54 protein-coding genes (2 of these 54 only partly in view) are annotated in these 57,671 nt (G+C 44.0%); 28 read left to right on the top strand and 26 right to left on the bottom strand.

Going from position 1 to position 57,671, the window contains the following annotated elements:
• A protein-coding gene (locus PN836_RS14845) for an ABC transporter substrate-binding protein (RefSeq protein WP_395339629.1) crosses the window boundary here: on the bottom strand, positions 1-708 show its 5' portion. It extends 567 nt beyond the left edge of the window; the window shows 708 of its 1,275 coding nt (coding positions 1-708); the start codon lies at positions 706-708; the stop codon falls past the left edge of the window.
• Positions 709-1,001: 293 nt separating this feature from the next.
• On the opposite strand from PN836_RS14845, the gene PN836_RS14850 reads away from it, so the two are divergent.
• The 3 genes from PN836_RS14850 to PN836_RS14860 all read left to right on the top strand — a co-directional run bounded on the left by PN836_RS14850 (position 1,002) and on the right by PN836_RS14860 (position 3,196).
• The gene (locus PN836_RS14850) at positions 1,002-1,364 is read left to right on the top strand and encodes an NIPSNAP family protein (RefSeq protein ID WP_415926376.1); all 363 of its coding nucleotides are present in this window, start codon (positions 1,002-1,004) and stop codon (positions 1,362-1,364) included.
• A 278-nt stretch (positions 1,365-1,642) separates the two neighbouring features.
• Positions 1,643-2,056 carry a phosphate ABC transporter substrate-binding protein gene (locus PN836_RS14855; RefSeq protein ID WP_395339634.1) on the top strand — a complete coding sequence of 138 codons (414 nt, stop codon included), beginning with the start codon at positions 1,643-1,645 and terminating at the stop codon, positions 2,054-2,056.
• Between the two features lie 9 nt (positions 2,057-2,065).
• Positions 2,066-3,196, top strand: coding sequence for a porin (locus PN836_RS14860; protein ID WP_395339636.1), 1,131 nt, complete (start codon positions 2,066-2,068; stop codon positions 3,194-3,196).
• Between the two features lie 78 nt (positions 3,197-3,274).
• Here PN836_RS14860 and PN836_RS14865 read toward each other — a convergent pair whose 3' ends face one another.
• Complete coding sequence (locus tag PN836_RS14865; RefSeq protein WP_395339638.1) at positions 3,275-4,621, bottom strand: sigma-54-dependent transcriptional regulator; 1,347 nt, start codon at positions 4,619-4,621, stop codon at positions 3,275-3,277.
• A 3-nt stretch (positions 4,622-4,624) separates the two neighbouring features.
• Positions 4,625-6,163: an ATP-binding protein gene (locus PN836_RS14870; protein ID WP_395339641.1), complete on the bottom strand. Its 1,539-nt coding sequence runs from the start codon at positions 6,161-6,163 to the stop codon at positions 4,625-4,627.
• A gap of 303 nt (positions 6,164-6,466) precedes the next feature.
• Between PN836_RS14870 and PN836_RS14875 the strand changes: the two genes are divergently transcribed.
• Positions 6,467-7,081, top strand: coding sequence for a hypothetical protein (locus PN836_RS14875; protein WP_395339644.1), 615 nt, complete (start codon positions 6,467-6,469; stop codon positions 7,079-7,081).
• Positions 7,082-7,102: 21 nt separating this feature from the next.
• Here PN836_RS14875 and PN836_RS14880 read toward each other — a convergent pair whose 3' ends face one another.
• The 5 genes from PN836_RS14880 to PN836_RS14900 form a co-directional block, all read right to left on the bottom strand.
• Complete coding sequence (locus PN836_RS14880; RefSeq protein WP_395339647.1) at positions 7,103-8,215, bottom strand: lactonase family protein; 1,113 nt, start codon at positions 8,213-8,215, stop codon at positions 7,103-7,105.
• Between the two features lie 14 nt (positions 8,216-8,229).
• Entirely contained in the window at positions 8,230-11,349 is a 3,120-nt protein-coding gene (locus tag PN836_RS14885) for an efflux RND transporter permease subunit (RefSeq protein ID WP_395339649.1), read from the bottom strand.
• 1 nt (position 11,350) lies between these two features.
• On the bottom strand, positions 11,351-12,532 hold the full coding sequence (locus tag PN836_RS14890) for an efflux RND transporter periplasmic adaptor subunit (RefSeq protein WP_395339652.1): 1,182 nt from the start codon (positions 12,530-12,532) through the stop codon (positions 11,351-11,353).
• Positions 12,533-12,798: 266 nt separating this feature from the next.
• Complete coding sequence (locus PN836_RS14895; protein WP_395339654.1) at positions 12,799-14,166, bottom strand: MFS transporter; 1,368 nt, start codon at positions 14,164-14,166, stop codon at positions 12,799-12,801.
• 71 nt (positions 14,167-14,237) lie between these two features.
• Entirely contained in the window at positions 14,238-15,098 is an 861-nt protein-coding gene (locus PN836_RS14900) for a helix-turn-helix domain-containing protein (protein WP_395339657.1), read from the bottom strand.
• 203 nt (positions 15,099-15,301) lie between these two features.
• Between PN836_RS14900 and PN836_RS14905 the strand changes: the two genes are divergently transcribed.
• From PN836_RS14905 to PN836_RS14915, 3 genes are all read left to right on the top strand, one after another.
• Positions 15,302-16,552, top strand: coding sequence for an MFS transporter (locus PN836_RS14905; protein WP_395339659.1), 1,251 nt, complete (start codon positions 15,302-15,304; stop codon positions 16,550-16,552).
• 170 nt (positions 16,553-16,722) lie between these two features.
• Positions 16,723-17,742 carry a GGDEF domain-containing protein gene (locus PN836_RS14910; protein ID WP_395339661.1) on the top strand — a complete coding sequence of 340 codons (1,020 nt, stop codon included), beginning with the start codon at positions 16,723-16,725 and terminating at the stop codon, positions 17,740-17,742.
• Positions 17,732-18,799: a GGDEF domain-containing protein gene (locus PN836_RS14915; protein ID WP_395339663.1), complete on the top strand. Its 1,068-nt coding sequence runs from the start codon at positions 17,732-17,734 to the stop codon at positions 18,797-18,799. Before PN836_RS14910 ends, PN836_RS14915 begins: the two co-directional genes overlap by 11 nt.
• Positions 18,800-18,824: 25 nt before the next feature.
• On the opposite strand, the gene PN836_RS14920 is transcribed toward PN836_RS14915, so the two are convergent.
• Positions 18,825-19,259 (bottom strand): hypothetical protein, encoded by a 435-nt coding sequence (locus PN836_RS14920; RefSeq protein WP_395339665.1) that lies wholly within the window; start codon positions 19,257-19,259, stop codon positions 18,825-18,827.
• A 137-nt stretch (positions 19,260-19,396) separates the two neighbouring features.
• Entirely contained in the window at positions 19,397-20,293 is an 897-nt protein-coding gene (locus tag PN836_RS14925; RefSeq protein ID WP_395339668.1) for a hypothetical protein, read from the bottom strand.
• Between the two features lie 249 nt (positions 20,294-20,542).
• On the opposite strand from PN836_RS14925, the gene PN836_RS14930 reads away from it, so the two are divergent.
• The 4 genes from PN836_RS14930 to PN836_RS14945 all read left to right on the top strand — a co-directional run bounded on the left by PN836_RS14930 (position 20,543) and on the right by PN836_RS14945 (position 22,689).
• On the top strand, positions 20,543-20,992 hold the full coding sequence (locus PN836_RS14930; protein WP_395339670.1) for a TerB family tellurite resistance protein: 450 nt from the start codon (positions 20,543-20,545) through the stop codon (positions 20,990-20,992).
• Between the two features lie 48 nt (positions 20,993-21,040).
• A complete protein-coding gene (locus tag PN836_RS14935; RefSeq protein WP_395339672.1) occupies positions 21,041-21,604 on the top strand; it encodes a PH domain-containing protein in 564 nt (187 codons plus the stop codon).
• 73 nt (positions 21,605-21,677) lie between these two features.
• Positions 21,678-22,220 (top strand): DUF4920 domain-containing protein, encoded by a 543-nt coding sequence (locus PN836_RS14940; RefSeq protein WP_395339675.1) that lies wholly within the window; start codon positions 21,678-21,680, stop codon positions 22,218-22,220.
• A 31-nt stretch (positions 22,221-22,251) separates the two neighbouring features.
• Positions 22,252-22,689: a DUF3859 domain-containing protein gene (locus PN836_RS14945; RefSeq protein ID WP_395339677.1), complete on the top strand. Its 438-nt coding sequence runs from the start codon at positions 22,252-22,254 to the stop codon at positions 22,687-22,689.
• 71 nt (positions 22,690-22,760) lie between these two features.
• Here the strand turns inward: PN836_RS14945 and PN836_RS14950 are convergent, their stop codons facing one another.
• The 4 genes from PN836_RS14950 to PN836_RS14965 all read right to left on the bottom strand — a co-directional run bounded on the left by PN836_RS14950 (position 22,761) and on the right by PN836_RS14965 (position 25,347).
• Complete coding sequence (locus PN836_RS14950) at positions 22,761-23,639, bottom strand: LolA family protein (RefSeq protein ID WP_395339679.1); 879 nt, start codon at positions 23,637-23,639, stop codon at positions 22,761-22,763.
• Positions 23,629-24,168, bottom strand: a complete 540-nt coding sequence (locus tag PN836_RS14955; RefSeq protein WP_395339682.1) for an RNA polymerase sigma factor — start codon at positions 24,166-24,168, stop codon at positions 23,629-23,631. Before PN836_RS14955 ends, PN836_RS14950 begins: the two co-directional genes overlap by 11 nt.
• 125 nt (positions 24,169-24,293) lie before the next feature.
• Positions 24,294-24,731, bottom strand: a complete 438-nt coding sequence (locus PN836_RS14960; RefSeq protein ID WP_395339684.1) for a DUF2177 family protein — start codon at positions 24,729-24,731, stop codon at positions 24,294-24,296.
• A gap of 274 nt (positions 24,732-25,005) precedes the next feature.
• A complete protein-coding gene (locus tag PN836_RS14965) occupies positions 25,006-25,347 on the bottom strand; it encodes an ATP-binding protein (RefSeq protein WP_395339686.1) in 342 nt (113 codons plus the stop codon).
• A 499-nt stretch (positions 25,348-25,846) separates the two neighbouring features.
• Here PN836_RS14965 and PN836_RS14970 point away from each other — a divergent pair, with 499 nt between their 5' ends.
• Together PN836_RS14970 and PN836_RS14975 are read left to right on the top strand one after the other, a co-directional pair.
• On the top strand, positions 25,847-26,545 hold the full coding sequence (locus tag PN836_RS14970; RefSeq protein ID WP_395339688.1) for a hypothetical protein: 699 nt from the start codon (positions 25,847-25,849) through the stop codon (positions 26,543-26,545).
• 55 nt (positions 26,546-26,600) lie between these two features.
• Positions 26,601-27,242 (top strand): hypothetical protein, encoded by a 642-nt coding sequence (locus tag PN836_RS14975; RefSeq protein ID WP_395339690.1) that lies wholly within the window; start codon positions 26,601-26,603, stop codon positions 27,240-27,242.
• A gap of 261 nt (positions 27,243-27,503) precedes the next feature.
• Here the strand turns inward: PN836_RS14975 and PN836_RS14980 are convergent, their stop codons facing one another.
• The 6 genes from PN836_RS14980 to PN836_RS15005 all read right to left on the bottom strand — a co-directional run bounded on the left by PN836_RS14980 (position 27,504) and on the right by PN836_RS15005 (position 32,787).
• Complete coding sequence (locus PN836_RS14980) at positions 27,504-28,994, bottom strand: HAMP domain-containing sensor histidine kinase (protein WP_395339693.1); 1,491 nt, start codon at positions 28,992-28,994, stop codon at positions 27,504-27,506.
• On the bottom strand, positions 28,994-29,716 hold the full coding sequence (locus PN836_RS14985) for a response regulator transcription factor (RefSeq protein ID WP_395339696.1): 723 nt from the start codon (positions 29,714-29,716) through the stop codon (positions 28,994-28,996). The genes PN836_RS14980 and PN836_RS14985 overlap by 1 nt, the downstream gene beginning before the upstream one ends.
• A 70-nt stretch (positions 29,717-29,786) precedes the next feature.
• Complete coding sequence (locus tag PN836_RS14990) at positions 29,787-30,542, bottom strand: spondin domain-containing protein (protein ID WP_395339698.1); 756 nt, start codon at positions 30,540-30,542, stop codon at positions 29,787-29,789.
• Positions 30,543-30,554: 12 nt separating this feature from the next.
• Positions 30,555-31,271, bottom strand: coding sequence for a spondin domain-containing protein (locus PN836_RS14995; RefSeq protein ID WP_395339700.1), 717 nt, complete (start codon positions 31,269-31,271; stop codon positions 30,555-30,557).
• 138 nt (positions 31,272-31,409) lie between these two features.
• On the bottom strand, positions 31,410-32,213 hold the full coding sequence (locus PN836_RS15000) for a hypothetical protein (RefSeq protein ID WP_395339702.1): 804 nt from the start codon (positions 32,211-32,213) through the stop codon (positions 31,410-31,412).
• A gap of 178 nt (positions 32,214-32,391) precedes the next feature.
• Positions 32,392-32,787 (bottom strand): hypothetical protein, encoded by a 396-nt coding sequence (locus PN836_RS15005; protein WP_395339704.1) that lies wholly within the window; start codon positions 32,785-32,787, stop codon positions 32,392-32,394.
• Between the two features lie 375 nt (positions 32,788-33,162).
• On the opposite strand from PN836_RS15005, the gene PN836_RS15010 reads away from it, so the two are divergent.
• From PN836_RS15010 to PN836_RS15040, 7 genes are all read left to right on the top strand, one after another.
• Positions 33,163-33,738, top strand: coding sequence for a hypothetical protein (locus PN836_RS15010; RefSeq protein WP_395339706.1), 576 nt, complete (start codon positions 33,163-33,165; stop codon positions 33,736-33,738).
• Positions 33,739-33,783: 45 nt separating this feature from the next.
• Positions 33,784-35,064, top strand: coding sequence for a hypothetical protein (locus PN836_RS15015; RefSeq protein WP_395339708.1), 1,281 nt, complete (start codon positions 33,784-33,786; stop codon positions 35,062-35,064).
• Between the two features lie 30 nt (positions 35,065-35,094).
• Positions 35,095-36,540 carry a hypothetical protein gene (locus PN836_RS15020; RefSeq protein ID WP_395339710.1) on the top strand — a complete coding sequence of 482 codons (1,446 nt, stop codon included), beginning with the start codon at positions 35,095-35,097 and terminating at the stop codon, positions 36,538-36,540.
• 81 nt (positions 36,541-36,621) lie between these two features.
• Positions 36,622-38,631 carry an SUMF1/EgtB/PvdO family nonheme iron enzyme gene (locus PN836_RS15025; protein WP_395339713.1) on the top strand — a complete coding sequence of 670 codons (2,010 nt, stop codon included), beginning with the start codon at positions 36,622-36,624 and terminating at the stop codon, positions 38,629-38,631.
• 154 nt (positions 38,632-38,785) lie between these two features.
• A complete protein-coding gene (locus tag PN836_RS15030) occupies positions 38,786-39,691 on the top strand; it encodes a MotA/TolQ/ExbB proton channel family protein (protein WP_395339716.1) in 906 nt (301 codons plus the stop codon).
• A gap of 27 nt (positions 39,692-39,718) precedes the next feature.
• Complete coding sequence (locus PN836_RS15035; protein ID WP_395339720.1) at positions 39,719-40,792, top strand: VWA domain-containing protein; 1,074 nt, start codon at positions 39,719-39,721, stop codon at positions 40,790-40,792.
• A complete protein-coding gene (locus PN836_RS15040; RefSeq protein ID WP_395339722.1) occupies positions 40,789-41,739 on the top strand; it encodes a hypothetical protein in 951 nt (316 codons plus the stop codon). The genes PN836_RS15035 and PN836_RS15040 overlap by 4 nt, the downstream gene beginning before the upstream one ends.
• A 39-nt stretch (positions 41,740-41,778) precedes the next feature.
• Here the strand turns inward: PN836_RS15040 and PN836_RS15045 are convergent, their stop codons facing one another.
• On the bottom strand, positions 41,779-42,948 hold the full coding sequence (locus PN836_RS15045; protein WP_395339724.1) for a carbohydrate porin: 1,170 nt from the start codon (positions 42,946-42,948) through the stop codon (positions 41,779-41,781).
• A 250-nt stretch (positions 42,949-43,198) separates the two neighbouring features.
• Between PN836_RS15045 and PN836_RS15050 the strand changes: the two genes are divergently transcribed.
• From PN836_RS15050 to PN836_RS15070, 5 genes are all read left to right on the top strand, one after another.
• Positions 43,199-43,438, top strand: coding sequence for a FeoA family protein (locus tag PN836_RS15050; protein WP_395339726.1), 240 nt, complete (start codon positions 43,199-43,201; stop codon positions 43,436-43,438).
• A gap of 6 nt (positions 43,439-43,444) precedes the next feature.
• Positions 43,445-45,280 carry a ferrous iron transporter B gene (gene feoB, locus PN836_RS15055; RefSeq protein ID WP_395339728.1) on the top strand — a complete coding sequence of 612 codons (1,836 nt, stop codon included), beginning with the start codon at positions 43,445-43,447 and terminating at the stop codon, positions 45,278-45,280.
• A gap of 79 nt (positions 45,281-45,359) precedes the next feature.
• Positions 45,360-46,223: an ATP-grasp domain-containing protein gene (locus tag PN836_RS15060; RefSeq protein WP_395339730.1), complete on the top strand. Its 864-nt coding sequence runs from the start codon at positions 45,360-45,362 to the stop codon at positions 46,221-46,223.
• A gap of 9 nt (positions 46,224-46,232) precedes the next feature.
• Complete coding sequence (locus tag PN836_RS15065; protein ID WP_395339732.1) at positions 46,233-47,216, top strand: carbon-nitrogen hydrolase family protein; 984 nt, start codon at positions 46,233-46,235, stop codon at positions 47,214-47,216.
• An 88-nt stretch (positions 47,217-47,304) separates the two neighbouring features.
• Entirely contained in the window at positions 47,305-47,523 is a 219-nt protein-coding gene (locus PN836_RS15070; protein ID WP_395339735.1) for a hypothetical protein, read from the top strand.
• An 8-nt stretch (positions 47,524-47,531) separates the two neighbouring features.
• Here the strand turns inward: PN836_RS15070 and ribA are convergent, their stop codons facing one another.
• Together ribA and PN836_RS15080 are read right to left on the bottom strand one after the other, a co-directional pair.
• On the bottom strand, positions 47,532-48,149 hold the full coding sequence (gene ribA, locus PN836_RS15075; RefSeq protein ID WP_395345680.1) for a GTP cyclohydrolase II: 618 nt from the start codon (positions 48,147-48,149) through the stop codon (positions 47,532-47,534).
• 111 nt (positions 48,150-48,260) lie between these two features.
• Positions 48,261-51,233, bottom strand: coding sequence for an EAL domain-containing protein (locus PN836_RS15080; protein ID WP_395339737.1), 2,973 nt, complete (start codon positions 51,231-51,233; stop codon positions 48,261-48,263).
• 321 nt (positions 51,234-51,554) lie between these two features.
• Here PN836_RS15080 and PN836_RS15085 point away from each other — a divergent pair, with 321 nt between their 5' ends.
• Positions 51,555-51,833: a c-type cytochrome gene (locus PN836_RS15085; RefSeq protein ID WP_395339739.1), complete on the top strand. Its 279-nt coding sequence runs from the start codon at positions 51,555-51,557 to the stop codon at positions 51,831-51,833.
• Between the two features lie 63 nt (positions 51,834-51,896).
• A complete protein-coding gene (locus tag PN836_RS15090; RefSeq protein ID WP_395339740.1) occupies positions 51,897-52,595 on the top strand; it encodes a glutathione S-transferase family protein in 699 nt (232 codons plus the stop codon).
• A 34-nt stretch (positions 52,596-52,629) separates the two neighbouring features.
• Here PN836_RS15090 and recQ read toward each other — a convergent pair whose 3' ends face one another.
• Complete coding sequence (gene recQ / locus PN836_RS15095; RefSeq protein WP_395339743.1) at positions 52,630-54,468, bottom strand: DNA helicase RecQ; 1,839 nt, start codon at positions 54,466-54,468, stop codon at positions 52,630-52,632.
• Between the two features lie 407 nt (positions 54,469-54,875).
• Between recQ and rarD the strand changes: the two genes are divergently transcribed.
• Positions 54,876-55,784 (top strand): EamA family transporter RarD, encoded by a 909-nt coding sequence (gene rarD, locus PN836_RS15100; protein ID WP_395339745.1) that lies wholly within the window; start codon positions 54,876-54,878, stop codon positions 55,782-55,784.
• A gap of 1 nt (position 55,785) precedes the next feature.
• Here the strand turns inward: rarD and PN836_RS15105 are convergent, their stop codons facing one another.
• Together PN836_RS15105 and PN836_RS15110 are read right to left on the bottom strand one after the other, a co-directional pair.
• Positions 55,786-56,598, bottom strand: a complete 813-nt coding sequence (locus PN836_RS15105; protein WP_395339748.1) for a substrate-binding periplasmic protein — start codon at positions 56,596-56,598, stop codon at positions 55,786-55,788.
• A gap of 53 nt (positions 56,599-56,651) precedes the next feature.
• Positions 56,652-57,671 carry the end of an efflux RND transporter permease subunit gene (locus PN836_RS15110; RefSeq protein WP_395345683.1) on the bottom strand. The gene runs 2,064 nt beyond the window's last position, so only the last 1,020 of its 3,084 coding nucleotides appear in the window; its start codon lies beyond the right edge, outside the window; its stop codon occupies positions 56,652-56,654.

Here is a 57,671-nt window from a genome sequence, read left to right on the forward strand (position 1 = left end):
GCGTTTAGTCATAGCGCCCATATCAGAGAATGAAACAAGCTCTCTGGCTTGCGCTGCTAAGGCCAAATCAAACAGCCCGATCGTGGGCGCATTTACAATTGCCACTTTGCCTTGATAATTGGGGTCTAGTAGCCATCCCCAACTTTCAGTTTCGTATGGGATCCCTTTTTCAATGACATTGGTGTTATAGCCAAACGAATCTACATTATGCACATAAGGCAAAAAGCTCGCGTGCTCACTTGGCTTATCACTTAGCTCGCCATTGTCTTGAACATTCAGCAATTTGTAAGGGGCATCTCCCGCGCCAATTTTGGCATTAGGACTTACGCGCCCTGTTTTGCATAAGCTATTTATTTCATCCCAATACTTTATTTTTGACTTTTCAATTTTCTGAATGGCATTAGAGCGCCAAAGCACATTAATGCTATTTGACCACTGTTCGTAGAGATCAAAGCTCTGTGGGTTAGTAGACGCCTTTTGTAAAACCGCAGCACTCCCTTTTGCTTCAAACTCAAGATCAATACCAAGGTCGTGCATGGCTTTCTGTCGCAATTCTTCTTGCAGCGTTACATGTGTGCCCATTACACGAAGCTTTGGTTTTGCTTTGCCGATAGAAAAGGCGCTAACAGGCAGGGTGGCGGTGGCAAGTGCGGCGCCAGCCGCTTTGCTAATTGTCTTTATGGCATTTCGGCGGTCTATGGAGGGCATTGTTCACCTTCAGTTATTTACGCGAGAGACTAAACGTGCATATGTTGCAAAAACTGAACGCACATATAGTTTATTTCTAAACGCTGCTCCTTTGTTTATTTAACTTCCCTTGTTGTTTCTCATCTTTCTTTGATTTAAACACAAAGCAATACTGATGCCAATGTCGAATGACATTTGAGAGCAACGCCAATCGCCACCGTTTTGTGATAGGCTCGTCTCACTCAACCTAAGGTATTTGCGCGATGACATCCAATCCACTTTTATACGTTCTGCTAGGAGCTATGCTGATTGTCATGAGCTTTTGCTCATTCGGTCACGATCATGACTTAAGGTCTCCCGTCTTTGAAATGCGAACCTATACCACATATGACGGTAAATTAGATGCGCTTGACGCACGCTTTCGCGACCATACCACCGCACTGTTTGAAAAACACGGTATGAAAAATATTGGGTACTGGATCCCCACAGACCAAGCTAACACGCTAATTTACGTTCTCTCTCACAAGAGTAGAGAAGCAGCAGGGGAGTCTTGGAAAGCGTTTATTAATGATCCGCAGTGGAAAGCTGCCTACCAGGCGTCAATTGCAGATGGCAAGCTCGTATCAAATATTGATAGCGTATTTATGAATGCGACGGATTATTCAGACATCAGATAAGCGCATCCAACCATGGATGCACTTGCGATACTTTACTGGCATGCTCGCCTGCTATAGTGCAAGCAATTCTCATATTTTTCGTGAAGTTCAGTCACCCCACGCTTTTTTCAATACGAGTTTGCATCCAGTTTGTATTGTGAGGCGGGTGGCTGAAAGCCCTTCTAAAGGTTCATAAGGTTTTTCCGATACTTAATTAAGCTTTTATCGAAATATAAAAGCTAAACGAATCTGAACATATGAAGATTCGCTCAAAATTACGTTATTCAATGGAGAAACACATGTTATTAAAACGCGCCGTTGCGCTTCTTGCTTTGCTATGGCTAAGCTTTGCTTCATCAGCTCAAGTAAGCGTGATAGTCCACCCCTCTAATACAAGCGCAATAGACAGTAAGAATGTTCAACGCATATTTTTAGGAAAAGATAAAAAATTTGCGAATGGCTCAGAAATTGTTGCCCTTAATCTTACACCCGACAGTGACGCGCGCGCTTACTTTGATGAAAACATCGTAGGTCGTTCAACCAGTCAGGTATCTGCCTATTGGTCGAAGCTTGTTTTTACGGGTAAAGGTATTCCCCCTAAAGAGGTCGCTAGCGACCAAGAAGTAATCGATTTGGTTTCACAGAACCCTGCGATCATTGGTTATGTCAGCACTGCATCTGTTACTGATGCAGTGAAAGTTGTTGAGCTATAGGAGATTCAGATGAAACTAACACATATTCTAGGCACGGCGACCTTGGCATTATTAACCAGCGCCGCCGCAAATGCGGAAGTTCGGATTAACGGTTTTGCGAACTTAGTGGTTGATCGGTCCAATACTGACTACAGTGTGCAAGGCTCTGACGACAAAGTAAGCTTTAGTAACTTCAGCTTATTTGCGCTTCAAGTCAGTGGTGATATAAGCGATAAACTAACCGCAACTGGGCAAATTATTTCGCGCGGCAGCGAGAATTATTCAGCCGAATTTGAATGGGCATACTTAACCTATCAACACAGCGATAAGCTTTCGATTTCCGCTGGACGACTGCGTTTGCCTTTGTTTCTTTACAGTGAAACGCTTGATGTTGGATACTCGTACCATTGGATAAATGCGCCGCAAAGCGTATATGACATTGCGTTTAACAATATTGATGGCGTTAGAGCGGTATATTCAGACTACTATGGCGATTGGGAACTAAACGCACAGGCAGCCGCTGGCGTAATTACAAATACTGGCTTTGAAGGAACATCTCTGCGTGCGGACAACACTGCGTTGATTTCTCTACAGCTTGCAAATGACGTGTTTAAAGCTCGTATTGTGCACGGTAGAGCAACCGGCACACTGAACTCGCCAGAAGTTGACGCTTTGCTACCAGCGGTTGCACAGTTTGATCCGGTATTGGCCGATTTGCTAGCGTTTGATGAAGATACAGGCATATTCTATGGCGCTTCTCTTAGTTATGATAACTTTGAGTGGTTTGCCAATGCTGAATATACCTACAACGAAAATAAAGACACATTCATTCCTACAGATGAAGCCATGTATGTCAGTGCAGGTATTCGTTTAGGAAAGTGGACACCCTCTGCAACCTATGAAAAGAAAAACGGCGTGGGTGCGTTTAAATTTTTGGACCGGCTTAACGCCCTTCCTCCACCTGTACAGCAAGGAATTGCGCCAATCGTTATTGGCACTCAGATTTCACAAAGTGATAAATCTGAAACGTTTACACTTGGGATTCGATACGACTTTAGTGCAGGAATTGCGCTTAAAGGTGAAGTGTCGCGGTTTGATGATAAATACAATGAAGATCTAGACGGCACAATTGTAAGAGCTGCAGTACACTATATCTTCTAAGATGCCTGAGTTATATGAGTATTGGGTGAGAGCCCTTCGCGATTAGATGAGAGAGGAAGCACATTGCTTCCTCTTTTATTATTGCAAGCCGTGTTTTTCTAATCGATACAAAAACGCTTTGTAATTCACATTTAGTAACTTTGCTGCCTGCGTTCGATTGCCTCCTGCTCTTGAGAGTGCTTGTTCAAGCAAGCTAGCCTCAAGCTTCTCTAAATCAATACCATTTTCAGGTAAAATGTAGGATTCGGATTTGTTATTTGAATTAGATTGCACGGATAAATTGGCAAATAGCTCCTGCTCATCTCCTAACAAAGCATAGCGTTCCATTTGATTGCTCAACTGGCGTACATTGCCCGGCCATGAGTAAGTCTTCAAGCGTTTAAGTTGAGATGTGGATAAGCTTGTACCGCTCATGCCATAACGCTTTGCGAATTTAGAGTAGAAAAACTCAGCTAGTAAAGGAATATCCTCGGGGCGCTGGCGTAAAGGCGGAATCTGAATTGGCACAATGTTGAGACGATAGTATAAGTCTTCCCGAAAATCACCTGATTGCACCATTGCTGCTAAATCTCGATGGCTTGCTGCGATCACTCTCACATCTAGCTGCATTTCTTCATTACTGCCTAAGGGAGTAATGCTACCCTCTTGTAAAAAACGCAGTATTTTCGCCTGTAAGTTAAGGGGCAGTTCGCCAATTTCATCTAAGAATAAGGTGCCGCCATCGGCATAGCGACACTTGCCAATTTTCTCAGTATTTGCACCTGTGTAGGCGCCTTTTTTCGCGCCAAATAGCTCGGCCTCGGCAAGTTCGCTTGGAATTGCCCCGCAGTTGATAGCGACAAAGTTATGCTGTCTGCGCTCAGACAGATTATGGATGGCGCGGGCGGCTAACTCTTTGCCTGTGCCGCTTTCACCATTTATTAGGACGGTTGCACCAGTTGACGCGACTCGGCTAATGCGTTGTTGAACAAGCTGCATTTTTTCGCTGACACCAACAAAGTCAGTCAACTGTTGCTGTGATTCAAGCGCCGCGCTTAAGGCGCTGTTTTGTTGCCTTAATTTGCTTGCCTTTGCTGCCTTGTCAATGGCGAGCAAGAGCTCTTGGCGCTGAAAGGGTTTTGCTAAATAGTCGTCCGCGCCTGCTTGCATTGCTTCCACTGCATGCTCAATGGTGCCATGCGCAGTTGCCATTACAAAGCCCAGCTCTGGACGATTACGTCGAACATAGTTGAGCAAGTCTAAGCCAGATAGCTGCGGCAATTTCCAGTCGGAAAACACCACGTCAATGTTTGCGCCTTTTAAATACACAATGGCATCTTCGCAACTCGGGAGATCTTTAACAAAAAATCCGGCGTTGCTAAGGATGTCGGTTAATAGCTTGCGTTGTTGTTCATCGTCTTCAACCAGTAAAATGGACAAGTTCATTGTTTAAAGCTCGTCTTTATGAGGGGGCTTTAGCATTTCAGCACTGCTAATGGTAAGTGTTGCCGTGCAACCGCTATCCTTGTTGTTTTCCAATTGTAAATCGCCATTGTAATGAAGAACGGCAATGCGTTTGGCAATGTATAAGCCCATTCCTGCGCCTTCTGCTTTTGTTGTAAAATCGGGTTTAAACAACAAAGCGGCAGCGTCAGCCGATATTCCGCAGCCATTGTCTGTTACTTGAATTTTAATTGCGGCATTTGCTTGTTCAGCAATAATGTGAACCTGTGGTAGTGCAGCATTATGCTGGCAGGCTTCAAGTGCGTTGCTCAATAAAGTGCTAATAATTGCACTAAGCTCAGTTGCAGCACCGCGAACGTGTAAGTCTTGAGGGCAAGCAATGGTGACTTCAGCCTCACTGCCAATGCTATGCTGCATCATTGCATCTTTAATGAGCGATTCGATAGACAGCGTTTGGGTGCGGTCAATGCCGGAAGTGGTAAGCACAAGCAACGATTTGATGCTGCGATCCAATGCTTCAATTTTTTGTCGCACCTGTTTTGCCATCGTCGATTTACGTTCAGAACTGGTGGAATCTCGTGACATTTCTTCGATCGCTAAACCTATGGTATTCAAAGGATTGCGCAATGAATGTGCGATGCCTCTGCTAATTTCGCCCAGTTCTGCTAGTTGCTGCTGCTGAGAGTACTGTTGCTCTATATGCTGAAGCTGTTTTAAACGCGCGCTGGTTTCATTGAACATACTTAAGGTTCGCTCAACTTCTTTTACCCCACGTGTATTGAGTGTATGGTCAAAGTTGCCTTTGCTGAGCTGCAAAAAACCTTCTGACAAACGTTCCAGCGGTCCACTGATGTGTTTAGCCAGCGCATATGCGAATAGTAAACTTAAGAGGCCTAATCCTAGCGTAGTGTAACTGAGGTAAGCTAAGTATTTCGCAATGCTTGAATTGTCGTTTGTAAAAAACATATTTTCACGCTGAACCTCAAATGAGGGTGTTTTGAATACCAAAACGTTCTCTTGCTCTTGCACAATTGATAGTTGTTTAAGCTGTTCTTTTATTTGAATAATTTGGACATTCATTAATTCACTTTGGCTTAAGTTTTCATGCTCGGCAATTGCATCTTTGTTTGACAAATTCCGTGTCAAATATGGGAGCAATTTTTCAGCTACGTCTTCAGAAAGACTATCCACTTCCATTCTTATTTTTGCTTCGCTCAGCTCTTTTTCTGCTTTGGAGTAGCTTTCTTCAATTAAGTCTTGAATTTGCTGTTTCGTCACTTGAGAAAGCTCTTTGTTTACTTTTGCAAAACCGGCCGTCGTATTGTGATTAACTGTCATGTTTTGCAATGGGCCGGTAATGACGAAATCGAGGGCCTGATTAGAAAGTGAGATGCTGCGGCTTGTAATTTCCTCGTTAATCTTCGATTCGATAGCTTTAACAACACCATATTGAATCGCGGCTAAACCGAGCAGGAACATACCTGTAATGGCGAAAATATAGGTTGAGAGTGACACGTTTTTCATAATTCCTACTAATGCATTTAATGCCGTATGTTCTAAGTCGAATGCTACAAGAAGCAGGCCACCTTTAGTGAACTTTTATGAGATTGATTTTATTAACTAAATTTTGTTTCGGCTACTTCACTCAACGTCATCTTTCCTCATATGAGGACATCACTTCCCGATATACGGAACTATTTATCTTGTGTAGCCGGAAAATTTGCTAAATAAACCGTTAAGTATATGAATATTATAGCTATTAAAAAATTGGCATGTCGCTTGTACTTACCATTGTGAACAAGCCCTAAAACACAATGGAGAACATCTATGAAACAGCTTGCATTCACGCAAATAAAATCAACATTTATCGCCGCTATATTGCTTACATGTCTATTTGCATCAAGTCCCGTATTTGCTCAAACTTCATCCGAGCTAAGCGTCACGGAATCTGAAAACGCTAAAAACAAAATGGAGCTTATCCAGATTAAAGCGACCGATGAGGATAAGGTCAAGGTTAAAGTGATAACGGATATGGAAGATGCCAAAGAGTATGAAGTTCACAAACTCGACCTGGAAAATGAAGAGTATCTAAACAGCGTCTTTTACGACTTGCAGGAGGGAACTCGTAAGTCAGTGGTTGACAGTCTACAGGCAATGGCAAATCTTGAAGAAAATGGCGAAACGTTTGCTCATCGATTTAAGGATAAACGCAAAGTACTCATGATTAACACCGGTGAACTTGAAGATCTAGAGCGCATGATAAGCACTGCCGTTGACGAGGATGTTGTTGCTGCAGTTGCAAAAATGACTGAGAATTCAGGTAAGCTTTCTTCAATTATCGCCAGGAGTAAAGCAGAGGCAGTACTTGAACTGATAGACAGCTCTTCTTTTACTGCTGAGCAGCTTGAACAAATTCAAAACGCGTTACAGAACAAACAATAGCAAGTTCGACGCACTACGCTGCTAAAAATGAACAATTTCAAGATAATTGGGTCCCTCTTGTGTAGGGACCCTTGAGACAAAACTAAGCTCACCCTTATTCATCTTATATACACTAACATGATGAGAGCGCTGTCCTGCCACGATTAATAGCTCATGCTCACGGTCAATAGCAAAGCCTCGCGGCCATTCTTCCGTTTGCACACACTGCTTGGCCTGCAATAAGCTATCTTCTAAAACTGCGAAGCTACAGAGGCTGTTGGTTCTGCGTTCTGTGGCGAATAAGAATTTACCGTCTCCGCTTATATGGATGTCAGCTGCTGAGGGCAAATTATCGCGTAGGGCCGCGTGCGCCCAATCAATTGGAAGGGCTAGACTTTGCAATAGAGAAATTTCGCCAGATACCTCGTCCATCTTAAGCACGTGAACCCTAGCGTCCAGCTCACCGAGCACATAAAGGATATTTGTATTGTCTAAAACCCTTAAATGGCGTGGCCCCGTATTGTCAGGAAAGGTGAATAGAGAAGGTTTAACTTTGGTAAAGCTCCCGTCTACCATTGCGATTGCTGACAGTTGATTATTGCCTAGAGTTGGAATCAAAGCGAGTCGGCCTTTATCCACGAACACCACGGCATGAGCATTAATAAGACCCTTATGTGTATCCACTGGTTCGGCATTCCCGTTGTCGTTTATTCGCCACGATCGCGCTAAGTTTTGTGGGTATGACGCGCCAATGAGCGCAGACTCTGATGGGTTAAAGGCGATATACGCATAGCTATGCTCAAGTGCTTGGGTATTGATGAGTGTTAATGCGCCAGAATCAGACGATATTTTAAACCGTGCGAGTAATTTTTCGCCACCCCTCGTTGCAATATAAAGTTGTTCACGCGTATGGCTAATTGCCATTGGCGTTGAAAACCCAGCATCGCTTAGAGAACCAATCGCCTTGTGTTCAATTAAGTTCAAACTCAAGTTCTCAGTATCGAGTTTGTAGACCGATACAGATGCACTGCCGGCATTTCCCACATAGACATAGCTTGCAGACTTTGCTGAAAAGCTTACGCTGGCAAAAAGCATTACCAGCATGCAAAGTGCGCATGTTCGGGTATTCAGAGCAATCCAGTCTATGCAGCTCATGTGCAGTTCCTTGTCTAAATCTTAGAGAGTTTGCGACACAGCACGTAAAAAACGGGGGTAAACAAAAGACCAAATAAGGTTACTCCTAACATCCCGCTAAACACTGCTACGCCAATGGCTTGGCGCATCTCGGCGCCGGCACCTTGGGCGATTACCAATGGAATGACGCCGAGAATAAATGCAAACGAAGTCATTAATATCGGACGTAAGCGCAGCCTTGCAGCTTCCACAGCTGCATCAATCGTTGCCTTTCCCGATGACTCTAGTTCTCGTGCAAATTCCACAATCAAAATGGCGTTTTTGCTAGCCAGCCCCACTAATACGATAAATCCGATTTGCGTGAGAATGTTGTTTTCCATGCCGCTTATCCAAATACCCGTGATAGATGAGAACAGACACATCGGTACAATCAGAATAACCGCAAGCGGTAATGTCCAGCTTTCATAAAGTGCGGCTAACAGCAAGAATACGAAAAGCACCGCCATGGCAAATGCGAATGCGGCAGTATTACCTGTATTTCGTTCCTGATAGGCAATTTCCGTCCATTCATAGTCAAAGCCATCGGGTAGATTGTCAGCGGCTAAACGCTCCATTGCATCAAGTGCCTGCCCTGTACTGAAACCCGGCGCTCGTTCGCCAATTAAGCCAGCAGAGGGGAACAAGTTATACCTGGGCACTCTAGAGGATGCAGCCGTATCACTAATTGTCGCCACTGAGCCTATTGGCACCATATGACCGTCATCACTTCTCACGCGCAGTCTTAGGGCGTCATCAGGGGTTAGTCTAAATTGTGCGTCTGCTTGCGCAGTTACCCGAAATGTTCTACCTAAATAATTAAAATCGTTCACGAAGGTTGAACCAATGAAAACTTCAAGCGCTTCAAAAATGCGTGTCACGGGCACATTTAGCTTTTCGGCTCGCTCGCGGTCAATGTCGAGAAAAATTTGCGGCGTACCGTTTTCGTAAAATGTAAAGGCAGAGGCAATGGCTGGGTCTTGCATGGCGGCCATTGCTAAGCCCCATGTTGCTTGCTCAAGTGCGGCTAAGCCTCGGCCTCCTTTGTCCTGTATCATCATTTTGAACCCGCCGGCATTGCCGATGCCGTCTACGGGTGGTGGCGGTATTACCACGATGAATGCTTCTTTTATCTGCGAAACCTGGGCATTAATGCTATCGAGGATCCCTTGATAGCTTAGCCCCTTCGCATTTCTTACCTCAAAATCTTCTAATACGGGGAATATGGCAGCGGCATTGGTTGCGTTGGTAAACGTAGCTCCTGCAAAGCCGGTGAAGGCCACTGCGCTGCTGATTCCGTCAGTGTTGAGTAAGATATCGGTGACTTGATTGGTGATCACATCAGTTTCAGAAAGCGCGTAGCCATTGGGTAGCTGTATTGCCACGATAAAATAACCTTTGTCTTGTGGCGGAATAAAGCCAGATGGCACTGAGGTAAATAAGTAGGCCGTTGCCGCCATAAGGCCAACGTATATTATCAAAGCAAGGGCACTGAATTTGATCAATGCGGCAACCGTGCTTGCGTATTTCTCTGATAGCCAATCCAGGCCTTTGTTGAACACGCCAAAAAAGCCATTGATAGGTTTAGCATACCAAGCACCCTCGCGCTTATCGCTGTGTGGACGCATCATGATTTTGGCAAGCGCGGGGCTTAAGGTGAGCGATACGGCTACTGAAATTATGGTTGCGACTGCAATGGTGACACCAAACTGCCGATAAAACTGCCCTGAAATACCTTCCATAAACGCGGTGGGCAAAAACACAGCAAACAATACCAGACCCATACCGATAAGAGCGCCCCCCACTTCTTCCATAGTTTTACGAGCAGCGTCGCGGGTATTCATGCCGCTTTGCATGTTTCGCTCCATGTTCTCGACCACCACTATGGCATCATCGACTACGATACCGATAGCCAGCACCAAGCCAAATAGCGTAAGCGTATTTAAGGTAAATCCAAGCGCTGCCATTACCGCAAAGGTGCCGATGAGCGAGATGGGGATTGCAATGATTGGGATAATAGCTGCCCGCCAGCTTTGTAAAAATACGATAATCACGAGTACGACTAAGAAAACGGCTTCGTAAAAGGTGATTTCTACTGCTTCTATAGAGGCTTCGATAAAGTTGGTTGGATTGTAGGCAATGTCGTAATCTAAACCAGGTGGGAAGTCTTCTTTAAGTGTTTCCATAAGCGCGATAATACTGTCGGAGGTTTCCACAGCATTCGAGCCAGGTCGTTGAAAAATGGGCAAAGCAACCGAGGGAAACTCGCCTAAGTACCCTTTTGTTGCATAGCTTTGGACGCCAAGCTCCACGCGTCCTACATCGCCTAGGCGAACCACTTTTCCATCAACCGATTTGATAATAATGTTTTCAAACTCTTCAGGATTTTGTAGCCGCCCCTGGGTTTGAATGTTGTATTCAATGACGTTTTGGTCCACTTGAGGAGCTTGATTTAACACACCGGAGGCTACTTGCACATTTTGTGCGCGAATCGATGCAATAACGTCACCTGCCGTAAGCTCGTAGTTATTCACTAAGTCAGGATCTAACCAAATTCTCATGGAGTAGGGCGCCGCGCCGAACATTAACGTATCGCCAACGCCGTCAACACGACGAAGCTGATCGCGCAGCTTTAATACAACATAGTTGCCGATATAATCCTGATCGTAGGTGCCGTCAGGTGAAAACAAGTTGACCACCATGAGCATGTTAGGTGAGTTTTTACGGGTAGTGACGCCTAAACGTCGAACTTCTTCGGGCAGTAAAGGCTCAGCCAAAGAGACGCGGTTTTGCACCAGAACATTGGCCATGTCTAAATCAGTGCCAAGCTCAAAGGTGATGGTTAGTGACATGACGCCGTCTGATGTCGATTGAGACATCATGTAAAGCATACCTTCTATCCCGTTAACCTCTTGTTCGATAGGTGTTGCTACGGTTTGTGCCACTGTCTGGGCATTGGCTCCGGGGTAGGTAGCGGTTACGACGATTGTAGGCGGTGCAATTTCAGGATATTGCGTAATGGGTAAGCCGAAATAAGAGACTATCCCGACAATAGTCACCAAAATCGACAGCACACCTGCCAATATTGGGCGATCAATAAACTTTTTTGAAAAATTCATCTTAATTCCCCGCCGTCTCAGCAGGTGTTTCGTCTAGCGCAACGGGCATTTTGAGTGTTGCCGGATCTGGCATAACATTGCTTTCGACCCATTCTAGTTCAACCTTATTAGGGCTTACGGGTTGGTTGGGTGCGCGAATTCTCTGCACGCCAGCAACGACTACCTGCTCGTCGCCACTTAATCCCGATTCAATCACCACAAACTTATTGTCTAGCAATTTGCCGACTTGCACATAGGTGCGCTGGGCTTGGTTGTCTGCATTTACGGTATAGACGAACTTGCGATCTTGGTCAGTATTAATTGTGCGCTCGGGCAAGAGAATAAACGGTCTGTTTCCTGAGCCAGAAATACGCGCGCGACCGAAAAAACCAGGAGTGATTATCATATCGCTGTTATCGATGATTGCCCGCGCTCTCAAAGTGCCGGTATCGACATCAACCACATTGTCCACAAAATCGATAAAACCTGCATGTAGAAAGCTTTCTTCGTCTTGCAATTTCACATAGGTAAGGATTCGATTAGTTCGCGCACCTTCTCGTTCACCGGTTTGGTCAAGCCTGATATATCGCAGTATCTCTATTTGTGATGCCTCCATTGCAAAGTGAATGGGATTTAGTGAAACAATAGTAGACAATACATCCTGATTGGCTTGCACCAAATTACCAATGTCAATAAAACTGTCGCTCACTCTGCCAGAGAAGGGTGCTTTAATATTTGTAAATTCGAGATTCAGCTTGGCATTTTCAAGCGCAGCCTCGGCGACTACTAGCTCTTGCTGGCGACGCTCAAAGTCTTCGCGAGATATAGCGCGAGTGTTGAGCAAGTTATCTGCTCGATTGAACTCGTTCGTGGCGAGTTTAAATTGCGCATCTGTGCGCTTGACCTCAAACTCAAAAGGACGTGGATCAATAACGAAGAGCGTTTGTCCTTTCTCAACGATATCTCCGTCTTTAAAGTTCTTTTCTACCAGAAATCCACTGACGCGAGAGCGCAAGATGACGCTGTTGACCGGTTCAAAACGACCGGTAAATTCATCCCAAATGGTAATGCTTTTGGTAAGCGGCTGCACCACATCTACCTCTGGCGGTGCCATTTGTTGTTGTTCTGGTTGGGGAGCCTGTTGTGAACATGCAATCAGGCTTAATGCAATGGCCAGAGTAGATAAATGAATCAAAATGCGCATAAGTTCTTCCTGTGAAAATTGTGAATGTGGGTTGGCGTGAGGCAACCTATCAGGCATATAGCCAATGCATAAAGGCAGTGACAACTTAGAGTGATATTGGAGCATGCTTTAAACAGCGCTTATATCAGTTTGTTGCTAATACTATTTATACCGTGTTGTTCAAAAGTACATAGAATATAAGTTGTCAGGCAGATGAAAGGGCGCCAAGCTGTTGTATATTAAGTATAGGCTAGTTTTGAGAATCTGCTGATTCTTCCAGATAATTGCTATGTTTGTTTATTCAATTTCGGCTCAAGACTGTGCACCAAGCGTTGATGAGTATGCTTGGTAATCGGATACTGCTTTAAAAACCAAGTAGACAATGCAACGAAGATGGCGGGAATAAGCGTAAAATAAACGGTCATGCTGTAAAGCGTTTTTGATGTTTGCAGTGCGTTTGCCGTGAATTCTGACCAGGCCAACAATAAACCAATTAAACCCGCAGCAAGGCTGTACGTTAGCTTAATAAAAAAGCTTGCCATGCCATACGTAAATCCTTCGAGTCGTTTTGAGCTTTCACTTTGCCCAAACTCGATGGTGTCTGGCAGCATTGACCAAAAAGCAAATGAAATAGCGGAGGCTCCAAGTCCACAAATACTAATCAATATCAGTGTAATCCCTGCTGCTGTGCTACCGGTGTACCAATCAAATACGCTCACAATGCAAAGGGTCAGCGCTGACATCGCAAATAAACATGCGCCGATAAACCAGTTAATGTGTTTTTCATAGCGTTTACTCAAATGTATCCAAACCGGAATACCCACAAGGCTTATGCCAAGATACCAACTCAAAGCGGGTGTGATGATTGACTCCATCTCGATCACGTATTTGCAAAAATAGATGATCATTTGCACGAAAACATAAGTCCCTACAAACGCACTGAGCATGGCCGCCGAGAGATACAATAAGGCTGAATTGCGTTTCACCACATTGATAGCTTGCCTTAATGATAGTTCATGACTCAACACCTCAGCATTGTTTTCATGCGTGAAGCGGTAGGTTAACAAAAGCATGCTCAAGGCGACTACTGACAACACACAGTTTGTATAAATAAATCCTAATTGCTCGTTTTCATGCCCTAAGAATTCCACCGTTTGTAGGGTGAAAAGCGCCACTAACAGCGCACCACATGCCGAGCCAAACAGACTAAAACCAACTAGCGAAGAGCGCTTATCGCTGTTTTTCGTAATGGAGGCAACAAGTGAGTAAAACGATATGGAAACAAGGGTAAAAACAGCTCTAAATAGAAGATGAAAGATCACTACATAATAAAATAGGTTCAGCTCACCTAAGCTTTGTGGATAGGCGTATAAACCAATGTTTGCAAGCGCAAGTGGCAATGCGGCAATTAGCAGATAGCGTCTATATTCCCCGCTCCTTGCTTTGAGTTTTTGTAAACGATAGCCAACAATAGGATCGGTGAGAATGTCAAAAACGATACCAACAAAAAATACCACACCTGCGGATACGGCCGACAAGCCAATGACATCGGTATAGTAATACAATAAAAAGAGTTGGACGCCATAAACGACGATTGCAAGCGCGAAGTCACCTGCGCCATAGGCTAGTTTCGTTTTTGACTCGACGAATGCCAAGTGCCTTTTCCATCATAAGAGCGAATCGGTGATATAAGCTTACGATACTTTAATTGTTGCAACCAGCTTCGCTATGTAAAGGATTTAGGCTTGCTGTGTCCTTTTCTATACTTATTTGGCGTGATGCCAAGATCGCGTTTAAATAAATCGCTTAAGTGTGACTGTGACAAAAAGCCGGTAGAAAACGCAATTTCTGATATTCCCTCATTCGTTTTTTCCAACATATGACGGGCTGCTTGTAGACGTCGCTCTATCACCATTTGATACGGAGACTGGCCAGTAGTATTTTTAAAAGCGCGGGCAAAGTGCCATGAGCTCAATGACGCTAAATTCGCCAAGTCTTCAAGTTTGATTTTATACTGATAGTTTTGGTCAATATAGTCTACGACTCTGCGCACTATAAAGATGGGAAGTGCCTCATGATTCAAAGCCCTTGATGGACGCTTGCTGGTGCACTGAGATAATGCTTTTTGTTGAATATCAGACATTAAGAGTTCGATGTCTAAGGGATCGCTGTCTTCCTCTAAAAGCAGCCGATTGCGCAAATATCGGGCGAGATTTCCAATCGCTTTATTACTATTGATTTGTATGTAGCGGCTAAGTTCACCCACCGTGGCCTTAGTATTTCCCAAGCACTCGTTGATAGCGGCTTCGGGTAGCTCAAACATGATCATCTCGCCACCCGGGCCAAACTTTTCTTTGATTTGCGTACCTGAGGGAATAAAGATAATACTGTCTTTGGGAGTGAAATTACGGCGATAAACATCCGAGTTGATGGCGACTTCTGTTTCATCGCAGCAAAGATTGACGAGTATAGTGGGACGTTCAATCTCGGCAATAACCTCTTTTTCTTCAAAACCGTCATAAACGAACTCGCCGTTGGACGTCTCGATATGCACTTGAAAGTTATCACAGTCGTTATCAACCGACATATTATCCTCTTCGATTTCACTCGATAATTACTTTTCTAAGTTACTCATACCGTAATTTGACAGTTTTTTATACAAGATTATTGCGTTTGATGTTTATTTTGCTGCAATAGATGCGGTTAAAATAGCAAGAATTCAGTGGAAAGGAGCGAATTGCTCTCTACACTGTTGAACATGAGTGCACCTTTATTACAGAATCATTTACGATGCAAAAGAGCAAACTGTTAGCGGTACTTTTATTGACTTTAGTCAACACGCTATCGTTTAGCATCCTGATCCCTGTTTTACCATTTCTCTTGCGCAACTGGCAAATGCAAGACTGGTTATTTGGACTCCTGCTTGGCGTATTTAGTCTGTGTCAGTTTTGGGCCGCGCCTATTTTCGGTGGTTTATCTGATCAACACGGACGAAGAAAAATTCTATTGTTGACGCAAGGCGGAACCTTGTTGTCATGGCTGCTGTTTTTGGCATTGTCACTGCTGGATTCTATGTCCAACATGCCAGTGTTAATTCTGTTGATATTTCTGTTTGTTGTGAGAATGGTTGATGGCATTACCGGAGGAAACAGTTCAGTCACTAATGCTTACTTATCTGACATAACAACTAAGGAACAAAAGGCAAAGTACTTTGGGTATCTAAGCGCAACCATGGGTCTTGGCATGATTATAGGGCCTGCCATCGGGGCATACACAATGGCTTCTGCGTTTGGCTACATTGCTACTGCAATATTCGGTGCTCTCCTAAGCTTGGTCACAGTTTGTTGCATTTATTTTGTTTTGCCTGAGTCCCTCGCCGTAAAAGCGGCAACTGCACAACGCGATTGGTTGCAGCCATTTAAACTGCGAACTTCTTTTGCAGCCCTAGAAGGTCAGAATGTTGTGAGAAACGTCTTAATTGTTCGTATATTTTTGGCCGCCACTATGGCCGCTTATACCGCGATTATGGTCTTTTATCTCATTGATCAATTTGAGCTTAGTGAAGTTGAAATCGGTAATTTCCTGTTTTTTGTTGGCGGCTTCGCGATATTCAATCAAGTAGTGCTCATTAAGCCGATCGTCGGTTTTTTTGGAGAAGCGCGAGCTTTAACACTGGGTTTAGCTTTATTGTGTTTTAGCCTGTTGAATTTCCCCATCATCGATAACTACTGGCTACTACTTATTGTCTACTATTTTGCAAATTTAGGTTTCAGCATTTGTTTGCCAACCATAAAGTCAGTGCTAACAACGCAAACTGATGCCTCTTCTCAAGGCAAAATTCTGGGTTTAGAAGAAAGCTTAGCAGCCTTAATGATGGCATTAATGCCACTCATTTCTACCGCCATATATGTGTTAATGGGTGTAAATAGCTTTTTTATATGGGCACTATTGGCGGCATTAGCTTGTGTGTTTTTGGTTTTTTCATGTCCTAGTATTTTGTCGCGGCAAGCCCATCTACCAAAATCAAAGATGGAACAATGAAAGCATCTGTTTTATTAGCAGCTGTAGCGCTATACTTTTATTATCTTATGCCTAAAACGCCAATCTAATTAGGCTCAACTCGGGATAAGCGATCGTGCAAGCGCTACTTGGCGCTGTCGCTTATCCCGAGTTGAGGTTAATTACTTTGCTAAATCTACCACTGCGAATAAATGAATCCTGACAGAAGCAAACGCTATTTTGATACGCTGGAGCGATCAAGAATGATGGCTTATGTCGTCATAAGTGCTTTCGTGCATGTCGTTTTTCTTGGATATTGCTTGGCTCTGAGTATCCCTTTGCTTATTGGCTTTAACGCTTTTGCACTTGCACTTTGGCTTTACAGCATCGTGCTGGTACGAAAAAACGAATTTCGACGTGTCATTGTGATCACAACGGTTATGTTTTTATGTCAGATCACCTTCATGACAATTGTGTTTGGCACTGAGCATGGCATTCATATGGGGATTTGGCCGCTAGCATGTTTGTTTGCCATCAATCCACGAGTCCCCGTTATAAGCTGTATTGTTTTTTCACTGGTATGTGTGCTGACTTTCTTGTCACTTCACTTGTACGCGCCCCTGGATACTGAATATCACTTTATTTCGGGCACCCGAGAAATCTTACTGTTGGTATTTGGTGGCTTGTTGGTATCGGGTGTGATGTCGATGAAGCGTAGCTTTCATCGACGTCGTAATCAGCTTATTCATATTGCTAATCACGATGCTTTAACAGGTTTAAAGAATCGCAGATTTTTTACCACTTTCATAGAATACCAGCGCCAAATCTCTATTCGTGAAAAAAGGAGTTTTTGCATTGCGATGGGAGATATTGATCACTTTAAATTGATTAATGACAAACATGGCCATCAAACCGGAGACAGGGTGCTACAGGCTGTCGCAAAGTGTTTTGAGCGGATATTGGCACAAAGCGACGTAATATGCCGTTGGGGCGGAGAAGAATTTATTATTTATTTGCCCGAGCGTGATGTAAAAGCCGCCATGCCAGTGGTTGAAGCAATAAGAGAAGTTATATCGCAAGAAGAAATTGATGGAATCAAAGTCACGATGAGTTTTGGTTTAATCCAGACAAAAGGCTCCCAGTCATTTGATGAAGCACTTCAACAAGCCGATGAGCTTTTGTACACAGCGAAAGCAACAGGCCGCAATAAGGTTGAATATCATGCGAGCTGACTCAATGTTTTCACGTTTAAACCTGAGCTTTGAACCACCATCCAATATTGAGCAAGGGGATTATCCCGATTTTTACGGTATTACCGTATCTGCTGTTTCAGGCTTTGTTGTCAATGCGATCTTGCTGTTAGGTTTTTTATCTGCACAACACTACATGTTGGCTGCTCTGAGCATTTCAGGGGCAATCGCGTGGGTGGTAGTATTAGTGCTAGCGCAAAAGGGACAATTTACCCTCGCCATTTGTGTCGGTATGTTAGAAATGATGTTGCATACGGGCTTTATTGTTACGCAAATCGGTACCGCTTACGGTGGGCAGCTTATTCTATGGGCTGCAATTGCATACGCAGCGTTTACGGCCAGCGATAAAAAACACTATACTCGAATACTCTCATATCTTTGCTTAGTCGAAATGGTCTTGCTTTACACGCTTGTCCCTGAGCGTACCGCTTTCACCGCATTTGAACAGTACATTGGCGCAATCTTTATTGTCTTGACACTTTGCTCATCTACACCGTTGATGACTGTTTTGCTATTTATTAAATCTGAGCAAATTAGAGATAGTAAGCGTTTACGTTTCGAAGCGAATCACGATTCGCTAACTAGACTGTTTAATCGCGGCTTTTTCGACACTTTGCTTGATTACGACCGCAATACGCTTGCCTCAGGCGGCGGCCCGTTTTGCATTTGTCTTGCCGATATTGACCACTTTAAACGAGTAAATGATGAGCATGGCCACGATGTTGGAGATGAAGTTCTTGTGGATATAGCGACGCTTATTAGTCAGCATTTACGCAAAAGCGACGCAGTATGTCGATGGGGCGGTGAAGAGTTTGCAATAATATTGCGGCGATGCAATATGGATGATGCGCCTTTGGTAATTGAGAAAATACGAAACGCTATTAACAGCGCGCCCATTTCGAGCGAAAACTTATCCATTACAATGAGCTTTGGGCTTGTTCAAGCCTCACAGAATGAAAGTACCGACAGTCTGATCAAGCGTTCTGATGCGCTGCTATACCAAGCCAAATCACAAGGACGAGACCAGCTTGTGTATTAACAAGCGTAAACATAAAACGGGAATATTATCGTGTGACTGAGCCAGAGCCGATCATATTTAAGTAAGCATCACACTTTAAATTCGTTATCTCTGCTCGGGCGCCTTGTAAGATTGCTCTGTCTTGATGAACAGCCAAATAAACCGCGTCAAAAATGACATACACGCCATCCTCTTTGGCTTTGCACAAGCTCTTGAAAATCCCGTTACTCTCTAATTCTGAATCTGTATCAATTACCACCTCAACCGAGCATGAAAGTTGCTTTGCAGGTCCAATGTTCAAAGCCTCAATTTGCGCGACCACATAGTACTCTTGAGAGTATTCATGAGTGTGTAGAGAATCGGCGCTATTGCGTTGACGCATGGGAAGCATCACCTCTTTTACCAAAGCGGCACACCGAACTACGCTATCGCTAAAGATATCGTTAAGTTGTGTGGATGAGCGCGTTGTAATTTTTGACATATGTTTCTATAGCAGTAGGACTTGCTAGTACTATCGGCAAAGACGGGAATCTTGTGAGTGGAATTTCCAAATTGCAGGCAGTTAGGTGAACTAGACGTAGAATTGACAAATTAGAAAAGGAGAGATTTTTTGCGGGACTAGTTTGAGATTTTTGGCAAGCCATTGCTCGTTAGTTTAAAGCTAGCTAATCCAAATTCATTGATTGAATCGAGCGCGGTCTTACTTAAATCTTTATTTCTGAGAAAGATAAGCTTTCTGAAGTACAGGTTATTGTTAGCGAGAATGCCCGCATAATATTGCTCGAATAATCGATAATAACTGCCGTTGCTTTTCGCTAGCGCCGCGCCAAACTGAAGTCTTTCTTGTAAGTCAATGTTGTCTTTCGACGTGTATAAAAATGCGGCATTTGGGTAAATAAATACGATTTTATCGTCTTTTACGATAGCCTCAGTGCTCAGGTTTGCAATCTCAGCATCAATTTCTTGCATACTGCGGGAAAAACAGTTGAAGGTTTTTGCCTCTAACATGTCAAACAGTTCCAAGTAACTCTCACTGTCTACTGTTGTATAATCGTTTTGTTCATAAATAGCTTTATCTGGCCAGTCGCTTCCAAGCCCAATGGTGAGTTCCCCGGCGACAGCGGCATTAACAATATCGAAGTAGTTTTCATCCGTTGTTTGCAGTGTCGACGCGCGGCGCAAGTCGCGATGTATCAAACACACCCGAAATCCAGCTAGGCCTCTATCTATAGGGCTATAGATAGGCGCGTATTTTTGCTCGCGCTCCAAATTAATTGAGCCAACAACAACATCAATTTCCCCCCTGTCTAGCGCTGCAAATGCTTCATATTGCTCCATAGGGGCAGAAGGAACTAATTCGTACGCACCAAATCGATGTTCTGATGCATTTAAGTAGTTAGTGAGACTTGCGTGCAGAAATTCCGTATTGAAATTACGCTCCCAAAATACAATGCGTTGCACGGGTGCAGTGTTGCCTTGCGGGTCTGAGTTAGCTTCGGCGGAAAAGACGAACATGAAATTCAAGACAAGGCAGCATCTGCACACGAGCATGGCATATAGCTTTGGTAATATACGAAAGTTTTTTACTGGCATAACAACTTCAAGAACTAGCAATGGCTCTATACTATGAGTGGTGAGCTTTGGGCGCAACCTAATTTAACCTCAACTCGGGATAAGCGATAGTGCAAATGCATGTTTTTAGCGCTACTTGGCGCTGTCGCCTATCCCGAGTTGAGGTTAATTTACATCGAGGAAATAAATATAATGATAGATAAGTTGAAGGCGTTTTTCTCTTTAGAGATTGAAATAAAGGATGAGAAAGACACGCAAAACAAGTTGCAGCATGCATGCGCGGCATTGCTTTTTGAAGTCATTAAAGCTGACTTTGAACAAACCGCTGAAGAAACGGAAAAGGTGAAACATTTGCTAAGAGAGTCCTTTGATTTAAGCGACGCTCAGCTAAACGAATTAATGATTGCGTCAGAACAAAATAGCGCAGAAACCACCTCTGTATATCCATTTACAACGCTGATTAAAGAAGAGTATGAATACGAGCAACGTGTGGCGCTAATCACCCTGATGTGGAAAGTTGCCTATGCTGATGGCTCACTCGACCACCACGAAGATGACGTCATTAGAAGAGTTGCGGATTTACTATATGTTAGACACAGTGACTTTATTCAGGCTAAACTTGCTGTATCCGGTGATCATTAAACGGCGCGCCATTTTCAGTGTCCTAACACCAAAATCTAAGGAAGGAATATGCAAGAAAGCGTTATTTGTGAAGCTCAGTTTGACCCTAAGGTAAAGCGATATTGGCTAGTGCTATGGTGCCTAATTGCAATGGCAAGCGTTTTTTTCATTCCGTTTTTGCCCATTATCGCTTTATTAGTCTTATTGTTGAGTCAGCGGATTCTTGATGCCATGTCGGCGCAATTAATGACGCGAAAGCTGATTGTGAAACGTGGCATTATGTTTAAGGTCGAAAAATCGGTTCCGCTCGATAAGATAACCGATGTTGGAATGATTCAAGGACCATTAATGCGGATGTTTGGTGTTTATCGACTGACATTTGAAACAGCCGGGCAATCTGCACCTGGGGCCTTAGTTTCGATGATTGGTATTGTTGACGCAGCAGACTTTAGAGAAAAAATACTGGCGCAAAAAGAACGCCTTGCACAGGAATCATCAGTGCTAACATCAGTTGCAGCGAGCGCGAATCCTTCTCAAAATTCGCAAATGAAAGAGGCTGGACTAAACGAGCTTAACCAAAGTGTCAGGCGTATTGAAAAGCTGCTTTTACAGCTTGTTGAGAAAAAACACTGAGCGGGGCAATGTAGCGCAGGTGTAATCGAAAACAATGTGCACTAAACTGCACTCAGACTAATTCGGATAAGATATGAAAGTAAATCACAGTAATAAGCTATTTTCAGAGTTGAGCGGAAACGGCTCTGCTATTCGCCTTTTTAGTGCGATTGCGCTGTATCTCTTGGTTGTTCTCTCAAGTACTGCGGGGGATCAAAGCATTCGCTTGTCTGAACCGATTGCAGTTGATGCGACGAGTGAAACATTTGGTGCGCCTTTTGATCAAACGCTACCAACGCTAACCGTTGATACCTTATTTATGTCCCCTGAGAAGCACCTGGATGCTGCATTTAGTGCGAATTTGCCAATCACCAAGGTATGCCAAAAAAAGGGCTGCTTCTTTATCGCCCAACATGAGAATAAAACCATGAGAGTGTCATTCAAGGACTATGGTTTTTTTATTCCAACCGATGCCGGTGGCAAAACAGTAAGTGTGAATGGTGAATTAGTAGAGAAGAATATCACGCCAGCGCAAGCGGCGCATTTTACCGAGGATTTGGACAGCGAAAGTGCACACATTGCGGCAGGTAAAACTTATGAAATCGTTGCTTCAAGTGTAATCATTCCGCTGTCTTAGTTGGCAACGACACTCAGGTAAGCGTAGCGCAATGGCAAAAACAAAGCCGGTATTTTCAATTGAAAGTTACGGTATTTACGATGGTTTTATAGATGGCGGAAAAACGCTGCCTAAAATTGCCAAACATACCCACATTATACCTGCGCAAATAGACATAGAGTTTGGCTTTGTGCTGCATGCTAAAAAAGCAAAGGGTGAACACTTAAGCTGGTGTATTGCACATCCAAATATATGCGATAAGCAAGGCGTGATTATGGCGCCCTTCGAAGGGGGCCTGCACGTTAGAACGAATGACTGGCGATTTTATCTGGGCGACACAATCTGGGCGCCAGAACAGGACAAACTTGGCAGTTGGCATATGTTAATTAAACATAACGACAAGATTATTGCCGAGCAAATATTTGAAATTACTTTAGAAGATGAAGAGGAGCAAAAACAAGCTCAGTTCTGGAAAAAAAGAGGTTTCTAAGGTGGCAAGATTGAAAAGCCCGGTAAGCATAAAATGCTTACCGGGCTTTGTATTATTGGAACGCGCTTGACTTACTCGTCGCCGTCCTCTGTCATTATGTTGTAATTATCAGAGCTAGTGCTAAAAAGTTCATCATCCAAGTATTGATTAAATGCCACATCTGCATCGAAGATAAAGCTGTTTTGTCCTTGAGCTATCTCAATTCGAATACTCTTAGGCAGTTCTGTATTAGGGTCAACCCATAAGGTTATATCCATATGCTCTTGATCAATGACATACCCTACAAGCATCTGCCCATTTTTTAACTGAGGGTCAGTGACAATGACCTCTCCCTTATAGCTAAGTACCTGTTTATGCCAATCCAACAGGCTATCTTCAATGCTTTTGTCATCAGACTGCTCGCCTGGCGAAAAGCTAAAAGGCATGGCTCTGTTGACATGAGGGAATATGATTAATCCCTCTCCTAGCTCAGTGTCTAAGACATTTACCACTGACATTTGCTTATTGCCGCCCGCTAGTGGCGTGTTGACAATGCGTAGCTTGCTAGGCGCTTTGTAAAATACCTCCAATGACATGATCGGCTCACCATTTGAAAGCATTTCGCCCGCATAAATCATTGAACTGATGTTATTAAGCTTTTGTACTACAGAGGCAAAGGCTGGGCTGCTAACGCCACCGGAAAACAGTAAGCCGACAGATAAGCTCAGTGCAATAGCAAATGATCCAGCAAAGCCCCACTGCGCGCCCACAGACAGCTCTTTTAACCATGACCATGCAGATAGAAGCTTGCCTTGCGAGGGCTCATCTTGATAAACCGGACCGTCGTAGTCTTCTATACTTTGCATGAGTTTTGTCTCCATATTTAAATACTCATCTTCTGTGGGCTGCTGTTTTTTGACTGCATCGACCCATGGTTGAAATCTATGTTCTGATTCGTCTTTAAACGACATGCTGCTCTCCTAAAAATTGTGATTCACCCAAATGGCTTGAGACTTTGATTTGAGTGCGATGTAAGGTAACGCCCACTAAGCTACTTGAGATGCCTTCGATGTCTGCTATCTCCTGATAGGAGTAGCCTTCAATGTGACGCATACAAAATATTCGAGCGTCTTTTGCATCGAGGCGCAGTAAAGCTTTGAGCAGGCATTGTAAATCCCGGTCCTGTAAGATGAGTTGCAGCGGTTGTTCTGCATGGATAGTCTGGGGTTCGGGAACAGCCTCCATCGGCGATTCTGCAAGACGAGTATGTCGTCTCAAGTGGTCGATAGCCGTGCTAATTGCCATTGATTTTAAATAGGCTGGCCAGTGAGTAATGGTGTTGAACGAACTAGGTGATTTCTTAAAGAGCTTTAAAAATACTTCTTGGGTAACATCTTCAGCAAGATGCGCATCACGAAGCAGTCTAAAAGCGCTGTGAAAGACCTGTCGTCCATGGTTTTTTGCCAAGTTGGCAATGTTGGCCTTATGTCTTTGGTTCAATGACTCTCTCCTGTAGTGTGTCTCAATGAACTGACGAACCAATCTGATTTTTTATTACACTTTTTTATTTGTTTGCAGGCATTATGTGAAGTAAGAACGGCTAGTAAGGGGTGTAAACGGCAGACCTAGTCTGCGTGTTTGTTGCGTTTTAAGGTAAATCCAAACCAACCTGCAGTTGCGCAGCAAGCGGTTAAGAAAATACCCCAGCCCCAATCAATTAGCATGATTTTTAAGGTAAAGCCTTCCAGAATGCTGTAATTGGTGAGGTTATAGGCACCGTAGCTTGCAAGGCCTAGCAATGCGCCATCAATAGCGCTGTAAAACCAAGGCTTTTCACGGTTTGGCACAATCGCTAAAACAAAGGTTACAAAGCCGTACATCAGATAAAATATAACCCAAGGCCATGTGATAAATTGCGAGCGCAGCATGCCTTGCATTTCGCTTTGATACCAATTCGAAGCAATCAACCCTAGCCAGATAAAGTCTAATATCGCAAACATCAATAGTATGCAGAATATAGACAGTAGGATATGACTGAAGAAGCGTTTGATGTTTGCTAGCATATGAGACTCATGAGCGCGATATTATTAACTAACCTGAATCCTGTTTAAGAAACGGCGCTCAGCACCGCTAGAATTGCGAATTACTGCGTTGCAAAAGCCATCAATAGAATAACTATTACGTGACTTTTGCGCCTTGTCCTTCACAATTCTAGCAGCACTGAGTGTAAAAATTAATTTAAGTATGTGAAACATGCGCTTGCACCATTTCTTAAACAGGATTCAGGTTAACTATGCTGGCATCATAGCCCAAATAGATGAATCACGCCCTCGCAAATTAGTCAGACGCTTTCAGGGCAAAGCTAAAGGTTGTCCCTTCGCCGAGTCGACTTTTAACAGACAGCTTGGCGCCCAAAAGGGATGTCAGCTTTTGGCAAATTGCCAAACCAAGTCCCGCGTGTAACTGCGAATCACTTTTTTTGTTACTGGCTTGATAACGGGCCTCAAAGATGTGAGCGATATCATCGGCGCTTATCCCTATCCCATCATCTGTCACATCCACCTCTACCATTGTGTCGCTCTTATGCATTTTTACGGTGATGCTGCTGCATTCTAAAAATAAATATGCCGCATCGGCAGCAGCAACGCATACACCAGCCCATAGACTGTAGAATGCCAATACACTTCTAGAAGGTGTCTACCAGTTCACAACTTAAACTTAAAGTTCTTGACAACAAAAAATCAAATCAAGAATAAAAAGGACACAATAAGAATGAGTTGTAGCAAAGAAAATATGGTGTCTTGATACAAATTGCAACGTCGAAATTTGATTCTGTCCACAATTTTCCTGTGTTTCATAAATGCATAAATATAGCTGGTAGCGCCGGGAGTTAAATTCTGTATAGGGCATTCTATTTGATTAAGGCTATCTAATAAAAATAGTTGCGTTTCATGATCGTATGTTGATACATTAAAAGTGTGCATGAAGCACGATAATAAACAAATAAGGACAAAAACCATGAAATTTTATAAGTTCACTTTAATCTCTTCTCTTCTCTTCTCTTCTCTCCTCCGTCAATGCATCTGCAAATGAGCCGGTATATCCGTGTGACCTTGCTTGCACGAACATGGAGAGAGAGGCAGCGATAAATTCAATGTCGCTAAATGATGGAGAAAAGTTGACAATCTTGGATCTTGATTCTAGTGCAGTCAGGACCTTTGTAGCTGAAAAGAAGTTTACACACTTTGGAGAGATGATTGATTCTGTGCGAGAAGTTCCACTTAGTAGTGTTGCTGTGCAGGTTAAATCAAGCTATGTAAATTTTAGAACTGGGGTCAACATCCCGGCATTTTCACTACCTCGAACTCACTCTACTTTTCGTAATATTCAAGTGTCAGACGCGACGCAGCTTATTACAACACCGCAGCTTAGAAATTATGTTGCTCAGTACGTTGAGAACAGCAGCGACCTCAGGCAAAAGTTATCGGTGCATACAAGCGAACTAAGTTCTATGGGTATTTCCAGACTTACCGGAAAGGAAATTCCCGCGGTAATTCTCGTTAGGTTTCCTGACAACTCGACAACTGAATTTAGCATTTCCTATCGATTCGTCAATGGAAACACGGATGCGGATATCTCATTTATTGAAGGTAGTGCACGGTTCGCGGATGGTACAAAGATTCCTGATAGCCATAGCGATATAATCGGCAATTGGTATTTCGAAAGTGAGGCTGCAGCGAACGGGTTTATACGTCTAGGTGCTCTGTGGGATATTCCATTTACTGTGCCAGATCAAGATTCCGCTTGTAATGAACAAGAAGTAAAGATTCGATGTACGCGCAATAAGGGCTGCGAGGTTGAAGTAATTTGTAAGTAAGGTTAAAACTTATGCTCGTCTGCTCAGTCAGGCGAGCAATTTAGAGGGAATATCTATGTACAAAAAATCGTTAACGTTAATTATGCTTGCTTTCTTGAGTCTTATATTATTCCACCGTCATGTATTCGCCACCGTTTTTGCTTGCAATATCCCTTGTGATAATCAGGAGGGGGTTGCGAAAAGTGTAATAACGGAGCATAAAGTCGGATCACAATTTACAGTACTTAATATGGCTACAGGGAAGGCGATTGAATACAAACCAATAGAGGCCAACGTGTTTGGTCAGGCTTCATTGGAATTAGCAAAAGTCGAGAATTCAGAGTCTGCAAAAGATGCAGAGCTGAAGTACAAAGATGTGATTCAGAATGCTAATTCACTGACTGTGGAGGTCTTAACATTGCAAGAGCTGGATCGCGAGGTGGCTGGTAAGGCGCTTAATAGCAGAATAGACTCCGCACAGACAGTCGTTCTTTGGCCTCAGGTTAGAGACGCAATTATGCTTCGACTTACACAAAGTCCTAGAGTGCAAACTCACGCTTTGAATCTTCTTGAAGAATTTGATGATTTTGTCTGTTTTCTTACCCGTGTAAATTTCGATTTTCGCTTACGCCTTGAAGATGGTTCGCATCTATATTTTACAGCAGTTGCAACTCGATTTAATGATTCAATTTCCGTGGCAATTGACGTTAGAGAGTAATTGTATAAGCGATGATTAGCCATGTTTCAGATCAACGCATGGCTCAATCTCAACTAAACAATTTCTAATTTCAAAGCTAAAAAGTATTTGTGAGTTTATCGTGGATGCGAACAGGTTTTAAGGCTTTCTCAGCTTTCAACAAACCACCTAACCATGGTGGCTTTAAACGTCATATAAAATTTCATATTTCCCACCCGATTGTGGGATGCTGACTAAAGTGAGTGAATGCTCACTCAAATAGATAAATCACGCCCTCGCAAATTAGTCAGACGCTTTCAGGGCAAAGCTAAAGGTTGTCCCTTCGCCGAGTCGACTTTTAACAGACAGCTTGGCGCCCAAAAGGGATGTCAGCTTTTGGCAGATTGCCAAACCAAGTCCCGCGTGTAACTGCGAATCACTTTTTTTGTTACTGGCTTGATAACGGGCCTCAAAGATGTGAGCGATATCATCGGCGCTTATCCCTATCCCATCATCTGTCACATCCACCTCTACCATTGTGTCGCTCTTATGCATTTTTACGGTGATGCTGCCGTTCTCAGCAGTATGACGGATCGCATTTTCTATAAGGTTAGTGAGTACTCGCTCTAGCTTGCCAATATCGCTAAATACATGAATATTGGTATTGCCAGTCACAGCCATAATATCGATGTTCTTACTTATCGCTTTGACTTTGAACTTCGCGACGATGTCGTGTAGCAATTCTGGTAGGGATATCGTCTCTTTCTTTAAGGTAACGTGCCCACCTTCAAGGTAGGCCAATTCAAATATTTGATCAATCAAGTGTTTGAGGTTAAGGAGGTTCTTAAGTGATATCTGAACAAATTCATCTCGCTCTTGTTTGCTTAAACTATCGCCTTTGAGCGCCAGTGTTTCGATGAATCCTTGCAAGTTTGCCAGTGGCGTTCTCAAGTCATGCGATAAATCCGCTAGCAACATTTTTCGCTCGTTATCGGTGGCTTTTAACTGGCGAAGCTGGGCGTCAATGTGACTGATCATTTGATTAAAGGCTGTGCCCAATCGCTGTATTTCGTTTTTACTTTCGCTGTTATATTCGCGTGTGCTGATGCCAGCTGTAGTTAAGTCAAAACCGCTGGCGCTGAATGCGTCCATATCATCAGAGAGTTTTTTCAGTGGTGCGGTAAAAAGTTTGAATAATAGCAGCAGTGCAAACATCAAGAATAATGAGCCTGCAACAATGCCAAGTACTAAGTGCTGAACGCCTTTGCTACGCTGAAGGCTTTGCGCGATATTATCGTAACGCTCACCGCCAATGATGACATAAAGATATCCTTGAAGCTGCTCTCCATCATAAACCGGTGCGGCCGAGAAAATCTTTTGTCTATCTTTAGACTTTGGATCATCGCCTACAATCGGAAAGTATTCGTCTTTGTTGATAAAACTTAAGACCGGGCCAAGGTCAATTTTTTTAAGCTCGACTTCGCCGACATCTTTCGAGTAGGTTTTTATTTCTCCATCAGGCCCAACGAAATAAAATTCAAAACTCGGACCGAGCACCATCAAGGTATGAAACAGATTTTTCAGCGCTTCGTAGTCGTAAACCCCTGTTTTCAAAATAGGATTATCGTTAACCAATAACTGCGCTAAGTCGACATGCAATAGCTGTGAGCTTTCGTTTCGCATGGTTTTGTTAATATGAGTGGAGGCAAATACAAACAAAGATAAAATAATCAAAAAACCTGCGACCAATGAAATGGAGAGTCGCTGGTAGAAACACAGATGAATCTTTGGCATCAAGATATAGCCTTGTTGTCCGCTGAAAATTTATATCCAACGCCCCAAACGGTCTGCACATAAACAGGGTCTGTGGCATCGTTTTCTAATTTAGCGCGCAGTCGATTAATATGGGAATTAACCGTGTGCTCATAGCCTGAATGATGGTAACCCCACACAGATTCTAAAAGCTGTGCGCGAGAAAAAACTTGATTAGGGTGCTGCATTAAATAGTAGAGCAGGTCGAACTCAGTGGCAGTAAGATCAAGATGCTTGCCGTTTCGAACCGCTTGTCGACTTTGTTGGTCTATGGTGATTTCTCCGCTCACAATTGATGTGCTGGGGATTTGAGTTTGTTGACGCGCCTGATCCAAAAGGTGCGCTTTGCGAATTTGTGAGCGCACGCGCGCTTGAAGCTCTCGAATACTAAAGGGCTTTGTCATGTAATCATCCGCGCCAAGCTCAAGTCCTAACACTCGATCGGTTTCGGAATTTTTCGCCGTTAGCATGACAATCGCTTGCTCTGGTTTATGTGAGCGTATTGTTCTACAAATATCTAAGCCATTCATTGATGGCAAGGTGATATCTAAGAGCATTAAAGTATAGTCGTTCGCCAATGCCGCATCACAGGCTTTTTTGCCATCCGCGAAATGATCAATTTCCAAACCTAGTTCATCTAGATTGACTTTGATTAAGGTTGCGATATCCAAATCGTCCTCAACCACCAATACTCTATCTGTCATTATGTCCTCCCATGGAGGGATAAAAACATGGCTGGCAAAGCTTGTAATGCCAACCATGTAAGCTTAAAAACTACTGTAGCCTCATTACCGTCACGCGTAAGGTTGGATTATCAAACTTATGCGATGCGTCAAGTACCGATGTGGCTAAGCCATCATCTGAACTCACCACGCCAGGATGATAGCTGACAACACTTTGACCTAAACGCATGGGGTTATATCCCTCACCGCCATCAGCGGGTCCGGGGATAGTTCCTGAAGCTTCGCTATTGACTTCGGTTCCTGCGTCTAATGCGGGCAATACGCTTGTGTGCATCATACCAACTTCACTTAGATTACCTAAGTTAAAGGCATCAAGGCCGGCAAATGCGTCATTGGTATTTACCAGCATCGTCGCAAATGATAATAAACTATCCGATTTATCGCGCACAGTAATTTCAATCGTTTCGCTGCCACCAGGGCCAATAGGAGCCGCGCCACTTGCACTAGCTAAGGCACCGCCGGTTGCCAATACCCCTGAATTATCGCCACCCTCTGCAAGTTGCTCTAATGCAACGCTTGCCGCTTGACCTACGGTCCATAAGTTACCGGACTCATGCGCAACAACTGCAACAGGAGATACTGGCTGACTCGACGTTAAGTTGGTCACGGTAACTGAGTAGACAAAGTCCACAGGATCTGGAATAGGCGCAGGTACTTCTACCTCTACAATGGTTTCAACCGGAACCTCTACTTCAACGATTCGCTCGTCATCATCACATGCACTTATTAGTGCAACGCCCGCTATTACCAGCATTATTTTGCTCAAATGAGTCGTTTGCATTCTCATAACGTGGTCTCCTTAGTTAACTGTCACGGTGACCTTTGCCACAGGATTTAACCAACGGTGAATTTGGTTGCTTACATCACTCACGCCGCCGGTAGGGTCGCTATCACCAATATTGCCAGGGTGAATATGAACGGTATCGTTGGTGATACTGCTCGTAAGACCGCTACCACCTTCCCCAATGTTGGGTGCTAAAGGAGGTGGAACAGGCATACCGGGAACGCCGGGTGCGCCGCCGCCGCGAAGTTCATCGTTTGCTTCAGTTCCCGCATCGTATGCATTTAAGTAAACTGTATAGGTACCAGCTTCTGTAGGAATCGCCCAATTGTCTAATCCCACAAAACCATCGTTAGTAGGCAAAATCATGGCGACAATAGACAATACAGAGTTAGTGTCTTGCGTTGTGAATGTCGCGGTTGTTGATGCGGTTGGCATGAGCAAGCCACCAGCAGGGTTGGCAACAGCATCTGCGCTGATGCTTGAGCCGATTGTGGCGAGTCCGTCCAGACCGCCACCCTCTGCCATAGCCTGTATTTCCGGAGATGCCATTTCACCTACCTCAAACAAACTTGCATCAGGTGTGTGCGCAACGACTAACAAAGGCGTAAATGCCATGCCTTGCGTTAAGTTTTGAATAGTCACTTCTAAATCGGCAGCAAGCGCGTTAGAAGATACGGCAGCGACAATGCTTGCTGCGCCAAGAATTTTTGCTATCGGTGAACGTGTCGTCATAATTTTTCCTCGTAGATTCAATTGACATAACCACGAGAAACAGTGTGCTGAGAATTTATCTCAGAAGTATCACAAAAGTACGACAAATCCATTGCGAATTGCTGGTTTGAATATCACGCAACGCTTTTTTTTACTTGTCTAATGTGAAACCCCGTAAGAGGCAAAGATTGGTGTGAGCTCATAATTGTACAAAGCCTTAGCATAGGCTGTGTCGAAGTCTCTAAAGAATGTTTGCTTATCGCCTTTGATGGCATCTTTAAAATAAGCGATGTGCAGCGAGTCGCGCTCGAGTTCGGTGGCAATATAAAAACCATGGTCTTCGGGTAAGCTGCCGCTCTTAGTCAATGATTTGGTTAACGAACGAAACACCGTTTTTTCAAATAGCGTGCAGTCAACAACGCCTTTGTGCAAACCAATTAACGCGATTCGCGGATCGGGAAACTCGAATACATTAAGGCTACCGAGCTGCCTTGCCTGTTCGTCGTAGTTGAACCAGCCACTGTAATCTCTAACTGTGCCTAATTGGCTATTCGAATAATCAGCTGGCCATTGTTTCCCATAACCCTCTGTATGAACGGTGCTTGAATCGGTATTTTTTGACGAACAAACAATACACATTTGCTCATGGTAAATGGGGTAGGAATATGGATAAACATCTTCCCATTCGTCAATTCGAAAGTAGGCGCCTAAGAAGCCGTCTACAGGCGTGTCAAAGTCTCGATTTTTAATATTTTCCCAAGGAAGATGTTTGATATGGATATTGTAGTTTGGTAGACGTGCAGACACTGTTTCGATAATTTCTATGAGTAAACCTTTTGATTCTTCATTTTCAACAAAAGCAAAGGGAGCGTCACTTTCTATAGCAACCAAAGTAATGTCGATAGGCTTTGCAGACGCGCCGAACGAAGATATGAAAAAGCAAAGATAAAGCAGAAACCGCATGTTAACCCAAAACAAAAAATCTCATCGCCAGAATATTAGATGCGTACATGTTGGTCAAGCCAATTGGAGCGAAGGTCAATTGAGCAATATTTCTATATTTACACTCCTTGCGCTATCAAGCGAAAGGGGTGGATTCCAGTTGTTGTTCGCGCATTGCTAAGGGAAAAAGTGATATCCTTCACTGAGTGGGGTCATTGTCGCCTGATTCATTTACCTTTTTCTCTTCTTTTTCAACCGGTGTTTTAACGCGCTTCATGGCCTCTTTAAACTTTTCTTCGTTCATTTTTTCTCGAGCTGCGGCAGCGGCTTTAGCTTGGTCTTGTTCGGCTTTGAGCTTATCGCGCACATCTGCTTCAAACTCCCTATATTCGTCTTTATAGTCATCAATGGTGACATTCACACCATTTAAACAATCGTCTCGGGCCATCCCTATGTATTGATCACATCGAGCCATGCGCTGCTGTTGCTCAGTCATTTCAAGCCCCTTAGTCATACATGCCGATAGCATGACGGTAGCGAGGGAGAATATGAAAAGCTTCAAAGCCTTGTTAAATGAACGTGACGATGTATTCATGTGAATGTTCCTAATCTGTTCATTTGATGATAACAAATAGATGTAAACCATCAATGTGACCGTTAATGTCATGATAAATACGATGGTGTGGGCCTTGAAAGTTCACTCGAATTCACTTAATTGACCAAAGCCTATCGATAATTTCGTGAACCACTTATAAAAATCTTGCTCTAACATAAATTGAAGTAGGCTAAGCTTATATCAAGTGGTAGCGTTGTTGGTCTATTATAATGGGCATCGAAACAGATGTTTACAAGCTATAATAAGTGCAACTGCGTGTTGAATATATGAGGGAGTAGTCGCATCGATAATGATAACTTAGTGGCGCGCTCATCAATCTATAGGCGCATAAATAGTGGTTTAAGAACCTCGGTGATGACCTTAGCTTGCTTGCTTTTGGTTCAGCAGCCAATACAGCAGGCTTATGCACAATCACCAAGTGTTTCGACAAACGGGACAGCGTATGAATGCACGCAGGTTAGTCTTGATGAGATTGACGAGGCATTGCTTACTCGCGAAGAACGGCTGGCCCTGCTAGACCAGTCCCTAAGTGACTCCATTGACAGCTACAGTACCTGTGTTTCGGCGGTTCAGTCAGATATGGCTGGCGGCGGCTCTGGTAGTGGTAGCAAAGGAGCGGGCGGCGATGCCGGTAGTGCATCGAACGCAGGTACAAGCGGCACAGAAAGCGGCTCATCGACTTCAAATGAGTCGTTGACTAACCCAGAGTCTGAATCACAAGACGCTACGCAATCAAGTAGATCGCAAAGTGGCAGTGTTGCAGTTAGCACAAACTCTTCCAGTACCTCACGGGTTCAAAGGGGGGTTGTCGCACCAAAAGACAACGATAGCATCATATGCAAACTACTTTATGATGAGATTTCAAACGCTCAGGGTGAGCAAAAAGCTGGCTTGGAAAAACAATATAAGGAATATCAATGTGGGAGTTAGTAGGAATTTGGAATGCTTAGTAGAACAGTTATAAGGAACATCAAAATGAAGGTAAGCGCTCACTTTTCTAAAATGACTTTGCTAGTTATCATGGCACTTTGCGCCATCTTTTTAACCGCATGTGAGTCAACATCGACGAGCAAGGATACGCCTTTGCTAGTGGGGCCCTCTTCCACACCTACAAATGTGCAACTAGGCGTTGATCCCGCTCTTGCGAATGCCAATGTCTTTTTAGATGTTGCGGTACCCACTTTTGATGCGGGGTTTCCTGTCGACAAACGCGGTGAAATTGACTATGCACAGTTAGATGAAGAAGGCATTTGGCCTCAATTAAGGCGAACCGAGGCTAAACTGTTCGCGATAGAAACAAAAAACGCGCTAGAACGTGAAAAAGCCTTTGGCTCTGTCGTAGCAGTGCCCGATGCTAGTACGCCATCCGACTTATTTGTGCTAGGCAAAATTAATCACTCAGACAGCGAAGTTGTGGGTGCGTCGATTACAGTGGTTGATAGCAGTGGTGAGATTTGGGGTAAAAAAGATCTCAAGTACGAGGTATCGCAAAACTTTTTTCGCGACCAGCGAAATAGTGGCAAAAACTCTTACGAGCCTTTCTTTGACCAAATTAGTGCTTACGTCGTAAGCCTACTAAAATCCTTAAGTGAAGATGAGAAACGTCAAATCAAAAACATGTCGTTGATGCGATATGCGCGCTATTACAGCCCAGAAGCCTTCTCACAATATATTGACTCAGAAATTAAACGTAAAAATGGTCAGCGTTATTATAAGTTTGAACTTAACGGACTGCCCGATAATGACGATCCGATGCTAAAGCGCATTCAAGAACTGCGCGCGCAAGAGCTCTTATTCATTGACCGCTTACAAGATCAATATGAAGTATTCGAGGCTGAAGTAAAACCCTCCTATCAGCGCTGGCAGGAAGAGACATTACCCGAGCTTGAGGCGGCGCGAAGTGCTGCGATGAAGCGTAATGCAAGCGCGGCTTTGGGCGTGGGTTTGGGTGTTTTAGCAGCGATATTATCGAGAAACAGTGGTTCAAGCGCAGGGCAAGTGGGAGCTGTTTTAGGAGGATTAGGTTCAATTTATGCCATCAATGAGGCCTTTAAATCTAATTCGGCAATGAAAGTACACAGCGCTGTGATTGAGGAGAAGGGGCAAGCGGTTGATTTAAGCGTCAGTCCAATCGAGATGGAGTTTGAAGATAACACCATTGAACTGCAGGGCACCGCTTCTGAGCAATATATGCAATGGAAGTCGCATCTTCGTAAAATCTATGAAGTTGAACGAACGCCAGATCTTCAATTATAAGTTCAAGCAAATCCGGCGGTATTTTTACTCGTGAATAAATCAAGTACCGATTTACATATCGAACGCGCGCAAGCGCAGCGCTCAGCTATGTTTAAAAAAATCGCATTAGCGCTAAGTGTTTTGCTAATTGCAGTCGTGCTGATGACTATTTTCATATCAAATGATACTGCTTCAGATAACGCAGACGTGGGTGTTGAGCAAACTGCGCCTGAAGACAGTGCTGCCGTGCAATTTAGTGCCGCTCAACAAGCAGATGCCAGAGATGCGTTTAGAAAGGCACTTGATGATTTTGATCAATCTATAGCGCCAGTTTTACAGGATGCTGCACTTAATCGATGGAGTGAGGGAGATGTTGAGGCGATTGATACTCTCAAAAACGCGGCCCTCGTTAAATTTGCAAATGCACAGTTTGTTCAAGCGCTAACACAACTGCTTGACGCGCAGACAGATGCAGAGTCTTTGATTGGTAATTGGGAGCAAGCGTTTCAAGCTAAACTGGCGCAAGCGCAGCAGTTATATGACAATAATCAAATTCAACAATCACGTCTAGCGTTGACTCAAGCACTCGAAATCAAGCCAGGACAAAATCAAAGCGATGCTTTGCAAGCCAAATTGGCCGCGCATGATGAGGTGACGCAATATATTTCACAATACGAAGTTGCAAAGATTGAAAATAACATAGAAAAACAAGTGCGTTTAATGCAGCAAATTCTGGAATTAGATCCCTCGCGTGTTGAATGGAAACCAACACTTCAGGCTGCGCTACAAGCACTGAACACTAAACGCCTTGCCTTTGCCTTAAATGCCGCTGAATCTGCGCTTGGCAATGACGACTTAAATTTAGCGCAAACTTATTTACAACAGGCGAAGAAAATCAAACCAGATGCATTTGGTATTAAAGCACTATCAGAGCGCTTAGAAACTCGTCAAGCTCAGCAAAGCCTCAGTGCAATCAGGAAAGAGGTTGCCGAACACGAGCGCTCAGATAGGTGGGCACAAGCACTTCAAAGCGCGCAAAGAGGTTTAAAGCGTTTTGCACAAGACAGCGCTTTGCAGAAAAGCCAATCGAATGCCCGAGCCATACTATCTGCGCAAGCTTCTATACAGCGCTTTGTTGCGCGCCCGGCGCGTTTATCACAGGCCAATATTCGAAGTGCGGCAACCGCCTCAATTCAAAACAATTTAAGTTTATTGACCCAATCTAAGACGCTTTCTCAATCTGCGGCCACGCTCGCTGCGCTGATTGACAAATATTCTCAGGCGATTGAGCTGACTGTGCGTTCAGACGGGCAAACACATATTGATGTTGTGGGTGTGGGTAAGATAGGTAAAGTGTCTGAAAAAACCATTTCGCTTGTGCCAGGACGCTATACTTTAGAGGGCAGGCGTGAAGGCTTTCGAAGTAAGCGTGTTTCGCTTGAAGTCAGCGCAAGCCAAAGCAATTCAATCACGCTAGTATGCGATGAAGAAATCTAAAGCGTTGACTCGCACTAGCGCATTATTTGAGTCTTTGAATCAATACATTGAAACCAAGCGCAATTTAGCAAGGACATGCACATGCAAATAGATGACAGAATTCAACAAGCGCAAAGAAGGGGGGCAGGGCTTTATATGTTAAGTGCTGTTGTTACCCTTATCGTTGTTGGAGGTGTTTTATCTTGGCTATTTTTAGTGCGAGCCTATGTGGTAGCAGTGGGGCCTGACGAAGCGAGCCAAACTGCGGTTTTGAAGGGTGTTTCGGGCACGGTGTTTGTCAAAAACGATACAATTTATACTTTGGGCGGTGAAGTGAGCGTCAATGTTAGCGCCGATACCTTTGAGAGTAGCCTTCTGACCATTGATGCGAATAGTCCGACTAATTTAGAAGTGGTGCTCGCACCCACTCCTGCTCGATTGCAGGTCAAAGCGACTGCATCGGAAAATGCCGAATTACTGGATGAAACTAGCTGGTATATTGATGGAAAACTCATTGGTATTGGTGCCAGCTTGGATTATACAATTGCGGCAGGCTCATATCAGTTACAGCTTCAAAATCCTTACTTTTTAAAGGGCGATAAGACGCTTAAGCTAGCGCGTGCACAAATAGTGGATATTGAGCTCGCCTTAGAAAGCTTTAGCGGCAAAGCGTCTATTAATACGCAACCTCAGGGTGCCGAAATATTTATAGATGGAGCTTCGCAGGGCGAAACGCCCATAACCTTGGATTTACGTGGCGGTTTATATGATCTTGTTGCAAAGCGAGATGGGTACCAAACCCTTGAAGATAGATTAAGCCTTAAGGTTCAACAGCCAGAAATTTCCCGCGAGTATCAATTGCAAGCTGTTCAAGCTGCACTCAATGTGAGTACCACCCCAGAGGGAGGGGTTCTGCTTATCAACAACCTTGAAAAAGCGACCGGTACTCATTCACTAGACGCTAACATTGCGCATTCTGTGAGCTATCAGAAACCGGGATTTTTTCCATTTTCTCAACGCATTACCTTAACTCAAGGTCAGCAGCGTGATATCAATATTGTGCTTGAGCCTGAATTAGGAAATGTACAAATTCGCACGAATATGCAGGCACAGCTTACCATTAATGGTGTAAATGAGGGGGCAATCGATCAGCAAGGAAAACAGTTTATCTTACCCGCTAAAGCGGTATCGATATCTGTATCTAAACCCGGATATCGAACCGTGCAGCAATCAATTGTGCCCAGCAGTGATCGCGATTTGTCTTTGAATATTGAATTACTTTCCGAATTTGACGCTCGCCGAAAAGAGGGCCGTCCTCTGTTTGCTACGCAATTGGGTATAAATTTACTTAGATTTAGCCCTGGCGCCTATACGATGGGCTCGCCGCCTAACGAAACCGGACGCAGGCGCAATGAACATCAAATAGAGGTCGACTTTTCTAGAGACATCTTTGTGTCAGAAACTGAAGTGACTCAGGCTCAGTTTTCAGCATTTTCATCCGCTCAATCCAGCAGCAGTAAACAACCGCAAGTCAATGTGTCTTGGAATCAGGCTGCACTGTTTTGTAACTGGCTGAGCGAACAAGAGGGGCTGCCAAAGTTTTATCGCAGCAATGGCGATACCATTGTCGGATACGACCCTGGCGCGATTGGTTATCGGCTGCCGACCGAGGCGGAATGGGAGTGGTTGGCGAAAAAAGCCAAACGTGCCCGCAGTACGGTTTATGTGTGGGGTGATCAAACGCGTATTCCTACTAACGCGGGGAATTTTGCTGATCAAAGTGCGAAATCGAATCAACTGATACACTTACAAGACTATGATGATAAGTTCGCTGGCGTCGCAGACGTTGCCAGTTTCAAAGCGGATCGTATTGGATTATATGATTTAGCAGGCAATGTCAGCGAATGGGTGAACGATTCTTATACGACTGCTTTGCCCAACACTGACATTGTACACACGGATTACTTAGGCGCTTCGCGCGGCAGCCAGCACGTAGTGAAAGGCGGAAATTATAAGTCAGGAAGGTTACGCGAATTGCGCGCTGCTTTTCGCGAAGTGGGTGAATCTCCCAAAGATACGATCGGATTTCGAATTGCGCGCTACGCTGAGTAATCAACATAACAACATGAGGTAGGCTATGAAGAGGTGGACGAGAGCGCTTTATATCGCGTTAGCTTTGATCATTATAGGTTCGAGTATTGCGCTTGCTGTGCAAATTAGCCTCGATTCACCCGCAACGCTACCAAGCGATATTTAGGGCATGTACATGAACGACACTCATCAAGAATACGATAACAAAAAGAAAGCCGCGCCAAGCGCAAATATGAACCCGCCTGCCTATATAACCATCGGTGCTTTTCTGGGCATTGTGGCTTTGGTGCATGTTATCTATCAAAGCCTTGTACGGCCTCTTGCAGAAGCCGCGATTGTTGCACAAGGGAGCGTTGCTACCACAAACCTTTGGGTAATTTTTAAAGATTTTGAACAACAAGCCTCAGTCAGTATAGGATTATTTTGCGCTTTTTTAATTATTTATAAATATCAACGGATTGTCTTCAAAGAAGAGCACATGTTTACTATGGACTACTTGGCAGGCTTTGGTCAAAATAAACCATATAAGACAAACGAACCGGAGTTGAAAGCAGATGATACAACGGGCGAAGGCGAAGCCCTAAAAACGGTTGAAGACCTTGAGCCGATTGAAAACCAGACCTTTGACGTATCTGCTGCTTTAGCTGAGCTGGAAGAAAGTCGTCATTCTGAAAATTCTTCTATGGCGACATGGATAAATTGTTTGCGCCGCTATAAAAACACCCAAAATGTACAACATGCCAGCCAAGCCATTTCAGACAGTGTAGAGACGCTTGCCGCCCAACTTGAGTCGGGAAATAGCATGATTCGTTACTTTATCTGGGCAATCCCCAGTATTGGGTTTATTGGTACCGTGCGCGGCATAGGCTCTGCGCTTGCTCGAGCAGAAGAGGCAGTAGCAGGCGACATATCGGGTATGGTAGACAAGCTGGGAGTGGCTTTTAACTCAACGTTGGTGTCGCTGTTGATTTCAATTGTACTCATGTATTTACTGCACGTTTTGAATAATCGGCAGGATGAAATGGTGATTAATACTCGCAAAAATTGCGAGAGGCACTTACTCACTCGTCTTCACGATTAGACTAAGACTGATGGTGTTAGGTGCAAAATGAGTATTTTCAAAAAACGTAGAGAAGATGGCTTTAACTTAGCGTTTCTAGATGTTATGGCTTGCGGCTTAGGGGCGGTTATCCTCATCCTCATTTTGGTTAAATTTAGTGCCAACACCGACATTCCTGTTGAGGAGCTAGAAAAACTTCAGCAAGAGCTCAATGCCACACAAAGCCAATCAGACGGCCTTGCGCAAAGTTTAAGTCAGACTGAAGCCGAATTAGCGGCGCAAAGCCTTAGTCTTGAAGAGGCGAAAACCCGCTTACAGCAGATTCAGCTAGAACAGCAGGCGGTTACGCGAGCGCTGAAAGACGAGCTTGCCGTTGTTGCCGATTTAGAGAGCGCAATAGCCGCCGCTGGCCCGCTTGTGGCTGATGATCCGATTGAGATTCAAGGTGCTGGCGAAGAGAGCTACCTGGTTGGCTTAAAAGTAGAAGGTCAACGCATTGGCATACTGCTGGATATGAGTGCTTCAATGAGCGCAGAGTCATTGATTGAGGTTATCAAAAGCAAGGTAGGAAGTGACGCACAAAAACGCAGCGGCAATAAGTGGCAGCGAACTTTGCGAATTTTATCGTGGATGCTAGCGCGCCTTCCGAGCAATTCAGAAGTGTCAGTCGTCGCCTACAATGACACCTCAAAAGTGCTGGGCAGTGCGGTGAGTCGACAAAGTTCTCCAGAACAGCTTAGGCAAATTGTGAGTCAAGCGAGAGAGCTCGCGCCCACGCAAGGCACCAATCTTCAACAGGCATTGCAAACAATGTCATCAACCATGAGCAACATAAGCAACTTGTATGTGATCACCGATGGTCTACCCACCTACGTTAACCCCGACTCTGGTTTTAGACTTTCACGCTCTTGCAGCCCAATCAAAGGGCAACAGGCAACCATTACGGGTGAGTGCAGAGTAAGCGCGTTTGCTCATTCTATGCGTGCCAATCCTATACCGGGTGTAAGAACTCACGTCATTCTTCTGCCATTGGAGGGAGACCCAGCTGCGCCAGCTCTCTATTGGAGCTGGGCAGACGGTACGCGTGGCACCTTTATTGCGCCAGCAGGTACCTGGCCATGAAGCAGCGACGCGCGCCAATCGAAGTCTTTAGCTTGTCGTTTCTGGATGTGATTTCCTGTGCATTCGGCGCGGTAGTTATGCTTATCTTGCTTGCACGAAATGGTGAGGAGGGCGAGTTTAATGATGTTAGTCAAGTGTCGGATGTTCTGGTTGCTTTGTCGCGAGCAGAGCGTAATCTTGAGGACTTACAAGGTGCCCTAAGTGAACAGCAAAGCAAGTTGACAGCCGCCATTACTGAGACTGCCAGCAACGAAACACAAGCCGAGCGATTGGAAGCACAAGTGGCTAGGGCACAAAATGATTTACTCGCGCTAACTGACAAAGCCAGCGGCCTAGAACAAACTAAACGGCAGCGAGAACGAGCAGCCATTTCTCAAAATGAGGCCTCAGAGCGAGACGACGAAGTCGGGGGTATTCCAGTCGATGCTGACTATGTAATTTTTATCGTGGACACTTCAGGCAGCATGAAAGCCATGTGGAACAAAGTGCTCAATACAATGAATGAAGTCTTAAATAACCACCCTCAAGTCTTGGGTTTTCAAATTATGTCAGACAATGGCGAGTTTCTCGTTAATACCACCAGTGGACGCTGGCGAAATGATACGACCGGCACCAGGCGCGCGATGCTAAGCGCGCTGAGAACATGGAATGGTTCGTCAAACAGCTCGCCAGTGGAAGGTATTGAAGCTGCACTGCGCCTGTACGGTCCAAGAACGCCGTCTTTAGCGCTGTATGTACTTGGCGATGACTACAGCGGTGGCTCATATGATGCAACCTTAGCAAGCATCAATGCCCTTAATACGAATAGAGCAGGTGGAAAAATCGCGCGGATTCACGCCATTGGTTTTTCACGTTCAAATGGTCGTCTTACGGATGATGTACTTAAATTTTCAACACTGATGCGGGAAGTGACGCGACAAAACAAAGGGTCATTCATTGCTCAATAATCGGGCGATAGCATAAGAAATTCAGGTTAATTACGATCATTATAGTAGATTAACGCTTACTCTCAGTCCAAGGGCCAGGGCCGAACCTTGATCCAGGGCTGCAGGCTTTGAAATGTATTGCATCATTGGCTGTAAGGTGAGTTTATCAGACAAGATAGCTTGATATGTTATCTCAAGATTGAGTTCACCTTTAGCAAGCAAAGGCTGATTGCCAGTGCCTGGTGCTGAATCCGTATATGCGCTTTCAGAAATCGCAGCGAAGCTGTCTCCAACATGATGATATGCTAATGCTATTCCAAAGGTATCGAGAGGGCGACTGGTGCTAAAAGACTGAAAAATAAGCCCAGCGCTAGCAAAGCCATTGTATTTATAAAATTTATCGTCACTGCTTCCAACCCGAAAAAAAACATCAACCAGCTCTGGAACTAGCTCTCTTTCATGACGAAGATAGACGCCGAAATTGCCTGAACTTGCTTGTTCTGATTCAAGTGCAATAGACTTTGTATATTGCCAAGCACCAAACAGCCAGCGAGCGCGGCCTTCTGCATGCCTGTTTACCTCGTATTCGGCAATCAAAAAGGCACCTTCGTCACTGCTTAACTCAAGTCCGATTGAAGATGGTTTGTCAGCATCACCTGGCGAACCATCTATGATGGCCAACTTAATAGACTGATTGTCACTTACTTGAAGTTTTAATCGGGCGCTGAGTCCGTAGAAAGGATAAATCGAGGGTCCGTTTGCGCCGCTTAATCCAATGTCATTGCCAATGCCATGACCGCTATTGATGAACAAATTGGCGCTTTGCAGCACATCAAATTCTTCGTTGATATCGTACAATCCAAGCAGCAACGACCCCCGTTTGTAGTTTAAATTTACCCATGCTTGCGCAAACTTTGTAAATCCAGCACCCCCTTCAAGATTAGACACAATATGATCGTCTCCGACGATATCTTGCGAAAAATTATTGCCATTGCTGTAGATGGCGCTCGCAAAATACTCTAGGTCAATATCGCTGCTGAGTTTGCCGTCGCCAGCCATAGATACCTGCGCTAAATCGAGATATTCGAAGTCAGTTGATATTCCGCCTTGGGTATTTTTTAGAAAATCGATGTCGTACTGGGCAGAAAATACCGGCGCTGAAAAAGAGGTTCCACCAAATACGGGTAAATTTACACAAGATAAAAGGATGCAAAGAAGCAGAAGCGGCAAGTTTTTCGTTGAGCAGTTGATAATCGCGATCCTAGCATAATGTCATTTGAAGAATGAGTGAGATCCTAGTCGCTGTGACGTGTTTCGTCCATCACTTCAGGTGCTAAACAGACAAATTTGATATCAGTAATACGGAGCAATTTGATCTCGGACAATTACTATTGAGAATTATTCGTATTTCTTGCCTGAGTAGTTTACTCTCTCATTTAAACAACTCGCTTTAGCATCCTAGCGACAATCGGAGTGAAGAATGACCATTTGGGATTTACCCAAACGCGCGACCGCAACCATTACCGGCCTCCATCAAACCATTGATGTGAGTTTAGGTCAGCGCCTACAAGAAATGGGTTTTACCCAAGGGCAATTGGTGACCTGCATGAAGCGCACGCCCTTTAGTGGGCCTTTAGTCATTCAAGTGCAAGACTGCGTGTATTCAGTTGACAGAGAACTTGCCGAGCAAGTGCATATTGACCTATCTGAGGTACACTAAAGGCGAATGTCTACAAACAAGAAAATAATACTGGTTGGAAAACCCAACTCCGGTAAAAGCCTGCTGTTTAACCAGCTTACTGGATTAAGGCAACAAGTGGCGAATTTTCCGGGCGTCACGGTAGAGTTAAAATCTGGCATGTTTGATGGCTTTGAACTGGTAGATTTTCCAGGCACATACTCATTGAAATCGCTCTCTAAAGACGAATCCATTGCCATAGAGCAGCTCCATCGAGCGCTTGAGTCTCAACATACCAGCCTAATAGTATGTAATCTAGATGCCACCAAGCTTGAGCGAAGCCTAGTGTTTGCCTTACAGGTGCAAGCCCTTGCAAAATCGCATTCAAAAGGCTGTGTCTTTGCGCTTAACATGATGGATGAAGTGGCTCGATTTGGTTTTGAGTACGACACGAAGGCACTGTCTGAAAAGCTTGGCTCGCCAGTCTATGCGATCTCGGCCAAAACCTTGCTGGGTATAAAAGAGTTTCAAGCGGCATTAAAACATCATGCGATGAAGCCACAAAGCGCTCAAGTACGCACCACCGAGCTTGGAAAAAGTGAAAACACACCAGCCCTTGTTAAGGCTAAGTCGCTTGCAAAAGAGTTTGGCATCAGGCAAGAAATCATGCTCAAAAAGCAAAACATGATAGACGGATTATTGCTTAATAGCGTGTTTGGGGCGCTGGCTTTTGCACTTATTATGTTTTTCTTATTCCAGAGTATTTTCACTTGGGCTGCCCCCCTCATGGACGGTGTTGAGCATGTTCTGTCGCTACTTGCGGCTATAGTAAGCTCGTCCTTACCCGTAGGCACTTTCAACGACTTTGTTAATGATGCATTGTTTGGCGGAGTAGGGGCGTTCTTAGTCTTTGTGCCGCAAATCATGATCCTGACGCTAATTATTGGCTTACTGGAAGACAGTGGTTATTTGGCCAGAGCTGCGCTGATTTGTCACAAACCTTTAAGCTTATTTGGACTGTCTGGTAGAAGCTTTATTCCTTATTTATCGGGGCACGCCTGCGCTATTCCAGCGATTATGGCCGCGAGAACCATTGAGTCACCGCGCAAACGTTTAATTACAATGATGACTGTTCCACTGATGTCTTGTTCTGCTCGATTACCCGTGTATGCATTACTGATTGCCATTTTAGTGCCAGACCTTGCTTACTTAGGTGGATGGGTAAATTTGCAGGGCATCATTTTCTTTGTGCTCTATTTCGGCGGGATCCTGACTGCGCTCATTGTGAGCAAAATGATTCATGTCTTCATAACTGAAGAAGGTTCACAAAACGATTTACCATTTATATTGGAATTACCTAGCTACCGTTTGCCGCATTGGCGTCCTCTTTTCTACAAAACCTTAAACAGCGGTATTTACTTTGTAAAGCGTGCAGCGCCAATTATTTTTATGGTGTCGGTTGTGATCTGGGTATTGGGCTACTTTCCATCAAACGGTGATTTGCAAAATAGTTATTTGGCGATGATTGGGCGTTTCATTGAACCCGTGTTTGCGCCGCTCGGAATAGACTGGCGCTACGGCGTAGCTATTCTGGTGTCGTTCTTAGCACGTGAGGTCTTTGTTGGTGTGCTTGGGACTTTATTTAATATAGATGACGCCGAAGAGAATATGATGGGCCTGGCAGAGCAAATTCAGGAGGATAGTTTTACATTGGCGTCTGGAGTTGCACTACTTGCCTTTTACGTTATTGCCTTACAATGCGTTGCAACCGTTGCTACGCTAAAAGGGGAAACGTCTAAAAATCGATATTCATGGGGAGTGTTTCTCGTTTACGGGGTGCTGGCATACTGCCTAAGTGCCTTACTATACGCCATGTTAAGTTGAGGTAAATTTCTAAAGCGATTTACCTGAGCGCTTAAATTATTTAATCTACGCTTTGCAAAGTTGTAGAAGAGCGATATCCATGCCCCGCTGTGCCTTTTTAAGCACTGATAACCTTGAAGATTTTTTTGTTTACGATGATTTAGTAAAACCATTCCTCAGACGCCTAGGTTGGGCAGTCGAGGATGTATCGTGGAAAAACAAGTATGTCGATTATAACCAATACGAGCTTGTAGTGGTTCGTAGTACTTGGGATTATCAGCAATCGCCTGATGCATTTTTAGCGTGTCTTGAGAGGATACATTTCTCCAAAGCTTCGTTAGAAAATTCGCTAGCGCTAATGCGCTGGAATTTGTCTAAGGCCTATTTGAAAGACTTAGCGCAAGAAAATGTTCAAATTTTGGATACGCTCTGGTATTCGTCATATCGTTCCCAGGATATTCAGGCAGCATTTAGGCATTTTCAGGCCCAGCAACTGATCATCAAACCATTAGTCAGCGCGAATGCAGATGATACTTTCTTGTTCACCTTGCCAGAACTATCAGTTTTAGACGAAGCGCTTCAACACCTTTTTAAAAATCGCCCGTTCATGGTGCAAGCCTTTGAAGCGTCTATCTTGAAAGATGGCGAGTATTCGCTGTTTTATTTCAGCGGCCAGTTTAGTCATGCCATCCGTAAAATGCCTGCATCGGGAGACTTTCGAGTGCAAGAAGAGCACGGTGGGCAATTAGAGAGTCTTTCTCCTAGCAAGGCGATGTTCGAACTGGCAGAAAAAACCTTACAGGCGATGCCAGCCGATGCACTTTATGCGCGTATTGATATGCTAAATACAAAAATGGGGATGGCAATTATCGAAGTTGAGCTTATTGAACCCTCTTTATATTTCAATATGGATATCGAATCGGCTAAACGATTTGCACAAGCCATTCATCAAAAGTACGCCTAGGAACTTACTATGACAATAGCAGAGAAAACACATGCACAATCCAGCGACGGGATGAAGGTCGCGCTAGCGCAAATCGCACCTGTTTGGCTCAATCGGGAGGCGACCACTCAAAAGGTGATTGCGGCAATCGTTGAAGCTGCTAATAAAGAGGCGTCACTTGTCACTTTTGGTGAATGTTTGTTGCCGGGCTATCCTTTTTGGTTAGATTTTACGGGCGGGGCTGAGTTTAATTCAAGTAAACACAAAACAATCCATGCCCACTACTTAGATCAAGCGGTCAACATTGAGCAAGGACATCTGGACTTAGTTTGTGAGGCGGCAAAACAGCATAAGATTGCTGTCGTGTTAGGCATAGCAGAGCGACCTGATGATAGAGGCGGACATTCAGTCTATGCCTCGCTCGTCTATATTAACCAGCATGGATGTATTGAAAATGTTCATAGAAAGCTTATGCCAACCTACGAAGAGCGATTAACGTGGTCGCCAGGTGATGGTCATGGCTTGCGTACCTTTAAGTTAGCACAGTTTACGCTTGGCTCGCTTAATTGTTGGGAAAACTGGATGCCGCTTGCACGCGCCGCCCTTTATGCACAAGGTGAAGATTTACACATTGCGAGTTGGCCCGGAGGCGAACATAACACCCACGATTTAACGCGCTTTATCGCCAAAGAAGGGCGCAGCTTCGTTGTGTCTGTGTCAGGCTTAATGCGCAAAGAGGACTTTCCTGAAAATACACCATATTATGAAGAGATAATGCTTAAATCTCCATTGGTGCTGGCTAATGGGGCTTCTTGCGTTGCTGCGCCAGACGGTGAATGGGTACTAGAGCCACAAATTGGGGAGGAGGGAGTGTTCGTTGTCAGTATCTCTTATCAAAAAGTGCTTGAGGAGCGACAAAACTTCGACCCTGTGGGACACTATTCTCGTCCAGATATTACTCAACTTCAGGTAAACCGAGAAAGGCAAACTACGGCCAAGTTTAAAGACGAATAACAAAGCGATTTGTAAAGAAGACTAAAGCCTGAGAAAAAAGCAGCGATAACCTTTGTATATAATGGTCATATCATCGTACAGGCTGCACATGTTCCTCATTATCAAAGGGCAATTGAATTTAAGTAACTATTTCGCATTTATGGTGCTTTCAACGCTTGTACTGGTTGCAGTTGTGATTGCATCTTTCATGTTTCCATTTGACAAAAATGGCTTGGCAGTCAGTATGGCCTTGCTCAGCATACTCTCTGTTGCATGCAGTATTAAAGTGATGAGTCTGCTCAGCGTTCAATCAGAGGACGAAGGTTAGTGTCGAATTCACTTCAATTTTTCAGGGTCGAAGGTATGTCCTAGTTTTGAGGTTTTCGTCATTAAATAGTGTTTGTTATCTGCCGTAACACCATGGTCGATTGGTTTGCGAGACACTACATTGATGCCCATTTCTTCAAGTGCAAGCAATTTTTTGGGGTTATTCGTCATCAACTCAACCTTATTCACGCCCAACTGAGCTAGCATCATTTTACAAATGTTATAGTCTCGCAGGTCTGCATCGAAACCCAGATGTTGATTGGCTTCAACCGTATCGTAGCCAGCATCTTGAAGTTGATAGGCTTTAATCTTATTAAGCAGTCCGATTCCTCGCCCTTCTTGACGCAGATAGAGCAAAATACCGCTGCCATGATGGACGATGTTTTCGAGCGCTTTTTCTAGTTGGAATCCACAATCGCATCGCGTGCTAAACAGGGCATCTCCAGTCAAACACTCACTGTGAATACGAATAGGCACAACGCTGTCTTCTTCCCATTTACCATAGGATAGAGCCACATGTTCTTGCCCACTTTGAACCTCCACAAATCCGTGAATAATAAATTCACCATAGCGAGTGGGTAGCTTTGCTTTGCTTACAAATTCATAAGCGGTATTGCTTGAGTCCATATCGTGTGTCGATTTATTAAATTGTTCCATTACGGGTATATTCATATACATTCAAGCTAACTATGCATCCATATTCCTGTTTGGCAAATACGATTAAATAGTCATGCGTCCTTATTTTAAGTCTGGCTGTAACGTATACGACGCGTATTGCAAAATGGGTGCAGGCTTTGCAATGGCAAATCCCTGCGCAAAATCTACGCCCAATTTACCGACCTGAACCATAATTTCCTGGCTTTCAACAAATTCAGCGACAGTTTGTATTTTCATCGCGTCAGCGACATCTCTAATGGATGTCACCATGGCAAGGTCAATTTTGTCATTGAGAATATCACGGATAAAATTTCCGTCTATTTTTAAATAATCGACCGGTAAATTCTTTAGGTAGCTGTAGCTTGAAAAACCGGTACCAAAATCATCTAAAGCGAATGAGCAGCCTAACTTTTTAAATTCCTTCATAAAGCTAATTGCATCGTTTAAGCGAATGATGGCCATAGTTTCGGTGACTTCAAAACAGACTTTGCCGTGCGGTATTTGATATTTATCGAAGGCGTTTAGTAAGAAAAATTTAAAGTCTTCGTCTGACAATGAAATACCTGAAAGGTTAATATTTACTTTGGCAAGAGACGCTTGGTGGGCTTTATTTTGATTTAGCCATTTGAAGTATGACTCAATTACCCATTTATCAATTTTATTGCTCAAACCTGATTTTTCTGCACTGGGCATAAAAAATTCAGGGGCGACTAAATCGCCATCTTGTGTTTTTAGCCGCAACAGGATTTCATAATAGTCAAACTCGTCGTTGTGAGCGAGCGGGCGATAGTGCTGATAAAACAGTGAAAAGTTCCCATGTGTAAGCGCATGCTTGACTTCATTGACCCAATAAAGATGCTTCTGATAACTGGAGTGAAGATGCATATCCGCAGAATAAATATGTGCCTTATTTTTGCGATTGCCATGTGTTCCAGATTTAGCATCTTCTTTTGCAATAATGCATGCCGTGTCGGCGAATGCGAGCATTTCTTCACCATTGGGCAAAAGCGTGTTGTTCGTCATTGGCTCATAAATGGAAATACCGATGCTGATACTTTGAATAAAGCGATGCTTATCCCACTTAAATTCAAATGTTTGTGCGCTGTCCAGTAAGGCATCCGTTAGGGCGCTTAATTCCTGTTTGTCAGAAAATTCTGCAATGATACCGAATTGGTCTGCGCTTAAACGCGCAAATGCATATTGCTCATGCACAACATCAAATAACACGTGCGATAGCTCTTTTATAAAGACATCACCCGCGGTGTGCCCGCACGTGTCATTAATGAGTTTGAATTGGTCTACATCTAAAAATAGCAAGGCAAATTCACTCGCTTTTTCATCGTGCGATTGAATGCGTTCTTCCAAAATAGAGAGAAAGTGCCTTCGGTTATACAATCCTGTGAGCTGATCATGACTATTCAAGTATTGCAGGTTTACCTGATGAAGACGTCGCTCAGTCACATCAAACAATGAGCCAAACTGCAAGGTAGTATCACCAATTTTTTTAAGTTGAGCTGAGATACTAAACCAAAATTCAGAGCCATCAATACGTTTACCCTTTACCTCTTTTCCTAGCACTGTTTGCTGAATGCTAAGCTCACCCAATAAAAGGTCCGCATCTTTTGTTTGTGCAAAGAAACTGGAAAGATGCTTATGGCCGGCTAAAAATGCGTGGCTATCTTCATAGCCAAACAAGGCACAAATAGCCGGATTAATATGAATCAGTTCACCGCTAGGATGGGCTGTATAAAGACCTTCAGCCGCATGTTGAAACAAATCATTATACTGCTGCAGCTCCTGAATTTTTTTGACTTGTTCACCACTGTTAGCAGATTGAATGGATTGCTCTCGGCTGATAATTGCAACGCCAATTAGCATGACGCCGATACAGCTAAAGATGAAAGGATAGGGTGCAGAGAATGACAGGTGGCCAGTATTATTTACGAGCATTGATAGTTCAATCAAACCCACTATACCCAGCGCAAACCAGCCGCTAAAGTAGATAAGCGTGCTACGCAAATCGATACCCTTTCGATAAATAAAGGTGGCAACTAATTTGCTCAATAAAAACAAAAACGAGAAGACAATAAGGGAAATGAGTTGATACAAATCGTTAAATACAAAGATGCCAATCAGCGGAAACACAAGCAATACGTAATGCGCACGCAACCATAGCCGTGAAATCGGTTGGAAAATAATACGCGTTATTTTGATTGCGGCAAATAGGGTCACGGTTAAACTTATTGCGGTCAATTCCGCCGCAAAGGACGGCACCATAAACAGCATTGGAAGTATGCCTTCCGTGGACAACATGGTTGTCATTGCCGCAGTTGCAAAGACGCAAAACCAAAATCGTGACGGCGCGTTTCTAAGTACGTATGTAAACAAAAAATACGTTGCCAATAAGGACAGACCGCCGCTCATCGCACCGAGAAGGATAAGCCTTATACCCGCCTGTGTGTTGTATGCATCAGCTTGCCAAAGTTCAACTGGAATCACCGACAAACCGTCGTCTTGAATACGCAAATAGATGGTCATCAGAGAGTTGCTTCTCGCCGTGAAGGTCATTTTGAATCCACTACGACTTAAATTTGCACTCGTTGGACTTTCGCTCTGAAGTCTGGATGATTGAACGATTCTTAACTGCTCATCCAACAAGTATGCCTCGGCGCGGTCGACAAAGGTATTTCCCGCTACAAGAGTGAGTAAGCGGTTACTATCGGCAAAATTATCAATCTGAAAGCGTATCCACAGTGCTGATTCTTCTTCAATGTTGACAATTTCCGTATGCGAACGCCATTGTTGTTCTTGCAGTACGTCAGACAACAGGAGGCTTTGGTCGGTGATTAGGAACTCAGCATTGTTTGTTAGATTGATTGAAGCATCAAAGTCTGCACTGACGATATGCCCGTCGCTTTGAGCCAAACTAGTGTTGTTGAGTGGCAATTCGCTGCCCGTTTGCGCGCTTGCCAGCGACGTATACACCAGAGCGTTGATTAAAAACGCTATGCTAAAGAGTAGACCAAGGAAAGACTGATAATGCTGAGTTTTCAATCCGATGTGTACCGCCAGAAAATTACAAACTAGAGCGATAATAGTAGCAGACATTCTATAAAAAGTGACAGATTTACTGCCATAAGACTCAATCCGATTAGGTGTTAAGCATACACAGACTTTATTTTTCCCTTCGCTTGGTTTACCGTCGTATACTCAAACTTGAACGACATTGAAGAGCCCATCTTGCTAAGTACTACTGCGCCCAAACATTCATCTTTCGCTATCCTAATATGGTGTTTCTTTAAGAGAGTTCGACCTTTTAGCTTGCGTTTCGCCGTACTATTGACCGCTATTGTTCTTGGCGCGTGTGGTCAACCAATGGCCTCTGGTGACATAGAACAGGGGCAAGAAAAGGCAGCGATATGCGGTCAGTGCCACGGTAAAAATGGCATCTCTATTGTGCCAATCTACCCTAATCTTGCCGGTCAGAAAGAGCAATATCTGGTCTTGTCATTGCAGGCCTACCGCAGCGGAGAACGCGTCAACATGGCAATGACACCCCATGCCCGCAAGTTGTCTGACGAAGATATTGCTGATTTAGCAGCGTACTATGCGGCAATGGATCCTGCCGGTGGTGGCTTGAAACAGACAGACTGAAAAGCAAACCAAAAAGACATGTGATGTGTAAGGATACTATCCATACTTAACTTAGCTATTTATATGTTCACATTACATCACCTGATTGAATCACGCTCGCAGCGCATTGTTTGGATGCTAGAAATGGTCGGCGTCGAGTATCAAATAAAAGCGTATAAGCGCGATGCTAAAACAAATTTGGCACCGGATAATTACAAGGCGCTTCATCCTCTGGGCTCAGCGCCATTGCTTGAGCATCACCTGAGCGATGGCACAAGCACAATGACCGCAGAATCAGGCGCTATTTGTGAATATATTGTTCAAAAAACGGGTAAGCGGGAATTACTGCATGGCGCAGACCCTGATAAAGAGAGCGAAAATTATCTCTCGGTTCAGTTTTGGTCTCATTATAGCGAAGGAAGCTTTTTACCTCCTTTAGTTGCCACAATGGTGTTAAATAAGGCGAGGGCAAAGGCAAAGCCGTTTTTTGTGAAGTATATTGCAAACAAACTGGTTGATGCCATCTTGGATGCATATTTTAATAAGGTAAGTGAGAGAAACTTGAAGTTTGTGGAAGCATATCTGCATGACAACGAGTTCTTTGCTGGTTCAAGTCCAACCATCGCAGATGTGCAGATGAGTTTTGGCTTAGAAGCCCTTGTCAAGGCGGGAAAACTAGACTCATGTCCGCATATAACTGAGTATGTCGCGCGTCTTCATACCATGCCTTCGTACCGCGCAGCAATGGAAAAAATGGCAAGCGCAGAAAAGCACCCAGTTTAAGATAACCCGACCTCTGGATAAGAACGTGATTCGACTATTTTGCGTCTAGGTAGTCGTTTATCAGCCCGATAAAGGCCTCGCCATACTTTTCTAACTTTCGTTCCCCCACACCGGTGACGTTTAAAAAAGCGTTTGCACTGGTTGGGAGCGTTCGTGTCATGTCCGCTAGCGTGGCGTCGCTGAAGATGACAAATGCGGGTTTATCGTTTTCGTCCGCGATCAGTTTTCTTAAAGACTTAAGTTTTTCGAAGAGCTTTTGATCAAGATTCGTAGGTACATATTTGTCTTTTCTACCCTGTGAAACAGCGAATTTTGGCACCGCTAGTTCTACATTCTTTTCGCCTTTAAGTACGGCTCTGGCAGATTGGTTTAGACAAAGAATGCCCGATCGGGTCATATCGATGCGAATCAGGCCAACGTGTATAAGCTGCTGAATAATGTTATGCCAATAGCTGTCGCTTTTGTCTCTGCCAATGCCATAGGTGCTCAAGTCATTGTGTTTTGCGTCGATTATGCGCTTATGCTGAAGTCCTCGCAGCACATCAATCACATAACTGGCCCTTGTATCTAGCTTTAAACGATAAATACAAGACAGCACTTTTTGTGCATCCATACTTGCGTCGAACATTTTCGGTGGATCAAGACAGATATCGCAATTGCCACAGGAAGTATCTCGATAATCAGCGAAGTAATTAAGCAGTACTTGTCTGCGACAGGTTTGCGCTTCTGCAAACGACTCCATCGCTTCAAATTTGTGCATTTCAATAGCAAATCGTTCAGCGGTGCTGCCATCAGCAATCCACTTTTTTATGCGAGCGCCATCACGTTCGTCATACAGCAGTAGTGCCTCTGCCGGCATACCGTCTCGGCCTGCTCTTCCCGTTTCTTGGTAGAACGCCTCAACGCTCCTAGGCACGTCATGATGCACCACAAATCGTACGTTTGATTTATTGATGCCCATGCCAAAAGCAACGGTGGCGACCACGACTTGTAAGTTATCTTTTAAGAATTGATTTTGCACTAACTCGCGCATCTCACTTTCCCTGCCGGCATGGTAGGCATCACAGCGTATCCCAGCTTGCGTAAGCTTTGCAGTAAGGTCGTCAACTTTTGCGCGGCTGTTGCAGTACACAATGCCAGCATTCCCACCTTGCTGGCGGACGAAATCAACGACTTGATCAAAGCCTTTATATTTTCTGAGCAGGTTATATCGAATGTTGGGACGGTCAAATCCGCCTTTATAAACATACGCATCCGGTATATTTAATTGAAACTGAATATCGTGTTGTGTTGCCACATCAGCCGTAGCGGTAAGCGCCATCATTGGTACATTAGGGAATATGTGCTTGAGCTGTCCCAAGTTTCGATAGTCTTTTCGAAAGTCATGTCCCCAATGGCTTACGCAGTGTGCTTCATCTACTGCGATAAGACTAATGTTGAGGGAGCTCAATACATTAAGAAAGTAAGGCTGCAGTGCGCGCTCGGGGGCAAGATAAAGTAGCTTGATGCGGCTTTCTTTTAAAGCATTTATGACTGCTTTGGCGTCATCTGAACTTAAACTAGAGTTGAGGTATGCCGCTTCAACGCCAAGCTCTTTAAGCTGTTGGACTTGGTCCTGCATTAGAGAGATAAGTGGTGATATGACAACAGTAATGCCTTCAAGTACCACTGCGGGAACTTGAAAGCACAGCGATTTACCGCCACCAGTAGGCAATAAAATTAAACTGTCATGACCTTTGAATATCTGTTCAATTACTTCTTGCTGGCCGGCTCTGAAATGGTCAAAACCAAAGGTTTGCTTGAGCACCTTTTTGCAATCAGCGATTGGCTCACGGTTGTCTTTCAAAATTGGATAAGCTTGAATGGCGTTCACAGGTTTATATTACTTCCAGTAACTGAAGTGTACCCATTTGCCGATCAAAATCATATGGACTTCGTGACAGGTTTTGCATTACTTTTTATCCCTAGCTTAAGTAATATTTGCGTTTTGTGCTGAGTGGGTAGACAATCCGCGCCTGCGATAATCAAGCAACGAGAAAAGCCTCTCTAGGTACGTAACCTCAACTCGGGATAAGCGACAGCGCCAAGTAGCGATAAAAACGCGAATTACTGCGTTGCAAAAGCGAGCAATAGAATGACTATTACGTCACTTTTGCGCCTTGCACTTCACGTTTTTATCACTACTTGGTGATAATTTAATAAATACATAGTTAAAACATGCATTTGCACTATCGCTTATCCCGAGTTGAGGTTACATAATTATATGGTTTTAAGGCGATTATGAGTAGCACAAGCGCTGACTCCCAGCGTTCCGGAATACTGTTTGCAATTTCTGCCTATACAATGTGGGGCGTTGCTCCTATTTACTTTAAAGCACTAACACACATTCCCGCTCAAGAAATCCTCATGCACCGAGTGGTTTGGTCGGTATTGGTCTTGCTCGTATTAATTATTGGGCTTCGCCATTTTCGCAAAGTACGTGATGCGCTTGGTTCTGCTAAAGTCCTTGCTACCCTTTTCTGTGCAGGTTTTTTGCTCGCTGGCAACTGGCTATTATTTATATGGGCAGTCAACCATAACTTTATGCTTGAGGCTAGCTTAGGATATTTCATCAATCCTTTGATCAACGTCTTTCTTGGTAGAGTGTTTTTAGGTGAAAAACTCAGACCCGTACAAAAGCTTGCAGTGCTTATTGCCATGATTGGCGTTGGTTTGTTGGTATTCTCATATGGTCATTTGCCTTGGATTGCACTTACGCTTGCATGCAGCTTTGGTATATATGGACTGTTACGAAAGCAGGTAAATGTTGATTCTATGCCGGGGCTGTTTATAGAAACGGGTATGATGCTGCCGGCTGCCATTATTTATTGGTGGTTTTTCGCAAGTGTAAGCTCAGACATGACGCTAAACAGTAGTTCGTTAAATATGCTCTTACTGTTTGCAGGGGTGCTTACCACCGCCCCCCTTTTGTGTTTTACCGCGGCTGCAAGAAGAATCAAATATTCTACGCTTGGTATGTTTCAATATATTGGTCCAAGCATTATGTTTGTGCTTGCCATCGCGGTTTATGGCGAAAGCTTGAGTCAACAGAGGCTTATAACCTTCTTTCTAGTGTGGAGTGCGTTAGCGATTTACAGCTATGATTCTCTGCATCAGCGTAATAAGGTACGCAAAGCAAGCAAACGCTGAGCTATAGACAAGTTTCTTTGATGCTCTTTGACAAGTTATCTTCCAACCAGTTTGCATACTCTTTCGGTTGAAATTCCTTGATCAAGGCCTTCAGTTTACCACTTTTATGAAGTTCAATAGCAGCGAGCTGAAGCTTATCAACCATGTCTTTCGAAGTATCTAGGTGCAGGGCAAGGAAGTTGCCAAAGGTGTCACTATAGGTAAGAGGAAATACGGGTTCGAGCTGCTCGTAGTCCACGATGCCTTCTTGAATTTGATAAGGCAAGGTATTCACTGATGCAACAATAAGGTCTAAACGGCCTTGTGAAAAAGCGCGTAGATCACCGAATTTTTGATTGTACAAAAATAAGTTTTGGTTAACTGTAAATCCAAGTTGGTTAAAATAGCCCTCGTACGCTAAGTTCTTTCCTAAACCGACGGAGTAATTGAGTAAATCTTGCTCATCATCTATTTGGATATCAGTTCGATTTCGCAGCTTAAAGAAACAAGCTTTACCAAATGCGAGGGGACCAACCCAATGGAAAATGTCCTCTCGTTCAGGTAATTTCGATGTTGATACTATACCCACATTCGCTTCGCTTGTTGCTAACCTATACGCGCGATTCCAAGGCATTATTTTGAATTCGCACTCAATATTTGCGAGCTTGCATAGATAGCGCGTCGCTTCAATGTTAATTCCAGTGACTTTTCCATATTCTTCAAAATTATAGGGTGGAAGCGTCTCTGTGACGATGGTGAGCTTTTGGGACGAAAAGGCAAATCCAGACGTGCATATGAACATAAAAAATGCACATAACTTAAATTCGCTTTTCATACGCTACCTATTTGGTTTATCTGACATATTACTTATCGGCAGATACTAATCGTTTATGACTGCATTTCCCCTTGACTGAGCGGGGCATTTGCCAAAGATTCTTTCTTTTCGTCTTGAGAATGATCTGAGGCTAGCGTCATGTATACGCTTGGCAACACTAATAAGGTGAAGATTGTGCCTACTAGCATGCCCGCCACCAAAATAATACCAATACTATTTCTTGCCTCAGCGCCTGCGCCTGTTACAAGCACAAGTGGGAAATGACCCAAAACAGTAGCGCCGGTAGTCATTAATACGGGTCGTAGTCTTGTTTTTGCCGCTTCTTGCACTGCGGCAAGTTTTTCGAGTCCTTGACGCTGCATATGATTGGCAAACTCAACAATTAAGATCCCATTTTTGGCAATTAATCCAACGAGTGTGATGAAACCCACCTGAGAATAAATATTGATGGTGGTAAAATCGAGAAAGGAAAACATCATTGCGCCCGAGAGCGCCAGCGGGACTGAACCTAGCAACACGACAAGAGGGTCACGCAAGCTATTAAACTGTATAGCTAAAACCAAGTACACAAAAACCAGCGCCACCAATAGCACGCCTTCAAGTGTGTTGCCCTCTACGCGAATTTGTCGAGACTCTCCTGCGTAGTCAACCGTGTATTGCGCCGGCAATATATCAGCGGCAATATCTTCCAGTATGGAAAGGCCCTGTTCTTTTGTTGTGCCAGGCACAGGCTCCGCAAAAATTCTAAAAGCGTTTTTTTGTTGAAATTTTGCCAAAACGCGCGGAGCGGTTTCCGTTTCCAGGCGAGCAATTGAACGTACGGGTATCATTTCGCCACTGGGTGTGCGAATTTGTAGATTAAGTATGGCCTCTGGATTGAGTCGTTCGCTTTCTCTTAGCATGGGGATAACGCGGTAGGCGCGGCCGTCCTGATTGTAGCGATTAACAAAGTTACCCGATAGCAAGGTAGATAACTGGCTAGAGACTGACGATAAATCCATGCCTAAGTCAGCAATGTATTGGCGATTAAACACAAATCGGGCTTGTGGTAAGTCAATTTTTAAATCGGTATT

The sequence above is a fragment of the Ningiella algicola genome, from assembly GCF_028401415.2.
GTDB lineage: Bacteria > Pseudomonadota > Gammaproteobacteria > Enterobacterales > Alteromonadaceae > Glaciecola.

Excerpts from the sequence above, each read along its gene's own strand:
- PN836_RS14850 (WP_415926376.1), top strand. The coding sequence starts at position 1,002 with ATGAGCTTTTGCTCATTCGGTCACGATCATGACTTAAGGTCTCCCGTC.
- PN836_RS14855 (WP_395339634.1), top strand. The coding sequence starts at position 1,643 with ATGTTATTAAAACGCGCCGTTGCGCTTCTTGCTTTGCTATGGCTAAGC.
- PN836_RS14860 (WP_395339636.1), top strand. The coding sequence starts at position 2,066 with ATGAAACTAACACATATTCTAGGCACGGCGACCTTGGCATTATTAACC.
- PN836_RS14865 (WP_395339638.1), bottom strand. The coding sequence starts at position 4,621 with ATGAACTTGTCCATTTTACTGGTTGAAGACGATGAACAACAACGCAAG.
- PN836_RS14870 (WP_395339641.1), bottom strand. The coding sequence starts at position 6,163 with ATGAAAAACGTGTCACTCTCAACCTATATTTTCGCCATTACAGGTATG.
- PN836_RS14875 (WP_395339644.1), top strand. The coding sequence starts at position 6,467 with ATGAAACAGCTTGCATTCACGCAAATAAAATCAACATTTATCGCCGCT.
- PN836_RS14880 (WP_395339647.1), bottom strand. The coding sequence starts at position 8,215 with ATGAGCTGCATAGACTGGATTGCTCTGAATACCCGAACATGCGCACTT.
- PN836_RS14885 (WP_395339649.1), bottom strand. The coding sequence starts at position 11,349 with ATGAATTTTTCAAAAAAGTTTATTGATCGCCCAATATTGGCAGGTGTG.
- PN836_RS14890 (WP_395339652.1), bottom strand. The coding sequence starts at position 12,532 with ATGCGCATTTTGATTCATTTATCTACTCTGGCCATTGCATTAAGCCTG.
- PN836_RS14900 (WP_395339657.1), bottom strand. The coding sequence starts at position 15,098 with ATGTCGGTTGATAACGACTGTGATAACTTTCAAGTGCATATCGAGACG.
- PN836_RS14905 (WP_395339659.1), top strand. The coding sequence starts at position 15,302 with ATGCAAAAGAGCAAACTGTTAGCGGTACTTTTATTGACTTTAGTCAAC.
- PN836_RS14910 (WP_395339661.1), top strand. The coding sequence starts at position 16,723 with ATGAATCCTGACAGAAGCAAACGCTATTTTGATACGCTGGAGCGATCA.
- PN836_RS14915 (WP_395339663.1), top strand. The coding sequence starts at position 17,732 with ATGCGAGCTGACTCAATGTTTTCACGTTTAAACCTGAGCTTTGAACCA.
- PN836_RS14920 (WP_395339665.1), bottom strand. The coding sequence starts at position 19,259 with ATGTCAAAAATTACAACGCGCTCATCCACACAACTTAACGATATCTTT.
- PN836_RS14925 (WP_395339668.1), bottom strand. The coding sequence starts at position 20,293 with ATGTTCGTCTTTTCCGCCGAAGCTAACTCAGACCCGCAAGGCAACACT.
- PN836_RS14930 (WP_395339670.1), top strand. The coding sequence starts at position 20,543 with ATGATAGATAAGTTGAAGGCGTTTTTCTCTTTAGAGATTGAAATAAAG.
- PN836_RS14935 (WP_395339672.1), top strand. The coding sequence starts at position 21,041 with ATGCAAGAAAGCGTTATTTGTGAAGCTCAGTTTGACCCTAAGGTAAAG.
- PN836_RS14940 (WP_395339675.1), top strand. The coding sequence starts at position 21,678 with ATGAAAGTAAATCACAGTAATAAGCTATTTTCAGAGTTGAGCGGAAAC.
- PN836_RS14945 (WP_395339677.1), top strand. The coding sequence starts at position 22,252 with ATGGCAAAAACAAAGCCGGTATTTTCAATTGAAAGTTACGGTATTTAC.
- PN836_RS14950 (WP_395339679.1), bottom strand. The coding sequence starts at position 23,639 with ATGTCGTTTAAAGACGAATCAGAACATAGATTTCAACCATGGGTCGAT.
- PN836_RS14960 (WP_395339684.1), bottom strand. The coding sequence starts at position 24,731 with ATGCTAGCAAACATCAAACGCTTCTTCAGTCATATCCTACTGTCTATA.
- PN836_RS14975 (WP_395339690.1), top strand. The coding sequence starts at position 26,601 with ATGTACAAAAAATCGTTAACGTTAATTATGCTTGCTTTCTTGAGTCTT.
- PN836_RS14980 (WP_395339693.1), bottom strand. The coding sequence starts at position 28,994 with ATGCCAAAGATTCATCTGTGTTTCTACCAGCGACTCTCCATTTCATTG.
- PN836_RS14985 (WP_395339696.1), bottom strand. The coding sequence starts at position 29,716 with ATGACAGATAGAGTATTGGTGGTTGAGGACGATTTGGATATCGCAACC.
- PN836_RS14990 (WP_395339698.1), bottom strand. The coding sequence starts at position 30,542 with ATGAGAATGCAAACGACTCATTTGAGCAAAATAATGCTGGTAATAGCG.
- PN836_RS14995 (WP_395339700.1), bottom strand. The coding sequence starts at position 31,271 with ATGACGACACGTTCACCGATAGCAAAAATTCTTGGCGCAGCAAGCATT.
- PN836_RS15000 (WP_395339702.1), bottom strand. The coding sequence starts at position 32,213 with ATGCGGTTTCTGCTTTATCTTTGCTTTTTCATATCTTCGTTCGGCGCG.
- PN836_RS15005 (WP_395339704.1), bottom strand. The coding sequence starts at position 32,787 with ATGAATACATCGTCACGTTCATTTAACAAGGCTTTGAAGCTTTTCATA.
- PN836_RS15010 (WP_395339706.1), top strand. The coding sequence starts at position 33,163 with ATGACCTTAGCTTGCTTGCTTTTGGTTCAGCAGCCAATACAGCAGGCT.
- PN836_RS15015 (WP_395339708.1), top strand. The coding sequence starts at position 33,784 with ATGAAGGTAAGCGCTCACTTTTCTAAAATGACTTTGCTAGTTATCATG.
- PN836_RS15025 (WP_395339713.1), top strand. The coding sequence starts at position 36,622 with ATGCAAATAGATGACAGAATTCAACAAGCGCAAAGAAGGGGGGCAGGG.
- PN836_RS15030 (WP_395339716.1), top strand. The coding sequence starts at position 38,786 with ATGAACGACACTCATCAAGAATACGATAACAAAAAGAAAGCCGCGCCA.
- PN836_RS15035 (WP_395339720.1), top strand. The coding sequence starts at position 39,719 with ATGAGTATTTTCAAAAAACGTAGAGAAGATGGCTTTAACTTAGCGTTT.
- PN836_RS15040 (WP_395339722.1), top strand. The coding sequence starts at position 40,789 with ATGAAGCAGCGACGCGCGCCAATCGAAGTCTTTAGCTTGTCGTTTCTG.
- PN836_RS15050 (WP_395339726.1), top strand. The coding sequence starts at position 43,199 with ATGACCATTTGGGATTTACCCAAACGCGCGACCGCAACCATTACCGGC.
- feoB (WP_395339728.1), top strand. The coding sequence starts at position 43,445 with ATGTCTACAAACAAGAAAATAATACTGGTTGGAAAACCCAACTCCGGT.
- PN836_RS15060 (WP_395339730.1), top strand. The coding sequence starts at position 45,360 with ATGCCCCGCTGTGCCTTTTTAAGCACTGATAACCTTGAAGATTTTTTT.
- PN836_RS15065 (WP_395339732.1), top strand. The coding sequence starts at position 46,233 with ATGACAATAGCAGAGAAAACACATGCACAATCCAGCGACGGGATGAAG.
- PN836_RS15070 (WP_395339735.1), top strand. The coding sequence starts at position 47,305 with ATGTTCCTCATTATCAAAGGGCAATTGAATTTAAGTAACTATTTCGCA.
- ribA (WP_395345680.1), bottom strand. The coding sequence starts at position 48,149 with ATGGACTCAAGCAATACCGCTTATGAATTTGTAAGCAAAGCAAAGCTA.
- PN836_RS15085 (WP_395339739.1), top strand. The coding sequence starts at position 51,555 with ATGGCCTCTGGTGACATAGAACAGGGGCAAGAAAAGGCAGCGATATGC.
- PN836_RS15090 (WP_395339740.1), top strand. The coding sequence starts at position 51,897 with ATGTTCACATTACATCACCTGATTGAATCACGCTCGCAGCGCATTGTT.
- rarD (WP_395339745.1), top strand. The coding sequence starts at position 54,876 with ATGAGTAGCACAAGCGCTGACTCCCAGCGTTCCGGAATACTGTTTGCA.
- PN836_RS15105 (WP_395339748.1), bottom strand. The coding sequence starts at position 56,598 with ATGAAAAGCGAATTTAAGTTATGTGCATTTTTTATGTTCATATGCACG.